The sequence below is a fragment of the Synechococcus sp. MIT S9220 genome (genome assembly GCF_014304815.1).
Taxonomy (GTDB): Bacteria; Cyanobacteriota; Cyanobacteriia; order PCC-6307; family Cyanobiaceae; genus Synechococcus_C.
Genome location: NZ_CP047958.1, coordinates 1,270,128 through 1,325,670 on the forward strand (window position 1 = coordinate 1,270,128; position 55,543 = coordinate 1,325,670).

General features: G+C 57.4%; 59 protein-coding genes (2 of these 59 only partly in view). 25 read left to right on the forward strand and 34 right to left on the reverse strand.

What is annotated here, in order from left to right:
* The 3 genes from SynMITS9220_RS06760 to SynMITS9220_RS06770 all read right to left on the reverse strand — a co-directional run.
* A protein-coding gene (locus SynMITS9220_RS06760) for a DUF309 domain-containing protein (protein WP_186988066.1) crosses the window boundary here: on the reverse strand, window positions 1-179 show its 5' portion. The gene continues 181 nt to the left of window position 1, outside the view; 179 of the gene's 360 nt are visible here — the first part of the coding sequence; the start codon lies at window positions 177-179; the stop codon falls past the left edge of the window.
* Complete coding sequence (typA, locus tag SynMITS9220_RS06765; protein ID WP_115126136.1) at window positions 176-1,978, reverse strand: translational GTPase TypA; 1,803 nt, start codon at window positions 1,976-1,978, stop codon at window positions 176-178. Before typA ends, SynMITS9220_RS06760 begins: the two co-directional genes overlap by 4 nt.
* Before the next feature lie 197 nt (window positions 1,979-2,175).
* Window positions 2,176-2,928, reverse strand: a complete 753-nt coding sequence (locus SynMITS9220_RS06770; protein WP_186988068.1) for a M15 family metallopeptidase — start codon at window positions 2,926-2,928, stop codon at window positions 2,176-2,178.
* Between the two features lie 107 nt (window positions 2,929-3,035).
* Between SynMITS9220_RS06770 and chlP the strand changes: the two genes are divergently transcribed.
* The gene (gene chlP, locus SynMITS9220_RS06775) at window positions 3,036-4,409 is read left to right on the forward strand and encodes a geranylgeranyl reductase (protein ID WP_186988070.1); all 1,374 of its coding nucleotides are present in this window, start codon (window positions 3,036-3,038) and stop codon (window positions 4,407-4,409) included.
* A gap of 46 nt (window positions 4,410-4,455) precedes the next feature.
* Here chlP and glyS read toward each other — a convergent pair whose 3' ends face one another.
* Window positions 4,456-6,615, reverse strand: coding sequence for a glycine--tRNA ligase subunit beta (gene glyS, locus SynMITS9220_RS06780; RefSeq protein WP_186988072.1), 2,160 nt, complete (start codon window positions 6,613-6,615; stop codon window positions 4,456-4,458).
* A gap of 127 nt (window positions 6,616-6,742) precedes the next feature.
* Between glyS and SynMITS9220_RS06785 the strand changes: the two genes are divergently transcribed.
* The gene (locus tag SynMITS9220_RS06785) at window positions 6,743-8,500 is read left to right on the forward strand and encodes an NADPH-dependent assimilatory sulfite reductase hemoprotein subunit (protein ID WP_255483284.1); all 1,758 of its coding nucleotides are present in this window, start codon (window positions 6,743-6,745) and stop codon (window positions 8,498-8,500) included.
* Here SynMITS9220_RS06785 and SynMITS9220_RS06790 read toward each other — a convergent pair.
* The 11 genes from SynMITS9220_RS06790 to SynMITS9220_RS06840 all read right to left on the reverse strand — a co-directional run bounded on the left by SynMITS9220_RS06790 (window position 8,473) and on the right by SynMITS9220_RS06840 (window position 19,269).
* The gene (locus SynMITS9220_RS06790) at window positions 8,473-9,201 is read right to left on the reverse strand and encodes a M15 family metallopeptidase (protein ID WP_186988076.1); all 729 of its coding nucleotides are present in this window, start codon (window positions 9,199-9,201) and stop codon (window positions 8,473-8,475) included. The two genes, SynMITS9220_RS06785 and SynMITS9220_RS06790, sit on opposite strands and share 28 nt — an antisense overlap.
* 60 nt (window positions 9,202-9,261) lie before the next feature.
* Window positions 9,262-11,796, reverse strand: a complete 2,535-nt coding sequence (gene recG, locus SynMITS9220_RS06795; protein WP_186988078.1) for an ATP-dependent DNA helicase RecG — start codon at window positions 11,794-11,796, stop codon at window positions 9,262-9,264.
* On the reverse strand, window positions 11,757-12,911 hold the full coding sequence (locus SynMITS9220_RS06800; protein WP_186988080.1) for a hypothetical protein: 1,155 nt from the start codon (window positions 12,909-12,911) through the stop codon (window positions 11,757-11,759). The genes recG and SynMITS9220_RS06800 overlap by 40 nt, the downstream gene beginning before the upstream one ends.
* A gap of 2 nt (window positions 12,912-12,913) precedes the next feature.
* Window positions 12,914-13,573 (reverse strand): translation elongation factor Ts, encoded by a 660-nt coding sequence (gene tsf / locus SynMITS9220_RS06805; protein ID WP_067097376.1) that lies wholly within the window; start codon window positions 13,571-13,573, stop codon window positions 12,914-12,916.
* An 88-nt stretch (window positions 13,574-13,661) separates the two neighbouring features.
* The gene (rpsB, locus tag SynMITS9220_RS06810; RefSeq protein ID WP_067097378.1) at window positions 13,662-14,378 is read right to left on the reverse strand and encodes a 30S ribosomal protein S2; all 717 of its coding nucleotides are present in this window, start codon (window positions 14,376-14,378) and stop codon (window positions 13,662-13,664) included.
* 135 nt (window positions 14,379-14,513) lie between these two features.
* A complete protein-coding gene (locus SynMITS9220_RS06815) occupies window positions 14,514-15,446 on the reverse strand; it encodes a glycosyltransferase family 2 protein (RefSeq protein WP_186988082.1) in 933 nt (310 codons plus the stop codon).
* A 90-nt stretch (window positions 15,447-15,536) separates the two neighbouring features.
* Window positions 15,537-15,692 carry a hypothetical protein gene (locus SynMITS9220_RS06820; RefSeq protein ID WP_006850288.1) on the reverse strand — a complete coding sequence of 52 codons (156 nt, stop codon included), beginning with the start codon at window positions 15,690-15,692 and terminating at the stop codon, window positions 15,537-15,539.
* A gap of 35 nt (window positions 15,693-15,727) precedes the next feature.
* Window positions 15,728-16,453, reverse strand: coding sequence for a DevA family ABC transporter ATP-binding protein (locus tag SynMITS9220_RS06825; protein WP_186988084.1), 726 nt, complete (start codon window positions 16,451-16,453; stop codon window positions 15,728-15,730).
* 4 nt (window positions 16,454-16,457) lie between these two features.
* Window positions 16,458-17,630, reverse strand: a complete 1,173-nt coding sequence (devC, locus tag SynMITS9220_RS06830) for an ABC transporter permease DevC (RefSeq protein ID WP_186988086.1) — start codon at window positions 17,628-17,630, stop codon at window positions 16,458-16,460.
* Window positions 17,627-18,466: an HlyD family efflux transporter periplasmic adaptor subunit gene (locus SynMITS9220_RS06835; protein ID WP_186988088.1), complete on the reverse strand. Its 840-nt coding sequence runs from the start codon at window positions 18,464-18,466 to the stop codon at window positions 17,627-17,629. The genes devC and SynMITS9220_RS06835 overlap by 4 nt, the downstream gene beginning before the upstream one ends.
* Window positions 18,467-18,534: 68 nt before the next feature.
* Window positions 18,535-19,269, reverse strand: a complete 735-nt coding sequence (locus SynMITS9220_RS06840; RefSeq protein WP_186988090.1) for a phycocyanobilin:ferredoxin oxidoreductase — start codon at window positions 19,267-19,269, stop codon at window positions 18,535-18,537.
* 24 nt (window positions 19,270-19,293) lie between these two features.
* Between SynMITS9220_RS06840 and SynMITS9220_RS06845 the strand changes: the two genes are divergently transcribed.
* Both SynMITS9220_RS06845 and SynMITS9220_RS06850 read left to right on the forward strand, forming a co-directional pair.
* Window positions 19,294-20,583: a pitrilysin family protein gene (locus tag SynMITS9220_RS06845; protein ID WP_186988092.1), complete on the forward strand. Its 1,290-nt coding sequence runs from the start codon at window positions 19,294-19,296 to the stop codon at window positions 20,581-20,583.
* A complete protein-coding gene (locus SynMITS9220_RS06850; RefSeq protein ID WP_186988094.1) occupies window positions 20,580-21,860 on the forward strand; it encodes a pitrilysin family protein in 1,281 nt (426 codons plus the stop codon). The genes SynMITS9220_RS06845 and SynMITS9220_RS06850 overlap by 4 nt, the downstream gene beginning before the upstream one ends.
* Before the next feature lie 13 nt (window positions 21,861-21,873).
* On the opposite strand, the gene SynMITS9220_RS06855 is transcribed toward SynMITS9220_RS06850, so the two are convergent.
* The gene (locus SynMITS9220_RS06855; RefSeq protein WP_186988096.1) at window positions 21,874-22,191 is read right to left on the reverse strand and encodes a DUF3148 domain-containing protein; all 318 of its coding nucleotides are present in this window, start codon (window positions 22,189-22,191) and stop codon (window positions 21,874-21,876) included.
* A 56-nt stretch (window positions 22,192-22,247) separates the two neighbouring features.
* On the opposite strand from SynMITS9220_RS06855, the gene SynMITS9220_RS06860 reads away from it, so the two are divergent.
* Genes SynMITS9220_RS06860 through SynMITS9220_RS06875 form a run of 4 tightly spaced genes read left to right on the forward strand, consistent with a single transcriptional unit; the run spans window position 22,248 to window position 27,058 of the window.
* Window positions 22,248-22,820: a biotin transporter BioY gene (locus SynMITS9220_RS06860; protein WP_186991966.1), complete on the forward strand. Its 573-nt coding sequence runs from the start codon at window positions 22,248-22,250 to the stop codon at window positions 22,818-22,820.
* 14 nt (window positions 22,821-22,834) lie between these two features.
* A complete protein-coding gene (gene lspA, locus SynMITS9220_RS06865; protein ID WP_186988098.1) occupies window positions 22,835-23,323 on the forward strand; it encodes a signal peptidase II in 489 nt (162 codons plus the stop codon).
* The gene (locus SynMITS9220_RS06870; RefSeq protein WP_186988107.1) at window positions 23,304-25,463 is read left to right on the forward strand and encodes a transglycosylase domain-containing protein; all 2,160 of its coding nucleotides are present in this window, start codon (window positions 23,304-23,306) and stop codon (window positions 25,461-25,463) included. Before lspA ends, SynMITS9220_RS06870 begins: the two co-directional genes overlap by 20 nt.
* Window positions 25,460-27,058, forward strand: a complete 1,599-nt coding sequence (locus SynMITS9220_RS06875; RefSeq protein WP_186988109.1) for a YcjF family protein — start codon at window positions 25,460-25,462, stop codon at window positions 27,056-27,058. Before SynMITS9220_RS06870 ends, SynMITS9220_RS06875 begins: the two co-directional genes overlap by 4 nt.
* A 90-nt stretch (window positions 27,059-27,148) precedes the next feature.
* On the opposite strand, the gene SynMITS9220_RS06880 is transcribed toward SynMITS9220_RS06875, so the two are convergent.
* Entirely contained in the window at window positions 27,149-28,597 is a 1,449-nt protein-coding gene (locus SynMITS9220_RS06880; protein ID WP_186988111.1) for an aminotransferase class V-fold PLP-dependent enzyme, read from the reverse strand.
* Between the two features lie 36 nt (window positions 28,598-28,633).
* Here SynMITS9220_RS06880 and tadA point away from each other — a divergent pair, with 36 nt between their 5' ends.
* Window positions 28,634-29,167 (forward strand): tRNA adenosine(34) deaminase TadA, encoded by a 534-nt coding sequence (tadA, locus tag SynMITS9220_RS06885; protein ID WP_370594313.1) that lies wholly within the window; start codon window positions 28,634-28,636, stop codon window positions 29,165-29,167.
* On the opposite strand, the gene SynMITS9220_RS06890 is transcribed toward tadA, so the two are convergent.
* Window positions 29,109-30,287, reverse strand: coding sequence for an alanine--glyoxylate aminotransferase family protein (locus SynMITS9220_RS06890; protein ID WP_186988113.1), 1,179 nt, complete (start codon window positions 30,285-30,287; stop codon window positions 29,109-29,111). The two genes, tadA and SynMITS9220_RS06890, sit on opposite strands and share 59 nt — an antisense overlap.
* A 111-nt stretch (window positions 30,288-30,398) precedes the next feature.
* Entirely contained in the window at window positions 30,399-30,923 is a 525-nt protein-coding gene (locus SynMITS9220_RS06895) for an allophycocyanin subunit beta (RefSeq protein ID WP_186988116.1), read from the reverse strand.
* Between the two features lie 214 nt (window positions 30,924-31,137).
* Between SynMITS9220_RS06895 and glnA the strand changes: the two genes are divergently transcribed.
* From glnA to SynMITS9220_RS06910, 3 genes are all read left to right on the forward strand, one after another.
* The gene (gene glnA, locus SynMITS9220_RS06900) at window positions 31,138-32,559 is read left to right on the forward strand and encodes a type I glutamate--ammonia ligase (RefSeq protein ID WP_186988118.1); all 1,422 of its coding nucleotides are present in this window, start codon (window positions 31,138-31,140) and stop codon (window positions 32,557-32,559) included.
* A 247-nt stretch (window positions 32,560-32,806) separates the two neighbouring features.
* Window positions 32,807-33,871: a tyrosine-type recombinase/integrase gene (locus tag SynMITS9220_RS06905; RefSeq protein WP_255482960.1), complete on the forward strand. Its 1,065-nt coding sequence runs from the start codon at window positions 32,807-32,809 to the stop codon at window positions 33,869-33,871.
* A 958-nt stretch (window positions 33,872-34,829) separates the two neighbouring features.
* Window positions 34,830-35,126, forward strand: coding sequence for a hypothetical protein (locus SynMITS9220_RS06910; protein ID WP_186988122.1), 297 nt, complete (start codon window positions 34,830-34,832; stop codon window positions 35,124-35,126).
* A gap of 326 nt (window positions 35,127-35,452) precedes the next feature.
* Here the strand turns inward: SynMITS9220_RS06910 and SynMITS9220_RS06915 are convergent, their stop codons facing one another.
* A complete protein-coding gene (locus SynMITS9220_RS06915) occupies window positions 35,453-36,148 on the reverse strand; it encodes a hypothetical protein (RefSeq protein WP_186988124.1) in 696 nt (231 codons plus the stop codon).
* A gap of 153 nt (window positions 36,149-36,301) precedes the next feature.
* On the opposite strand from SynMITS9220_RS06915, the gene SynMITS9220_RS06920 reads away from it, so the two are divergent.
* Window positions 36,302-36,742 (forward strand): hypothetical protein, encoded by a 441-nt coding sequence (locus tag SynMITS9220_RS06920; protein ID WP_186988126.1) that lies wholly within the window; start codon window positions 36,302-36,304, stop codon window positions 36,740-36,742.
* A 42-nt stretch (window positions 36,743-36,784) separates the two neighbouring features.
* On the opposite strand, the gene SynMITS9220_RS06925 is transcribed toward SynMITS9220_RS06920, so the two are convergent.
* Window positions 36,785-37,036 carry a hypothetical protein gene (locus SynMITS9220_RS06925; protein WP_186988128.1) on the reverse strand — a complete coding sequence of 84 codons (252 nt, stop codon included), beginning with the start codon at window positions 37,034-37,036 and terminating at the stop codon, window positions 36,785-36,787.
* Between the two features lie 766 nt (window positions 37,037-37,802).
* Here SynMITS9220_RS06925 and SynMITS9220_RS06930 point away from each other — a divergent pair.
* Window positions 37,803-38,198, forward strand: a complete 396-nt coding sequence (locus SynMITS9220_RS06930) for a hypothetical protein (RefSeq protein ID WP_186988130.1) — start codon at window positions 37,803-37,805, stop codon at window positions 38,196-38,198.
* A gap of 1,218 nt (window positions 38,199-39,416) precedes the next feature.
* Here the strand turns inward: SynMITS9220_RS06930 and SynMITS9220_RS06935 are convergent.
* Window positions 39,417-39,689, reverse strand: coding sequence for a hypothetical protein (locus tag SynMITS9220_RS06935; RefSeq protein WP_115126466.1), 273 nt, complete (start codon window positions 39,687-39,689; stop codon window positions 39,417-39,419).
* Window positions 39,690-39,839: 150 nt separating this feature from the next.
* On the opposite strand from SynMITS9220_RS06935, the gene SynMITS9220_RS06940 reads away from it, so the two are divergent.
* A complete protein-coding gene (locus tag SynMITS9220_RS06940) occupies window positions 39,840-40,925 on the forward strand; it encodes a class I SAM-dependent methyltransferase (RefSeq protein WP_186988132.1) in 1,086 nt (361 codons plus the stop codon).
* A 55-nt stretch (window positions 40,926-40,980) separates the two neighbouring features.
* A complete protein-coding gene (locus tag SynMITS9220_RS06945) occupies window positions 40,981-41,295 on the forward strand; it encodes a copper-binding protein (protein WP_186988135.1) in 315 nt (104 codons plus the stop codon).
* Between the two features lie 3 nt (window positions 41,296-41,298).
* Here the strand turns inward: SynMITS9220_RS06945 and SynMITS9220_RS06950 are convergent, their stop codons facing one another.
* Window positions 41,299-41,553 (reverse strand): hypothetical protein, encoded by a 255-nt coding sequence (locus tag SynMITS9220_RS06950; RefSeq protein WP_186988137.1) that lies wholly within the window; start codon window positions 41,551-41,553, stop codon window positions 41,299-41,301.
* Between the two features lie 56 nt (window positions 41,554-41,609).
* Here SynMITS9220_RS06950 and SynMITS9220_RS06955 point away from each other — a divergent pair, with 56 nt between their 5' ends.
* The gene (locus tag SynMITS9220_RS06955) at window positions 41,610-41,858 is read left to right on the forward strand and encodes a DUF6439 family protein (protein WP_115126113.1); all 249 of its coding nucleotides are present in this window, start codon (window positions 41,610-41,612) and stop codon (window positions 41,856-41,858) included.
* On the opposite strand, the gene SynMITS9220_RS06960 is transcribed toward SynMITS9220_RS06955, so the two are convergent.
* Complete coding sequence (locus tag SynMITS9220_RS06960) at window positions 41,818-42,282, reverse strand: ATP-binding protein (protein ID WP_186988139.1); 465 nt, start codon at window positions 42,280-42,282, stop codon at window positions 41,818-41,820. The genes SynMITS9220_RS06955 and SynMITS9220_RS06960 overlap by 41 nt on opposite strands.
* Window positions 42,283-42,348: 66 nt before the next feature.
* Window positions 42,349-43,062, reverse strand: coding sequence for a GUN4 domain-containing protein (locus SynMITS9220_RS06965; protein ID WP_186988141.1), 714 nt, complete (start codon window positions 43,060-43,062; stop codon window positions 42,349-42,351).
* Window positions 43,063-43,102: 40 nt separating this feature from the next.
* On the opposite strand from SynMITS9220_RS06965, the gene mnmH reads away from it, so the two are divergent.
* Genes mnmH through SynMITS9220_RS06985 form a run of 4 tightly spaced genes read left to right on the forward strand, consistent with a single transcriptional unit; the run spans window position 43,103 to window position 46,648 of the window.
* Window positions 43,103-44,158: a tRNA 2-selenouridine(34) synthase MnmH gene (gene mnmH / locus SynMITS9220_RS06970; protein WP_186991970.1), complete on the forward strand. Its 1,056-nt coding sequence runs from the start codon at window positions 43,103-43,105 to the stop codon at window positions 44,156-44,158.
* Window positions 44,159-44,184: 26 nt separating this feature from the next.
* Complete coding sequence (gene psb28 / locus SynMITS9220_RS06975; RefSeq protein WP_115126110.1) at window positions 44,185-44,574, forward strand: photosystem II reaction center protein Psb28; 390 nt, start codon at window positions 44,185-44,187, stop codon at window positions 44,572-44,574.
* Window positions 44,571-45,650 (forward strand): AI-2E family transporter, encoded by a 1,080-nt coding sequence (locus SynMITS9220_RS06980; RefSeq protein WP_186988143.1) that lies wholly within the window; start codon window positions 44,571-44,573, stop codon window positions 45,648-45,650. Before psb28 ends, SynMITS9220_RS06980 begins: the two co-directional genes overlap by 4 nt.
* Complete coding sequence (locus SynMITS9220_RS06985; RefSeq protein ID WP_186988145.1) at window positions 45,647-46,648, forward strand: AI-2E family transporter; 1,002 nt, start codon at window positions 45,647-45,649, stop codon at window positions 46,646-46,648. Before SynMITS9220_RS06980 ends, SynMITS9220_RS06985 begins: the two co-directional genes overlap by 4 nt.
* A gap of 9 nt (window positions 46,649-46,657) precedes the next feature.
* Here the strand turns inward: SynMITS9220_RS06985 and SynMITS9220_RS06990 are convergent, their stop codons facing one another.
* Window positions 46,658-47,140 carry a flavin reductase family protein gene (locus SynMITS9220_RS06990; RefSeq protein ID WP_067097475.1) on the reverse strand — a complete coding sequence of 161 codons (483 nt, stop codon included), beginning with the start codon at window positions 47,138-47,140 and terminating at the stop codon, window positions 46,658-46,660.
* A gap of 151 nt (window positions 47,141-47,291) precedes the next feature.
* Here SynMITS9220_RS06990 and SynMITS9220_RS06995 point away from each other — a divergent pair, with 151 nt between their 5' ends.
* Entirely contained in the window at window positions 47,292-47,873 is a 582-nt protein-coding gene (locus SynMITS9220_RS06995) for a hypothetical protein (protein WP_255482962.1), read from the forward strand.
* Here the strand turns inward: SynMITS9220_RS06995 and SynMITS9220_RS07000 are convergent.
* The 7 genes from SynMITS9220_RS07000 to rsmA form a co-directional block, all read right to left on the reverse strand.
* Window positions 47,845-48,096 (reverse strand): hypothetical protein, encoded by a 252-nt coding sequence (locus tag SynMITS9220_RS07000; protein ID WP_186988147.1) that lies wholly within the window; start codon window positions 48,094-48,096, stop codon window positions 47,845-47,847. The two genes, SynMITS9220_RS06995 and SynMITS9220_RS07000, sit on opposite strands and share 29 nt — an antisense overlap.
* Window positions 48,089-49,084 carry a protein translocase subunit SecF gene (secF, locus tag SynMITS9220_RS07005; RefSeq protein ID WP_186988149.1) on the reverse strand — a complete coding sequence of 332 codons (996 nt, stop codon included), beginning with the start codon at window positions 49,082-49,084 and terminating at the stop codon, window positions 48,089-48,091. The genes SynMITS9220_RS07000 and secF overlap by 8 nt, the downstream gene beginning before the upstream one ends.
* Window positions 49,085-49,087: 3 nt before the next feature.
* The gene (gene secD / locus SynMITS9220_RS07010) at window positions 49,088-50,560 is read right to left on the reverse strand and encodes a protein translocase subunit SecD (protein ID WP_186988151.1); all 1,473 of its coding nucleotides are present in this window, start codon (window positions 50,558-50,560) and stop codon (window positions 49,088-49,090) included.
* A 3-nt stretch (window positions 50,561-50,563) separates the two neighbouring features.
* On the reverse strand, window positions 50,564-51,547 hold the full coding sequence (locus SynMITS9220_RS07015; RefSeq protein WP_067097485.1) for an alpha-ketoacid dehydrogenase subunit beta: 984 nt from the start codon (window positions 51,545-51,547) through the stop codon (window positions 50,564-50,566).
* A 182-nt stretch (window positions 51,548-51,729) separates the two neighbouring features.
* Window positions 51,730-52,035: a DUF3082 domain-containing protein gene (locus SynMITS9220_RS07020; protein ID WP_115126103.1), complete on the reverse strand. Its 306-nt coding sequence runs from the start codon at window positions 52,033-52,035 to the stop codon at window positions 51,730-51,732.
* Complete coding sequence (gene ispE / locus SynMITS9220_RS07025) at window positions 52,032-52,964, reverse strand: 4-(cytidine 5'-diphospho)-2-C-methyl-D-erythritol kinase (protein ID WP_186988153.1); 933 nt, start codon at window positions 52,962-52,964, stop codon at window positions 52,032-52,034. The genes SynMITS9220_RS07020 and ispE overlap by 4 nt, the downstream gene beginning before the upstream one ends.
* A gap of 72 nt (window positions 52,965-53,036) precedes the next feature.
* Window positions 53,037-53,888, reverse strand: coding sequence for a 16S rRNA (adenine(1518)-N(6)/adenine(1519)-N(6))-dimethyltransferase RsmA (gene rsmA, locus SynMITS9220_RS07030; RefSeq protein ID WP_186988155.1), 852 nt, complete (start codon window positions 53,886-53,888; stop codon window positions 53,037-53,039).
* Window positions 53,889-53,971: 83 nt separating this feature from the next.
* On the opposite strand from rsmA, the gene SynMITS9220_RS07035 reads away from it, so the two are divergent.
* The gene (locus SynMITS9220_RS07035; protein WP_186988157.1) at window positions 53,972-54,580 is read left to right on the forward strand and encodes a uridine kinase; all 609 of its coding nucleotides are present in this window, start codon (window positions 53,972-53,974) and stop codon (window positions 54,578-54,580) included.
* On the opposite strand, the gene SynMITS9220_RS07040 is transcribed toward SynMITS9220_RS07035, so the two are convergent.
* Window positions 54,567-54,959, reverse strand: a complete 393-nt coding sequence (locus tag SynMITS9220_RS07040; RefSeq protein ID WP_186988159.1) for a YraN family protein — start codon at window positions 54,957-54,959, stop codon at window positions 54,567-54,569. The genes SynMITS9220_RS07035 and SynMITS9220_RS07040 overlap by 14 nt on opposite strands.
* An 86-nt stretch (window positions 54,960-55,045) precedes the next feature.
* Here SynMITS9220_RS07040 and SynMITS9220_RS07045 point away from each other — a divergent pair, with 86 nt between their 5' ends.
* Window positions 55,046-55,525 (forward strand): pentapeptide repeat-containing protein, encoded by a 480-nt coding sequence (locus SynMITS9220_RS07045; protein WP_186991974.1) that lies wholly within the window; start codon window positions 55,046-55,048, stop codon window positions 55,523-55,525.
* Window positions 55,522-55,543: the 5' portion of a hypothetical protein gene (locus tag SynMITS9220_RS07050; RefSeq protein ID WP_186988161.1), read on the forward strand. 422 nt of this gene lie beyond the right edge of the window; the window shows 22 of its 444 coding nt (coding positions 1-22); its start codon is at window positions 55,522-55,524; its stop codon lies beyond the right edge, outside the window. Before SynMITS9220_RS07045 ends, SynMITS9220_RS07050 begins: the two co-directional genes overlap by 4 nt.

Here is a 55,543-nt window from a genome sequence, read left to right on the forward strand (position 1 = left end):
TTTCCCCGTTCGAGGTGAACATGGGCGACAGCGATCTGAACGATCGCCTGAATCAACTTGCGGTCGGGATCGATCTGTTCATGCCAGATCTCCTCAAAGGCATCGTGGGCCTCATACCAGGCTCCGGAATTGAACAGTTCCAGAGCCTGCGGGAAACGGGGATCGTCGGCCGGACTCAACGCTTAGCCATCTTCTTCGCAGGAAGTTTGCGCAGACGGATCGATTCCGGAGTGACCTCAAGCATTTCGCCGGGGCCGATGTATTCGAGGGCCCGCTCCAGCGTCATCTGCACAGGTGCCTGAAGGGTGTCGAGTTCTTCAGCACCCGCAGAACGCATGTTGGTGAGCTGCTTGGACTTGCAGACATTGATCTCGAGATCCTGAGGACGATTGTTCTCGCCGATGATCATGCCCTTGTAGACCTTTGTTCCTGGAGCAATGAAGAACTGACCGCGGTCTTCAGCATTCTTGAGGGCATAGAAGGTGGCTGTGCCCTCTTCAAATGCAATCAACACACCGTTGCGGCGGGTGTCGAAATCACCCGTCATCGGGCGGTATTCGAAGAAAGAATGGCTCATGATCCCTTCACCACGGGTGGCGCGGATGAATTCACCGCGGAAACCAATCAGGCCACGGGAAGGAACGACAAATTCCAACTGCGTACGGCCATCAGCACTGGTTTCCATGTTCTGCATCTCAGCCTTGCGTGATCCCAGCTTTTCGATGCAGCTGCCCACAGCGGCTTCGGGGACGTCCATGACAAGGGTCTCAACGGGTTCGCAGGGTGTGCCGTCGATGGTCCTGAAAATCACCTGTGGCTGGGACACCTGGAATTCGTATCCCTCGCGTCGCATGGTTTCGATCAGGATGCCGAGGTGCAGTTCACCGCGACCACTTACTGCAAAACGATCCGGCGAGTCCGTGTCTTCGACGCGCAGTGCAACGTTGGTGAGCAGCTCCCGCTGAAGACGGTCGCGCACCTGACGACTGGTCACAAACTTGCCTTCTTTGCCTGCAAACGGTGAGTCGTTGACCACAAAGGTCATCTGCAGGGTTGGCTCATCGACCTTGATGAGTGGAAGTGCCTTGGGTTCATCTGGGCAGGCGATGGTCTCGCCAATGTTGACTTCGTCGAAACCGGCAACAGCCACCAGATCACCAGCACTGGCTTCAGCGATGTCCACACGCTGCAGACCCTCAAAGCCAAGCAGTTTGCTGATCCGGCCCTTCTTGAGGTTACCGTCATCTTTGATCAGGACTGCATTCTGACCCTGCTTGATCACGCCGTTGTGCACCCGGCCAATGATGATCCGACCGAGAAAATCGGAGTAATCAAGTGTGGTGATCTGAAGCTGCAAAGGCTTGGTGGAATCGCCAACCGGAGGCGGAACATGGCGCAGGATTGCATCGAAGAGCGGACGCATGTTGTCGCTCTCGGTTTTCATATCGGGCTTGGCGAATCCCCCCAGGCCGCTTCCAAATAAATATGGAAAATCACACTGATCGTCGTCAGCACCGAGCTCAAGGAACAGATCCAGAACCTTGTCGACAGCTGTTTCAGGATCAACCCGAGCACGGTCAATCTTGTTGACGAAAACGATGGGACGCAGACCCTGCTCGAGTGCTTTTTTCAGCACAAAACGGGTCTGAGGCATCGGACCTTCATTGGCATCAACGATCAACAGGCAGCCGTCCACCATGCCGAGCACACGCTCCACCTCACCGCCGAAATCAGCGTGTCCAGGCGTGTCAACAATGTTGATACGGGTGTCGTTGTAAGTGACAGCCGTGTTTTTGGAAAGGATGGTGATTCCGCGCTCACGCTCGAGATCGTTGGAATCCATGACGCAGGTGGGGACTGCTTCGTTGTCACGGAAAATGCCTGACTGGGCCAGCAGTGAGTCGACCAGGGTCGTCTTTCCATGGTCAACGTGGGCGATGATCGCGATATTGCGAATCGCCTTTTGCTGGGCGCTCATAGGAGTCTGTAGGTGGCGGAATCTCTTAGCGCCCGCAGGCGCAGTCGACGCACCTTATCTCAACGTGAGATCGTTTCGGGTCGATGTGGACGGTCTGGCCGAAGGTTGCTTAAGATCAGGGCCCGAGATCAGCGCCAGAGATCAGCGCAAATAACCACTCGAGCAGAACGACTGCCAATCTCATCGAGTTTCAACCATCAACCTCCATTGGCCAGGCGACGTGCGGGTTCAAACCTTCGCAATGCATCCGCTGAACCTTCAAATCGCCAGTGCCAAGGCTCGTAGCTGACACCCTGCGAATTCACCGCAGGGAATGAAAGCGTGAAGTGATAGCTGGCTGCATGATCCTGAAGCCAACTGAAGGCGTCGGTCTGTTCAAACGAGGCAGAGAGATTCGTGGCTGGATCAGCCCCATCACCGAGGTCGACGGCATAACCAGTGCTGTGTTCGGAATAACCAGGTGGCGCCGAGACCTTGGCCCGCTCTGCAGCCGTTTGATTTCGCTCTGATTTGACGTCGAAGAAAATACTTTTTTGGAGCTCCTGGGAGCGATAACCGCTCAGCAATCTCAGATCAACACCATCAGCTGCAGCCGCACGACGCATGGCATCAAGAGAGATAGCGGCGTCTCGATGCAATTCAATGCCCGCCTCCACTGGCACCAATTGATCTACGACAGCTTCTGCATAGGGGAAATGACCCAGCAAGCGACCATCTCGTCCTGGCATTTCATCAATGCCTTCCACCACCTGTGTTTTGGAACCGAAGGGCAGCAGTTCCGGAAGGAACATCACTGTGGCCAACGACAGTGAAAAAACCAACCCACAGGTGAGGAGAAGACCTAAGCCACTCCCCCGCTTCGGTTGAGAGGAACGACTGCGGCGTGCGATGGGGATGTCATCGCGGCTGCTGTCACGCTTCCTGCTGCGGGTGGCGACAGCCCGAGACAAAAGAGCATTTCATTGATGTTTCGATCGTAAGGGGGGGCGCCAGTCCCAGCGGCGAAACAACGGATTGCGGTGTAGCTTCAATTTAGAGTCCAGCGGAGTGTGCTGAGATGCTGAGAGTTGCCGTCATCGGCGGAGGTCCGAGTGGATCCTGCGCGGCCGAAGTGCTTGCAAAAGCTGGCATCAGCACCTGGATATTCGAGCGCAAACTCGACAACGCAAAGCCCTGCGGAGGAGCGATCCCTCTCTGCATGGTCGAGGAATTCGAACTTCCCGAATCGATCATCGATCGAAAAGTCCGCAACATGAAGATGATTTCCCCCTCCAACAAGGAGGTGGACATCCGGCTGGACCCACTCGGTTACGACAACGATGCCTACATCGGCATGTGTCGTCGCGAGGTTTTTGACGCCTTCCTGCGCAACCGTTCCGCTGAGCTCGGGGCGACCCTCGTGAATGCCCTCGTTCAGAAGATTGATACCGGAACCAATCGCCAGGGGCCCTACACCCTGCATTACGCGGACTACAGCAACGGTGGGCCCACCGGCGAGATGAAGACTCTCGAGGTGGATCTGATCATTGGCGCCGACGGCGCCAATTCCCGTGTCGCCAAGGCAATGGATGCCGGTGATTACAACGTGGCCATCGCTTTCCAGGAACGCATCAAGCTGCCTGCTGAGGAGATGACCTATTACGAGGATCTCGCCGAGATGTACGTCGGCACCGATGTCTCCCCTGACTTCTATGCCTGGGTGTTCCCCAAGTTCGACCACGTGGCTGTGGGAACAGGAACGATGCAGCAGAACCAGTCGTTGATCAAGGGTCTGCAGAAAGGCATTCGTGAACGTGCGCGCAAGCGTCTGTTCAAAGGTGAGGTGATCAAGGTCGAAGCTCATCCCATCCCAGAACACCCCCGTCCAAGACGCGTCGTTGGTCGGATGGCCCTCGTGGGCGACGCCGCTGGGTATGTCACCAAGAGCTCCGGCGAAGGGATTTACTTCGCTGCCAAGAGTGGGCGGATGTGTGCTGAAGCCATCGTTGAGATCTCAGCCAACGGCAGCTGCATCCCCACGGAGAAGCAGATCAAGTCCACCTACCTGAAGCGCTGGGACAGAAAGTACGGCGCCACGTACGCGGTGCTCGACATTCTCCAAAAGATTTTCTACCGGAACGATGCTGCTCGCGAAGCCTTCGTGGAGATGTGCGATGACCGCGATGTACAGAAGCTCACCTTCGACAGCTACTTGTACAAACGAGTGGTGATGATGAATCCCTGGCAGCAGGTCAAACTCACCCTGCGAACTGTGGGAAGCCTGTTGCGTGGTCAGGCACTGGCACCGTCGAACTACGGATCTGTTCCCTCAGCCGTAGGTCGCTCAGACGGTGACTTCCTTGCCGAGGAAGCGGCCCAGGCGATCAAATCGAAGGCCAGTGAAGACCCAGCTTCAAATAGCGAGGAGCGTTCAAAAGTCACCAGCAGCTGAGCCCATCAGCGGCTGAGCTCGGCCGTTGACGGGATCAACCGGTTGCTCACGACTGGATGTTGTCGAAACACGCCAAAACGGAAGCCTGATTGCGCAGTACACCCAGCAGGTTTAGACGGTTGCGTCGCACTGCTTCGTCCTCTGCCATCACCATCACACTGTTTTCGCCGTCGAAGAAGGCTTCGAGAGCTCGGGCAGCACCCTGGAGCTCTGATGCCAGACCTGCGTAATCACAGGCCTCAGCAAGCGGACTGAGGGTCTCCAACTGCTTCAGCAGATCAGACTCACTGGGGGAGCCGAACAACGATGCTTCGATCACGCGATCCGGAACCAGTTGAGAGCTGTCGAGATCTCCTTTCTCAGCGAGCTTGGATGCTCGTTGAACCACAGCCTGAACCGCTTGAAGCCGGCCATCAGCCCGCAGATCCTGGAGCAACAACAACCGTTCACGCGCATCAATCGGATCCTGAAGCAGGCGTGCGCTACTGACGCCCTCTCCGCTCACGGCCTGCACAAGATCGGGGGGAAAACCATCGTCCTCGAACTGAGACACCATGCGTTGGCGCAACAGCTGTCCCAGATCATTGGCAAGAGAAGTCGCGTCGAACTGAAACGCTGGGAACAACCCTGCCCAGTGATGTGCTGCTTTGCCCAAGAGAGTCTGCAGCGGTAGGCGCCAGCCACGATCCCAGAGGATCTGAACGATCCCGTTGCCAGCACGGCGAAGCGCATAAGGATCGGACGAGCCCGTCGGGCGCTGACCTTTGGCGAAAATGCTGAGCAGAAGCTCCAGGCGCTCCGCCAGCGCCAACAGGGCACCGGCATCGCTTGAGGGAGGTGCGTCGCCAGATCCGGCGGGTTGATAGTGCTCAGCCACTGCCAAGGCAACATCGCGGTGCTCACCCTCTTCAAGCAGATATTTGCCGCCCATCAGGCCTTGAAGTTCCGGGAATTCACCCACCATCTGGCAGACAAGATCGTTCTTGCAGAGATGGGCCGCACGGCGTCCATGGTCTGCCAATGAGTCGCTGGTTGCCAGAGCCTGAACCAGCTGCTCCATCACCCAACCAATCCGCTCGGTGCGATCCAGCAGGCTGCCGAGACCTTCGGCAAAGGTGACGCGATCGAGCTCCTGACGGCGCTGCTCGCTGGGCTGACGGCGGTCAACGTTGAGGAAAAACTCCGCATCGGCAAGTCGAGCGCTCAGAACTCGCTGATTACCACTGACAATCGTGTTGGAGGCATCCGGCAGTCCATTGCCAACCAGCAGAAAATCAGACCGCAACACATTGCGAGCCTCAAGCTGCAATGGATCGGCAGTCGCGTTCGGTCGTCTGAGCGGGACATAGCGCTGATGCGACTGCATCACCGTGACAATCACTTCTGGGGGTAGATCCAGATACTGATCGGCAATTTCACCCTTGAGGACAAGCGGGGCCTCCACCAGATCCACCAGCTCCTGAAACAAACTCTCAGGACAATCCGCCTCACCACCGCAAGACGCTGCCTCCGCAGCAATGCAACTGCGAATGGTTTCGGCACGCTGATCGCGATCCACCATCACACCGGCTTCAGCCAGACGCGCGGGGAGTTCATCCGCTGACTTCAGCTCAGCGAGTGAGTCGTGGAGACGGTGGCCACGACTGTGACGACCACTGCGCACGAGGGGATCAGAGGCATTGAGCGTCACTGGGATCGAGGTCTCACCCAGCAGAGCGACCAGCCAACGCACGGGTCGACTGAACCGCTGCTCTCCACTTCCCCAGCGCATGAACCGACGACCCTGAAGGCAGTCGATCCACTGGGGGATGAAGTCCTGCAACAGAACGGAGCTCTCTTGACCAGGTGTGCAAACGCTCGCAAACAGACAGGGGCCCTTGGGCGTCTCTCGACTTTCGAGCTGCGAAGGGTCCACGCCACAACGCTTGGCAAAACCGATGGCAGCCGGTCCAGGCTGGCCGTCAACCAGCGCCTGGGACACAGGAGGGCCCTTTCGATCCTCCTCAAGATCAGGTTGTGAATCGATGAGATCACTGATCTGAACTAGCAAACGACGGGGTGTGCCGGTAACGGAGAGCTGTCCATGGTCAAGCCGAAGCTCCTTCAGATCAGTGCGAACACGCCGCTCCAACTGCTGGAGCGCTGAGCGCACGAAATCAGCCGGTAGTTCCTCGGTGCCGATCTCGAGCAGAAACGTGTTTGCCACTCCACGTGCCAATGCAGGTGGCGACTTTATGAGACGCCGCTTCGCTAGTTTCAAATGCAACAACGGTGCACGTGTGAGCGACGGACTGACAGCCACATCCAATGCCCAGGAGGCCGTCGTGTCTTCTGTGCTGGATGGGCCTGCAGCGCGCACAGAGTCGATCGATACAGCACTGTCAAAAGCTGAGAAAAGGAAGCTTTACAGCGGTCATCTGCGCGAACCGCTCCAGTCGGAACTGCTAAACGACGACATCCGTTTCAGTGAGGATGCGGTTCAGCTGCTGAAATTCCACGGCAGCTATCAACAGAACCATCGCGAACTGCGCAAAACCGACAAGGTGCGTTGCTGGCAGATGATGCTGCGGCTGCGCAATCCAGGTGGTCGGGTTCCAGCTGACCTGTTCGCAGCTCTGGATGACCTCTCCGACCGCTATGGCGACGGCACACTTCGCGCCACCACCCGACAGGCCTTTCAGATGCATGGGGTGCCCAAAGGTGACTTGAAGACCGTGATCGGCACGATCATCACCAACCTGGGCTCAACTCTCGCCGCCTGTGGTGATATCAACCGCAACGTGATGGCGCCCCCTGCGCCGTACGAGAAGGGTGCTTACCCCGCCGCACGTGCGCTCGCTGATCAAATCGCTGATCTGCTCAGTCCTGAAGCAGCTGAGGGGTCCTATCTGGACATGTGGATTGATGGTGACCACAGCTATCGCTTTCAACCAGCCAAAACGGTGAGCAAGGCTCGCACCCGCCAGCAAAAGGGAGGCGTCTTCTCGGGCAGCGGAGCGGAACCCCTTTATGGCGACACCTACCTGCCGCGCAAATTCAAGGTCGCCGTCACCGTGCCTGGTGATAACTCCGTGGATCTGCTGACGCAGGACATCGGTCTTGTGGCTTTTGTCGATGCCTCAGGAGCACTGAAAGGTTGCAATGTCTACGTGGGTGGCGGCATGGGCCGAACCCACAACCAGGAAGACACGTTTGCAAGAACTGCCGACGTCCTCGGCTACGTGAAAGCAGAGGACATCTTCGATCTGCTGCAGGCGATCATGGCTCTGCAGAGGGACCATGGAGATCGGGAAGTCCGCAAGCACGCCCGAATGAAATATCTCCTGCATCAGCGGGGGATCACCTGGTTCAGATCAACTCTGCGCAAGCACTACTTCAAAGGTGATCTGAAGGGGATCCGCCAGGAACCGGTTGCCAAGCTTCAGGACTATCTGGGTTGGCACCGTCAGAAGAAAGGCCTCTGGTTCGTTGGCTTACCGATGATGTGCGGACGACTGGAAGGTGCAGTGAAAAAAGGGTTGCGCAAGATTGTGCAGACCTATCAACTGGAGGTCCGCCTCACGGCCAATCAGGACCTACTGCTCTGCAACATCGGGGCTGCACAGAAAACATCGATCAAGCAGGAACTCGCCGAACTGGGATTTGAACTTCCAGGTGAACCGGCCCCACTGGCACGTCATGCGATTGCTTGCCCAGCTCTGCCGACATGCGGGCTGGCGATCACAGAGGCCGAGAGAATTCTCCCCGATGTGCTCGATCGCCTGGATGCGTTACTGCAAAAACTGGGCATCGACCAATCGGTGTTAGTGCGCATGACCGGATGCCCCAATGGCTGCGCCCGGCCTTACATGGCCGAACTCGCTCTGGTGGGCAGTGGCCTGAATCAATACCAGCTCTGGCTGGGTGGGACTCCGAATCTTCAGGTGCTCGCCAGGCCCTTCCTGCAGAAGATGCCCCTTGATCAACTGGAATCAACTCTTGAGCCCTTGCTGATCAACTGGAAACAGTGCGGGGTCAGGCGCAGTTTTGGAGCTCACGTCAACAGGCTCGGAGACGAGTTGGTTCAACAACTCCTGGAAACGGAGGCGTAGATCGCTCCGGGGGTCTGTTGTTGCCAGGCCCAGAGTTGATCTCCGTGGCTGAAATGCCACCATTCATTGGGATGTCTGGCAAAACCAGCCTTGGTCATCACTTCGTTGAGCAGACAACGACGACCGTGCCAGCGAGCCACCTCACCGTAGGGATTCGCTTCAGCCTCCTTGGCGTGGTGATCAGGAATGGACTGATCGCCGATGGCATCGATGTCACCACCCATCTCGAGCAGAGCTCCAGAGCTGTCCGCAAGAGTGAGATCGACTGCACCACCGGTGCTGTGTGGAGGGGGTGTGCAGGGATCAGGACTCGGAGGAGCCCAGAACTTGGCCACATCGCTTTGCACCTGTTCAAGAGCTGCAGCCATCAATGGGTCTGAAGGATCAAAACCCTGGGAGCGACATTGCTCCTGAATGGCGTGCTCCACCATGAAGGCCTGCACACGGATGGGTCTCCACGCGTCAAAAATCGCCAGCTGCACCGTGCCGACCTCAGGGTCACTGCGCATCGACAGAAGGGTTTGTGCGGCAATCAGCCGCTTGAGAACGCCGGAACGCAATCGATAGGGATCTGCATCTTCGCCATACGGTGCGCCGACGCAGGCATAGGGATGGGGCTCAAGGCACAGGAAACGTGGCTTGAGCGAAACAAGCGGCTCACCACAGTCGTCGATCACCACATCGCTCCAGGGACGACGCATCCGACCTCAGAACGCAAGGCAGCCATCGTATGGGGAGATCAACAGCAGCGACGATGGACTTCAGTTGAGCTGAGCCGCAGATGTCACACGACTGCGCTGCTCATCAAGAAGACGCCTGAGCACGGCATAGTCTCTGAGCTCTGGATCTTCACGCAGGATGTCGGCAGCTTCTTCGCGCGCTTCCTCCAGCACAGATCCATCATCAGCCAGGCTTGCGAGCGCTAGATCCGGAAGGCCGGATTGACGGGTGCCGAGGACCTGGCCAGGTCCACGCAAGCGCAGATCCATTTCAGCGATCTCGAAACCGTCGGTGGAACGCACCAGCACCTCAAGACGCTGGCGGGCTAGAGGGTTGCGACTGTCGTTGATCAGCAGGCAGTGGGAGGCCGCTGCGCCTCGGCCGACACGACCACGCAGCTGATGCAACTGCGCAAGACCGAAACGATCAGCATGGTCGATCACCATCACACTGGCCTCCGGCACATCCACGCCCACCTCCACCACGGTGGTCGAAACCAGAACCTTGGTCTCCCCAGAAGCGAAGGCTCTAATCACAGCCTGTTTGTCGGCGCTTGCAAGACGACCGTGCAGAAGACCCACCTGAAGATCAGGAAACACCTCATCGGCAAGCTGTCGGTGCACATCCACTGCTGAGCGCAGATCCATCTTTTCGGACTCCTCCACCAGAGGCAGAACGACATAGGCCCGCTGGCCCTTGTCCACCTCGTCCCGGATCAAGTCGTAAGCCTCGTCGCGATTCGAACCGGTGATCATGGCGGTACGAATCGGCGTCCGGCCGGGTGGCAGTTCATCGATCTGACTCACATCCAGATCACCATGCAGCGAGAGCGCCAAGGTGCGAGGGATTGGCGTAGCCGTCATGGTGAGCAAATGGGGTTGCAGACCCTTACCGAGCAAACGGTTGCGCTGACGCACACCGAAGCGGTGCTGTTCGTCGACCACCACGAGGCCAAGACGGGAGAAGGCCACCGGGTCCTCCAGCAGGGCATGGGTGCCAACCAGAATTTTGCACGCCCCAGAGGCAACGTCAGCGAGGATCCTGCGCCGTTGCTTCTGTGGTGTCGACCCCGTTAACAGCTCAACGGTGACATGCAGCGCCGGCATCCAGCCGCAGAGGCTGCGGTAGTGCTGCTCAGCAAGAACCTCCGTTGGGGCCATCATTGCCCCCTGCCATCCAGCCTGAATGGCCCTCAACAGCGCAGCCACGGCAACGACCGTCTTGCCGCTGCCGACATCTCCCTGAACCAGTCGAGCCATGGGTTCCTGGCGGTTCAGATCTGACTCGATTTCCGCCAGCACCCGCTGCTGCGCTGCAGTGAATTCAAACGGCAGCATGGTGAGGAACCGACCCAGCAACCCGTCACGATCCGAGGCACTGCTGCTCAGGGAGGGAGCGGAGCGCTGCTTCAACGCCGCGCGGCGTTGCATCAAGCCGAGCTGCAGCAACAGAAACTCGTCAAAGACCAGGCGATGCCGGGCCTGCTGAAGTTGATCAGATGACTCAGGACGATGAATCGCCACCAAGGCCCGATCCCGACTGAGCAGCTGCCGAGCATCACGCCGGCCCCGGGGAAGGGGCTCTGGCCACAGACGCACCGAAGGCAGAACGCGTTCGATCAGCGAACGGAAGCGATCCGCGGTCAGCCCCTCCGTCAGTGGATACACAGGCAGCAGCCGGCCGATGCGGCTGGAACGAAGCGGTGCCTGAGCACTTTCCATCACTTCGATCAGTGGATCTTGAAAACTGATTCCATAAGGCCCGCTTTTGACCAGACCACTGACGGCCACCGTGGCTCCATTGGGGTACTGACGGGTCTGACCATGCAGATAGGAGGGATTGCTGAACCGCTTTCCAGCCAGGAACCGGGTCACCTTGATCCGCCCTGTTGGATCCTGAAGCTGCAGCTCAATGATCGACAGGTTGGGATTGCGGGGACTGGTGAAGCCATGGCAGCGACGCACCGTGGCCACGATCGTTGCTGTTTCACCCGGCACAAGGGCATCAATGCGTCGCAGCGCCGAATAGTCGACGTAATCCCTGGGGTAATGGAGGATCAGATCACGGACCAGCAATAGCCCCAGACTGGCCAGTCGCTCTGCGAGTTTCGGCCCGATGCCTTTCACCTGAGCGAGTGGACTGTCGAGACCAGGTGCGGCAGGCGTGGATGCAGCAGACGACGAAGATCGTTGCGCAACCTTCAGGCGCGGTGGAGCCATGGGTGCTGATGGCTCCAGCCGCTGGCGCAGAGCATGCAGCCATTGCCTAACCACGGTGACCTGTCGGCGGCGGGCTGCATCATCAAGGGATGCGTAGTCGGCGAAGTCCTTCGCCAAAGCCTGAAGACGAGGCGGAACATCGCCTGGCAAAGGGATCTGCGGAGGCGTTCCCAGCTCGCGCTGCATGAAGCTGTCAAAGCGTTCGTTGCGGCCCTGAAGATTGCTGAAACCGCGGTCTACCTCCAATGACAACGCCTGCTGCAGAGGTCGGATCCACACCAGAAACCGCTCAAGAGCCTGATAATCCAGGCCGGCGTTCAACTGAGTTGAGGAGTCTCCGGCTGGTTGGGCCACCAATCGTTCTGGACCTCTCGGACACTGGCGCGACGCTGCCAGTGTCGCTCCTTCAGCAGCAAACTGCCTAGATCACGACGTTGCAAACGAAGACGACTGCGACTGCGTCTCAGAACATGGTCATCGAACTCAAGCTCGGACGGGCGCATCAAGACGCAGGCCGTGTCCATCGCCTGGTCGTCGTTGACCATTGAAAGAGGCAGCGTCAGCCTCAGCACATTGGAGGGTGCTGACTGTGATGGCAGCTGACCAGTGTTAACGGCATCCAAAAGCTGAATGGGAAGCAAGCTGCGCGTGACCCCTGCTCGCATCAGCTCAACATTCACAGCGTGGGACACGTTGCGGAGTCTGCGAATCAAGGCGGAATCCACTGAATCCATCCAACTCAACAGACCGCTTGCTGTCGATGGCATCAGCTGATCGCTGGATTGGGCCGCCGGGGGAAGAAGGGAATCGTCGGCTTCGAGACCGCTCTGAAACTCCTGGGAGGACTCACCCTGATCCAATGATTCACCGGCCATGACAAACAGCGACCGCAGAATCTCCAGTTCGGACAGCTCGGCCCCTGGATCAGGTGATGTCAGTGACTGAGGATCGATCGCTTCAGGACGATCCAGCGAATCATCCGCTGAGGAAGGCGGATCGTTCGGTAGCAGACCTTCCAGCAGATCGGGACGTTCCAGAGGCAGATCCAGGCCCAGCTCAATTCCCTGGGACGGTGCATCTTGGTTCTGTGGCTCGACGCTGCTGGTGGCTCGATCCGCAAGATTTTGAAACTGCTGAATGCGGGACCGCCGATCTTCGTCCTGAAGGCGCAAGGCCAGAACAAGCAACTGCTCGATCGTGATCATCGATGAAGCACGCTGAACGAGTGCATCAATGCGTTGCTGCAACACCGTCTGGCGGTCTGAGAGCGATGCGCGTTGCAGAGGCGAAAGAGAGCAGAGCAGGTGGCGGATCGCCGCTTTGACTGCGGTGGGCAAGATCCGACGCACCTGTTCCAGATACTGAGCCTGCTCTCTGTAGAGATGAGGTGCCAGAGAGTTACAGCGATCTTCCAGACGTGCAAGCTGCACGCCTGGATCGTGCGCGTGACGACTCCCAGGCAATCCCGTCAAGATCAGCCTTTCGACATGGAGGCGACTTCTGCAGCGAAGTCGGACTCTTCAATCTCAATGCCCTCTCCAAGGGTGTAGCGGGTGAATCGACGCACCTTGACGTTTTCGCCGATCTTGCCTGCTGTCTGTTTGACGAGCTCCGCCACGGTCAAGGAGCTGTCCTTGATGAAGGGCTGTTCCATCAGAGCCAGTTCCTTGAGGCGCTTGTTGATGCGACCCTCAACAATCTTCTCCTTCATCTGCTCGGGCTTGCCTTCAAGGTCATCACGACCCATTTCGATCGCTTTCTCACGCTCGCGGATCTCTGAAGGAATCTCATCGGTGGTGACGTACTCCACACCAGGACAGGCAGCCACCTGCATGGACACGTCGCGGAGCAATTCCTGGAACATGTCGCCACGCGCAACGAAATCGGTTTCGCAGTTGATTTCGATCAGGACACCAACGCGAGCTCCCGTGTGGATGTAGCTGCCGATGGCACCCTCAGCGGCAGTGCGACCAGATTTCTTTTCGGCGCTGGCGATACCTTTCTGACGAAGCCACTCAACGGCTTTGTCGGCATCACCATCAGTTGCTGCAAGAGCTTTCTTGCAATCCATCATTCCAGCGCCGGTCTTGTCGCGGAGTTCCTTAACGAGCTTGGCGGATACGGCAGCAGCCATCGGATGTGTTGGTGGAGGACGTTGGGACAAAAAGATCCGCCTTCCCGCTCTGGCGGGAGGGCGGCGTGAACTTAGCGGCTAAGGCGACTCAACCTTGGTTGTCGGCGCCACGCTGCTCGTTGGAACCATGACGGCCTTCGTTGATGGCATCAGCGAGGCGACTCAGCACCAGCTGCACGGAACGCACAGCATCGTCATTGCAAGGAATCGGCACCTCGCAGAGATCGGGGTCGCAGTTGGTGTCAAGCATCGACACCAGGGGAATATCGAGCTTGCGGGCCTCGAGAACAGCGTTGGTCTCGCGACGCTGATCCACCAGGACCACCACATCGGGCAGACGACGCATGTTCTTCAGACCACCGAGGTACTTCTGAAGACGATCAAGCTCCCGGCGGAGCACAGCGGCTTCCTTCTTGGGGCGCATGGCGATCGCACCGCTGGACTCCATCCGCTCCAGATCCTTCAGGCGATCAATCCGGGCCTTCATCGTGGTCCAGTTGGTGAGCATTCCACCCAGCCAACGCTGGTTCACATAGGACGCTCCACAACGTGCCGCTTCATGAGCGATCACCTCGGACGCTTGTTTCTTGGTGCCAACGAACAGAAAACGCTTGCCGCTTCTGGCCGCGGTGCGCGTCCATTTGTAGGCGTTGTTCATGCAGACAGCGGTCTGCACAAGATCAATAATGTGAACTCCGTTGCGCGCGCAATAGATGTAACGCGACATCTTTGGGTTCCAGCGACGGGTCTGGTGACCAAAATGGGCACCAGCTTCCATCATCTCGGCGAGAGTGACGACAGCCATGGTTGTGTTGAGGTTTCGGGTTCGCCTCCACCTGTCAGGGATGGTGTGGTGAACCGGGGTTCAGATCACATCCAGCACCCGAAACAGACAGGTGTGCGGTTTGAAAGGACCCACCGAATTTAACAAAGTACCGGCTCAGGACAGCCCGGCCTGACGCGCTTCTCGAAACAAAGCCTCCACACCGATGCGGTTGAGCGGAAGTCTCAGCAGCTCAAGTGCCAGGGACGGTTGACCCAGGCGAATCAACCAGGCCAGCACTGGTCGCAAGCTGCGTTCATTGAGCAAGCCCCCCAACGTCAGCAGACCCCAGAGCAGACGATGCATCCAGGTGAACTGGATGATCATTCGCACCCTGCGACTGGGATGCTTTCGATAAAACACAAGCCCCATGCGGGCGCGTTCCCGTTCGACCCTGATGAGATCGGGGATCTGAGCAAGGCGAAAAGCGGGATGCCAGTGATAACCAACGGCTTCAGGACAGCGAACCAGCTGCACTCCCATCTGGCGGAGACGTTCACCCAGTTCGAGGTCCTCCCAGCCGTACAACCTGAATCCCGTATCAAACAGGCCAGACTGTTCCAGCACTTGTCGATCGATGGCGACATTTCCAGTTGCGAAATAAGCCCAGGACAGATCACGCAGCTTGTGACGCTCTCCTGTTGGATTGTCGAAATCAGCGGTGTTGATCACTGCGCCGTAGGTGAAGCAGAGACGGTTTCCGGAACGCTGCCATTGCCTCGCAAGAGCCTGCGCATGACTGGCCAGGAATGTCGGCGTGACGACCAGATCACTGTCGATGAAGACGATCACATCGCCCCGGGCATGAGCAACGCCACGGTTGCGTCCCTCGGCAGGTCCCCCATGGCTCTGCTCAATCAAACGGACCCTGGAGAACGCCCCTGCCGATGATCTGAGCCAGTCAGGCGTGCCATCGGTGGATCCGTCATCCACCACGACAACCTCATACTCATCAATTTCTGAACAAGCGCTCTGACAATCCAGAGAACGCAGACACTTCTCGAGGATGTCGCGTCTGTTGTAGGTGGGAATCACGACGCTGATGAACATCCGCACGCACGATGAGCCGTCGTGAGTCAGCCTAAAGGCAAGAAAAAAGGGGGCCTTCAGCCCCCTTTGAACAAGCTGTTTGCAAACAGATCAGTCTGCAGCGCCACCATTGTTGGCAGTGCCTGTCACACCGTTGCCGGCACCTTCACCACGGCCGTCATTGCGCATCTTGCGCTTCTTGAATTTGCGCGCGTAGGCGCGATTGCGCTCCTGCTTTTCTTTCTTGAGGTTTCTGCGCTTGGCCATTCGGGAGTCCGGAGCTTCTTGAAGTTCACCCCAACTTACTCAATGGGCTGAAGCAAACGGCCATCCTCCATTTTCACCAGCCTGTCAGCAACATCAAGAATGCGCGGGTCGTGGGTGACCATCAACACCGAACAGGCTTGCTCGCGAGCCAGGAGCTTGAGTAATTCCACAACCTCACGACCGGTCCCGCTGTCCAACGCTGCCGTCGGTTCATCGGCAAGCAGCAACTGGGGCCTTGCAGCCAGTGCACGAGCAATGGCCACGCGCTGTTTCTGACCACCCGAGAGGTCCTGAGGAAGCTTGCTGAGGTGATCCTCGAGCCCTACGGCCCTGAGCCACTCTCTGGCCTGATCACGGCGACCGCGATAACTGAAGCCCTCAAGGAGATCAGCTCCCATCTGCACGTTCTGCTCGGCCGTGAGGCAACGCAGAAGGTTATGGCCCTGGAAAATCATGCCGATCCGGCGGCGAAGCAACTGTCGTTGGCCCCGGCCGGCACCCTGGAGCTGCTGTCCAAACACGCGAACATCCCCCTGCTGGACTTGTCGAAGCGCGCCGATCAAGGTGAGCAGAGTGGTCTTGCCACAGCCTGATGGACCGGTCAGCAGCACCACTTCGCCGGCTGCGATCTGAAGATCAACCGACTGAAGAACCTGCCGGCGCATAGACCCACGTCCGTACCAGTGGCTGAGATTTTCAATCTTCACCGTGCTGACGACATCAGCACCTTGGTGTTGAGCTGGATGAGAAAGAACCGTCATGGTCTCAGAAGATCTCCGCCGGATCGGCATCCACCAGACGGCGCATGGCCAAACCTGCCGAAGCCATGCACATGACCAGGATCATGCTGAACACCGTGATGGCTCGACTGAAATCCATCGCCACAGGGAGTGCGGTGGCACTTCTCACCAGCAGATAGAGACCTTGCCCGGCGGCATAAGCCGGCAAATATCCAAAGAGCGCAAGCAGAAGCCCCTCGCGCACAACCACACCCAGCAGGGTTCTGAGCTTGTAGCCCATGGCCATCAACGTGGCGTACTCAGGCAGATGGTCACTGACATCGGAATACAGCACCTGATAAACGATCACGCAGCCGACAACAAATCCCATGGCAGCACCCAAGGTGAAAATGAAGCCAATCGATGTGCTTGTGCGCCAGTAGTTCTGCTCGAAATCAATAAAACCCTGCTTGGTGAGAACCGTGACGTCCTCAGGGAGCAGAGCGTTGAGTTTCTGCACCACCGCTTCGGCGTCCGTGCCCTGCTGCAACCGAACCAGTCCAACTTCGATGCTTCCTGGGGGCGTGTTGGGCAGGAGCTCGAGAAACGTTTCGCTGCTGGTGAGCAAATTGCCATCAGCACCGAAGGAGCTGCCGAGCTCAATCAAACCGGCCACCCGCACTCTTTTCCCTGAGATCTCACTTTCAACGGTTCGACCATCTCGGAACCATTCGGCCACCGGCCCAAACTCAGGACGCGACTTCTCATCGAACAGAACCCGACCTTTCTGAGTCAGCACCTGAGCTTTGGGCGCCAGGGTTGGGTCCACAAACAGGGGATCACCCGGCTCAAAACCAAGGGCAAGGATCGATCGGGTGCCGCGTGTCTTGGGATTGCGCCAGAGCAGAAGATTCCAGTGCACTGGCGTGATGCCTTCCACCTCAGGCAGGGCCATGGTCTGCACCAAACGACGCCGGGGAAAGCCAGCCATGCTCACGGAACTGGTCGAGCGTGGACTGATCAGAACAATGTCAGCGTCGAAGAGGCGATGCACCGTGACGCTGGCATCAAAGAGGCCGTCGCGGAATCCCAGCTGCATGAACATCAGGATTCCCGCGAAACTGATGCCGGCCAGTGCAACAGCCAGACGAACCGGCTGCCTGACCAGCATCAGTGAAGCCAGTGGAATCCCTCGCCCGCTCAGGAAGCGACCGATCATGAGGATCCGAATCGGGCGATCACCTTCAAGCCCGAGAGTCTTGAAACACGCTGGGTGGATCCTGAATCCAAGCGGACCAACACTTCAACGATCCTGGCGTCCGCATCACCGGTCGGATCCGTGGACAACACCTGTCGTTGTCGCACCTGAGGACTGATGCGTGCAACCGTTCCCTGGAGACCCCCTTCGAAACCGCCGTTCTCACTGATCAACGTGACCGCTTCGCCAAGCTTGATGCGGTTGATATCTGACTCGTAAACCTCGATCAGAGCCTCCATCGACTGACTCGCTCCAACGTCCAAGACACCGTCGGCGCTAGGTCGCTCACCCACCCGGGCACGCAGCTTGAGAACCGTTCCATCGATTGGAGAACGAAGTTCGCTGTCGTTCAAATCAGCTTCTAGTTTTCCGCGCTCGGCGATCAGTTCAGCCTTTTTGCGCTCAAGCAGGGTGAGTTGGTTCTGTTTTTCCTCCAATACAACAACTTCCACCGCACCCTGACCGGCGCCCTGTGCGTAACGGGCAACCTCTCTTCGCTTCAGCGGTATCTCCGTCTCAGCGGTGAGGATCTTGGCGTCGGTTGCGGCGAGATCCGCTTCAATCTTCGGCCGGTTGTCGAACACAGCAAGAACTTGCCCCTTGCGCACCGGATCGCCTTCATTCACCAACAGTGAAGACACCCTCGGTGAGCCACCGAAACCACTCACCGGTGCCGCCAGACGACGGACCTCACCAGCAGGTCTGAGGCTTCCGAGGGCTGCGACCGATTCGGGCTGTCGGCTTGCGACCTGCTCCGAAGCAGCAGCAGGGGTGGGTGGCTGCGGTCGACGCAGCATCAACACTCCACCAGCAACAGCAAGTATTGCCAGGGCACCGACGCCGAGCCAGATCCGACTTGATCCACTCAGGGACTCGGTGGCTCGTCGAACAGCAGCTCCTCGATGTACCGATTCGCCCAGACCGTCCCGAAGGCTTTCTCCAGAACCCGCCGCGTTTTGTCGTTGCGTTTCTGTTGCCGGCAATAGGACACCTGTCCGTGATATCGAGCCAGAGTAGAAGGAGCACTTGGGTCATCGGGCTCTGCAACCTGCACGGCATCGCCCAGAACCTGGAGGTAATCGTCAACCAGTTCCACGAACCAATCTTCTTCCTGTTGATTCACCGGGCGAATGAATCTCACAAACGGCGAGAAGATGGTGGCCCAAGTGGGAAGTTCGCGCACCTGTTCAAAGGCAGGGATCACAGCGGCTTCAAGGCCACGCTCAATGCGTTCGGGAAGCTGATCACCAACCGGGGAAAGATCGATGATGGCCGCGGAGATTCCGGCGGGGCTGGCAACGATGTCGGCGCCGAACACCGGCAGATCAAAGCGAGGATCGGGGAAAAAGACGCAATGAAGGATCTGCAGCCCGAGTCCAAGTCGTGCGATTTCCAGGTGCAGTTTGCGCAGTCCACGACAGGAATGCACCTCATTGGTGATGAACAGAGCCTCGCCATCCAGCGTGCCGATGATCTCCTCGAGGTCAGTCGACAACATGAGTGGATTGAGCTCCGGAAAGCCGTCCCTGCACTGACGAATGCGAGCAGCCAGAGCCATCACCAGCGGGTGCATCTCCTGACCGCTCGGGGACGCTGGCATCAATCCGATCCGTAAGTGCACAGAATGGGACTTTGCCACGGGACCCTGACTGCGATCCCATCCGGTCCGGTGCTCGAACACCGCACTCTTCACAACGGCAGCAACCTTGTGACTGCCGCCATCCCCGATGCGGCACTCACCTGCCTCGATTTCTGGTGTCGAGGCGGAAGCGCCTGGGAGAGAAGCGGTGAGGAGGGCATGGCTCACTTCCTCGAACACATGGTGTTCAAGGGCAGCCGAAGGCTGGGTCCAGGTGAATTTGACCGGAGAATTGAAGCGCTGGGTGGCAGCAGCAACGCAGCCACTGGATTTGATGACGTGCACTACCACGTGCTTGTGCCCAGTGCGGAATCGAAGGAAGCACTCGATTTGCTTCTGGATCTCGTTCTCGATCCGGCTCTCGAGCAGGACAGCTTCTCAATGGAGCGCGAGGTGGTGCTCGAGGAGATCGCCCAGTACCGAGATCAGCCTGATGACCAAGTGCTGCAGACCCTGCTGGAACTCTGCTGTGCTCCCCACTCCTATGGCAGACCCATTCTCGGTTGGGAGAACAGCCTGCGAGAGATGAGCCCTGGTGGGATGAGGAGTTACCACCATCGCCGCTACCAAGGAGCCAACTGCTGCCTCTCGGTAGCTGGAGCCCTCGAGGAGGGTCTGATCAGTCACGTGCTCAGCAGCCCGCTTGCGGCGCTGGACACATTGATGGACTCCGATCAGAACACAAGGACCCAATCTTCACTGAGCTTTCACAGCGGACGGCAATGCCGAACGTTCCCTCGACTGGAAGCAGCACGATTGATGATGGTCTGGCCCGTTGCCTCTGCAGACGACCAGCTGGCAATCGCCGGTGCGGATCTGGCCACCACCATCCTTGCCGAGGGTCGGCGCAGCCGGTTGGTGCAGAAGCTGCGCGAAGAGCTTCAGATTGTTGAATCCATCGACATGGATGTCACCACGCTGGAACAGGGAAGCCTGGTCATGCTTGAGGCATGTTGCCCCGCCGAACAGATCGAAGGCGTGGAGATGGAAATCCACCAACAGCTGAACAGCAGCTTGACCACGGCCATCACGGATGAGGAATTTCATCGCGCGCTGCAACTGGTCGGCAACGGTCATCGCTTCAGTCTCGAAGCGCCTGGAGCTGTGGCCGCCAGTGCCGGTTCACAGACACTCTGGGGACGACACCGAGACCTTCTGGCTCCACTTCAGGACCTGATGCACTGGAATGCTTCAACGTTGCGGGAACGGGTCATGCCCCTCCTGCAACCCCAACACAGCTTCACCCTGATTGCCCGATCGGAGGACAACGCTTGAGCTCCAGCTGTGATCTCGTTCTCGATCCGGTGACCACGACCGGTGTGCTCTCCGCCAAGCTCTGGATCCGGCGGGGAAGCAGTGCTGATCCGCTCGGGCAGAGGGGCGGGCATCAGCTTTTGGGCTCAGTGCTCAGCCGGGGATGCGGTCCTGTCGATCATCTGCAACTGGCGGATCTCGTTGAAGGCTGTGGCGCCGGTCTTCGTTGTGACACCCATGAAGACGGAATTCTGATCAGTCTCAAGTGCCGCGACATTGATGCCGATCGTTTGTTGCCTGCACTGGGCTGGATGCTGCGCCAGCCGCATCTGGACGAAAGTCAGATCGAACTGGAGCGAGATCTGAGCCTGCAGGCCCTTCAACGACAGAGAGAGGATCCCTTCCATCGCGCCTTTGATGGCTGGAGACAGCTGGCCTATGGCAAGGGTCCCTACGGGCACGATCCACTCGGAATCGGGATCGACCTCGAACAGCTTCAGAAAGCGCAATTGACCAGCCTTGCCTCAGATCTCGAAAGCCGAGGCTCGGTGCTGGCTCTGTCCGGAACGATTCCTGATCAGGCCCAAGCGCAACTGGTGGACTGGCTCGGCACATGCAAGACCGAATCCAGCTCCTCAGAAGCCGGATCAGCGATCCGAGCATCATTGGAATCGGACCGTGGCGAAAGAGCTTCGCTAGGGCTTCAGTCCCTCGCCACCGAACAGGTGGTGCTGATGCTTGGGCAAGCCGCTCTGCCCCACGGTCACCCTGACGACCTGGCACTGAGGCTGCTCCAGGCCCACCTGGGCTCAGGCATGTCCAGCCTGTTGTTCCGACGGCTTCGGGAGGAGCATGGCGTCGCTTACGACGTGGGTGTCCATCACCCGGCACGCGCTGGAGCGGCACCCTTCGTGATGCATGCCTCAACCGGAGTCGACAGGGCGGAACTATCGCTCGAACTCTTGCTTAAAAGTTGGATTGAGCTGATGGAGACGAGCATCTCTGAGGTCGATCTCAAGCTCGCCAAGGCCAAATTCAAGGGGCAGCTGGCTCACGGCTCCCAGACCACTGGCCAGAGGGCGGAGCGGAGAGCGCAACTGCGTGGTCTGAATCTCCCTGATGACCATGACCAGAGCTGCCTCAACCAACTGGATCAGCTGCGGGCCAGTGATCTGCGTGACGCAGCAGGACGCCATTTGCAGAGTCCGCAACTCAGCTTGTGCGGCCCCGCGGAAACCCTGGCATCTCTGGAGAAACAATGGACCCTCAGCGCTTTTGCTGAAGGCAACGCGCCTTGATCAGTCAGCCGGATCAGTCGGCTGAATCAGCAGATGCATGCGTCTCTGATGAAGCATCGGAGTCCGATAAGCCTGCTGAGTCCGATGGGGCATCCTGATCCGAGACCGTGTTCAAGTCTTCGCTCACAAGCGTGAGTTGCTCGATCGACAGCAGAAACGTGCCCCTGGCAAAGCGCACCGCCGCAGTTTCCGCCGGCTGCAGTGCCATGACCCTGCCGATCTCGTTGTGGGCCACAAGATCAGGAGGTCTGAGCATCGGCATTGGATCAGCTGTCTTCAAAAAGGTCTGAGGGCGAACCAGTCGCACCTGGTCACCAATGGAAACGGACATCTCTGCTGGGCAATGCATCTCTCTTACAGCAGGATGGTGCGAGCTGACGATTGCCCGTGCGGGCACTGGCCACCTGGAGCGGCGCTCTTGCCGGATTGCTTCTGATCCTGGTTGGAAGCCTGATTCCGACTGCCCTGCTTCTGCCGCTGCCTGAATTACCCCCGGCACTGCTGGGTCTACCCAGCACCTGGCAGGTTCCGGCACTACTCGTCTGTGCCCTTGTCGCGGGTCCACGAGCGGGCGTGATCGCTTCAGTGGCTTATCTGACCATCGGCTTGGTGGACCTGCCTGTATTCCATGGAGGTGGTGGTTTCGCTTACGTACTGAATCCTGGATTCGGATATCTGGCTGGATTCGTCCCTGCCGCCTGGTTGACCGGTCGGCTGGCCCAGCAGAACGGCATGAATGACATCGCCAGACTGACTCTGGCAGCCATGGCCGGCCTGCTGACCATCCAGGTCTGCGGTCTGCTCAATCTTGTTCTGGGAGCTGCACTGAATCGCTGGAATGAACCCCTGATCGAGCTTGTGTTCGGGTACAGCCTCGGGCCCCTGGCAGCCCAGCTCGCCCTGTGTTGCGCCGCTGGGCTGATCGCACGCGTGACCCGTCGTGTGCTCTGGGTGGAATGAGCCGGAACCATGCCATGAACAGCCGACCAGCTCAAAGCATGCGACGCGGCAGCGTCGTTGCGCTCAGTGTGCTCATGGTGGTGCTGGATCAGCTCAGCAAGCACTGGGCCCGAGGAACCCTGCTCCCAGGGGAGACGAGGCCCTTCATTCCCGGATTGCTGCAACTGAATCTGGTGCGCAACACCGGTGCTGCCTTCAGTCTGTTCCGAGATTCCTCCCTGATCCTGGGGATTCTCAGCCTGGTGGTCGCCATCGGCGTGAGCATCTGGATCTGGCGGGAGGCCAGACGAGGTCTCTGGATGGGGCTGGCCCTCGGCTTTCTGCTCGGAGGCACGATTGGCAATGGCATCGACCGCTGGCGTCTTGGCCATGTGACCGATTTTCTCGAACTGGTGCCGATCCAGTTTCCGATTTTCAACTGGGCGGATATCGCCATCAACCTGGCAGTCCTCTGCTTTGCCATCGACGCACTTAGCAACAGACATGAGCAGAGCGACGGCTGAACCAAGTGGGTTAGCCCTGCTGACGATTCATCAGCAGGATCGTTCTGAGCGCACCCTGCCTCTGCACGGCGAGGGCTATCGGATTGGACGCGATCCAGACGTGGAGATCCGCATCGACCATGCGGCAGTCAGTCGCCTACATGCGCTGCTACAGAAGCAAGGCCGACACTGGATTCTCAAAGATCAAGGGTCAACCAACGGAGTGTGGTGGCAAGGGCGACGTGTGCAACAGCTGGTGCTCCAGAACGGCGATTGCATCAGGTTTTCCCCGACCCAAGACACCGATACCCCCTGGATTGGTTTTGAGAACCCGAGCCAACGATTGCATCAGCGCATTCGGAAGTCATTGGGGATCTGCATCCTGGGCTGCCTGGGCGGGGCAGGACTGCTCCTCGCTCTGGCCACAATCAACGTGCCGGTGCGTGGACGACTGGCCAGCGTTCGCGGACCACTGGCCATCTACGACGGCAACAACAAACCGCTCAAGTCGGTGGATTCCAATCGACACCGTGAACTGAACAGCCTCGACGCATTTTCTCCGTTGTTGGTCGATGCCTTGCTCAGCAGTGAGGACAACCGCTTCTGGTGGCATCCAGGGGTTGATCCGATCGGAAGCTTGCGTGCCTTCGCCGCCAACCTGGCCGGCGGACGAGTTCTCGAAGGTGGCAGCAGCCTCACCCAGCAATTAGCTCGGAGCCTCTACCCCAACCTGGTCGGAGAGGGCGACACACTGGGCCGTAAATGGCGCGAACTGCTCGTGGCGCTGCAGCTGGAAAGCCGTTTCAGCAAAGGCGAGCTGCTGCTGAGCTACCTCAACAGGGTCTACCTCGGGGTGGGCTGGGGATTCGAAGACAGCGCTCAAACCTTTTTTGATCAATCAGCGTCTGATCTGAGCGTTGAACAAGCCGCTCTGCTGGTGGGACTATTGCCATCACCCAATGGTCACGATCCCTGCCGTCACCCCCAGCGAGCCCTTGAAGCTCGCAACCGCGTGCTCAACAAGATGGCGGATTCCGGTCGACTTTCACTCGACGCCGCTCGTCTGGCACGACGTCAACCCATCCAGCTCGCACCCCAGGCCTGCAGCAGGACTACTCTGACCCGATCAGCACCCTTTTACACCGATCAGGTGCGCAGGGACCTGACGGCACTTGTGGGTCCGGAGGTTGCCGCTGAAGGGAATTTCCTGATCGAAACCCACCTTGACCCCGTGCTGCAGTCGGTTGTTGAACGACAACTGCGCAATGTAATCAGCAATGCCGGAGGACTCGGCGTGAGTGAAGGGGCCGCCGTGGTGATCGACAGCAGCACAGGCGGAGTCCTGGCGATCGCCGGCGGACGTGACTATCGCTTCAGTCAGTTCAATCGAGCCTCCATGGCCCTGAGGCAGCCAGGCAGCACCTTCAAGCTGATGACTTACCTGGCGGCCCTGGAAAGGGGAATCAAACCCAGCGAAACCATTGACTGCAGTCCTCTGAACTGGAGAGGGCAACGCTTTGAAAGCAGCTGCAAAGGTCGCCTCAGCCTCACCAACGCCTTTGCATCCAGCAACAACACTGCGGCTCTGCGACTGGCACAGCGGGTGGGACTTGAACAGGTGGTTCGCCAAGCCAGAGCCCTGGGCATCACCACACCGCTTGATCCAGTTCCTGGACTCGCACTCGGCCAGAGCGAAGTGCGACTGATTGAGCTGACTGGAGCCTATGCAGCCATTGTCAACAAGGGGGAATGGAGACCCCCCAACACGATTCGTCGTCTGCTCGATGCGGAAACATGTCGCGAGGACAATCTGCGTGGCTGCGGAAGCCTTGCTGGCGACGATCAGCGCCAGGTGAACACTGGACGCCAGGCTGTCCGCAGCGACAGTGCGGCTCAGATGCAGTCCTTGCTGCGCGCGGTTGTGCGCAGTGGCACCGGCACTGCTGCATCGCTAGGGGGACAGGAAGGAGGCAAAACCGGAACCACCAATGAAGGCCGGGATCTGCTGTTCGTGGGCTATGAACCCTCGCGGCGCTGGGTGCTTGGCATCTGGCTCGGCAATGACGACAACAGCCCCTCCAGAAGCTCCAGCGCCCTTGCGGCATCGCTCTGGGCTGACATCATCCGCGCGGCGGGACGAGGAGGGCTCAACGAAGGATGAAGGGATCGACACGCTGGATTCTGTTTGGAGCCGCCGGTCTGATCGCCCTCATGGTGATTGGCCTTGTGCTGCAGGGAATCCGAAACCTGCTCTGGGATCTGAGTTACTGGCTGCCTCCCTGGCTGGTCGGCCCGGTGCTGCTGATCGGAACGGTTCTGCTGGTGGCGGTCGTCATTCAGGTTGGCCTGCCATGGCTGCGTCAGTGGCGCACACAGCGTCAACGTCGGGACGCGTCAACGCCTCAGAACAGACCGGCACCGACGAGCAGTCGAGATGCAGCAGAACAGAGCCTGTCAAGCGTGGATCGTCTGCTGGAACGACTTCAGAACGATGTTGCACGTGAGTCTCTCCTGCAGGAACGGCAACGGGTCGCCAGGGAACTGGAACGCGGTGATCTCGTGCTTGTGGTCTTCGGTACCGGCTCCAGTGGCAAAACGTCTCTGATCCGTGCCCTGCTCAAAGAGATCGTCGGTGATGTCGGTGCCGCCATGGGCTCCACCAGTGAAAGTCGCAGCTACCGGCTTCGGCTCAAAGGTCTCGAGCGTGGGGTGCTTCTGGTGGACACGCCGGGAATCCTTGAAGCAGGTCAGGAAGGGAGGGGACGCGAGCAAGAAGCACGTCGCCAAGCCAGCAGAGCCGATCTGATGATCGTTGTGGTGGATGGCGATCTGCGCAAGAGCGAACTCAATGTGGTTCAGAGCCTGTCAGGACTGGGCAAGCGTCTCGTGCTGGTGCTCAATAAATGTGATCTCAGAGGTGAGGAGGAGGAACGCCGGTTGCTCCAGCTGTTGCGGCAACGCTGCACGGAATGGCTGCAACCGAACGATGTCATTCCTGCCAGTGCACGCCCCCAGTCTCTGCCTCGCCCTGGCCAACGGCCCGTTCAGCCACCAGCCGAGATCGGGCTGCTGGTGAGACGGTTAGCCGCAGTGCTGCATGCCGATGGCGAGGAACTGCTGGCAGACAACATCCTCTTGCAATGCAGAGATCTGGGCTCGGCCGGTCGGGATCTTCTCGACCGACAGCGCACCGATGAAGCCCAGAGAATCATTGATCGCTACACGTGGATCAGTGCGGGTGTCGTCGCCGCCACGCCACTGCCTGGAGTGGATTTACTGGGCACCGCTGCTGTGAATGCCCAGATGGTGATGGAAGTGGGAGCGGTGTATGGCATCCAACTGACGCGGAGCAGGGCTCAGGAGCTGGCCGTCTCGGTGGGTCGGACCCTTGCGGGGCTGGGTGTGGTCAAAGGCGGAGTGGCTCTGATCGGCACCGCACTGAGTGTGAACCTGCCGACCCTGTTACTCGGTCGGGCGGTGCAGGGTGTGGCAGCCGGATGGCTCACCAGAATCGCGGGTGCCAGTTTCATGACCTATTTCCAACAGGATCAGGACTGGGGCGATGGCGGAGTTCAGGACGTGGTTCAGCACCACTACGAGCTCAACCAGCGGGATCGCTCCCTGCAGGACTTTCTGCAGGCGGCACTGCGGCGGGTTGTGGAGCCCCTCCAGCAGGAGGCAAAGAAACGACTTCCGCCCCGGCCAGGGCCTCGGGCGGCGGAGGACGCATCGGACCGCGGCTATCGAGAACCGTGATCAGTCCGAGATACAACACACCAATCAGCACTGACATGGCTCCGGTCACGATGGCAACCCAGCGTCCTCGCTTGTTCTGAGCTGCTGGCATCACACCATCTCCCGTGAGCAATCGTTCAGATCGGCCGCCAGTTGGTCGATCAGAGCATTGGAGGTGTGGGGGTTACCGAGCACGACTTTGATGCGATGCCGCCCTTGATAAACGGGCCTGGACACCATGATCTGCCGATCCAGCAGCCGTTGTCGCACAGCCGCGGTCCAGTGATCGCAACGCGCTGGATCAGCTCCAAGCGGAGCACAGGCCAGCAAATGCAGGGGACCTGATGTGACCTCCAAGACAGAGGAGTCAAGACCCTGTTCCAGGCGCTGACGTCTCAACAGAGCCTTCTCCAGCACTGCATTGATCCCCTGCTCACCCAGTTGACGCAACCCAAGCCAGAGCTTGAGGATCTCTGCAGGGCGACTGCCCTGCAGACCCAGTTCACCGCCATGGGCAACGGCGAAGGCGGGCTCCATGTAGGGGAGGCCGGTGTGGAATGTCTCCTGAAGAGCTGACTGCTCTCGCACCAGCAGGAGCGACGAGGTCTTGGCGATTCCGAGCAGCTTCTGAGGGTTCACCGTGATGGAATCGGCCTGGCCAAGCCCAGCCATCAGGTTCGCGGTGTCAGGACACAGTGCAAAAACAGCACCAATCGCTCCATCCACGTGCAGCCAGAGGCCCTGGTCCTTGCAGAACTGAGCCAGAGCGGGAATCGGATCGATCGCTCCACGCACGGTGGTGCCCGCTGTCGCCACCACTGCGATGCAAGGCCGGTTGTTCTGCTTCAGCTCCTGCAGGTGCTCTTGCAGGTCTGCAATCAGCATGCATCCCCGGGAATCCACAGGAACACGCCGTATGCCGTCAGGCCTGAGCCCCATGACTCTGGCCGCCTTCTCCAGTGACACGTGGGCGTCATCACTGATCAGGATCACCGCATTGGGGTCATGGTCCAGCCCCATCCGATGACGGGCCGTCACCAGGGCGGTGAGATTGCTGAGGGAGCCTCCGCTCGCGGCGACTCCACCAGCGCCATCGGGCAATTCAAAACGGGCAGCAAACCAGCTGCAGAGTTGACGCTCCAGTTGACTGAGGCTTGGTGAGAGTTCCTCTGCCAGCAAGTTGTTGTTGAGTCCGGCACAGATCAGTTCGGCAGCGATCGATGCCGTGTTCGGAGGAGGGTCGAGATGCGCGAGGGCGCCAGGATGGTTGGGCTGGTAAGCACCATCCATCAACTGCTGAAGATCATCCAGCAAACGGTCCGCCCCGACACCCTGAGGCTCTGGAAACGCCTCGGGGAGCAGCCGCAGAGCTGGCAGCGGCGATCGTTTGGAGGCTGAACCGAGCCACTCACACAGGCGAGCGCTGGCGTCCTCCAGGAACCGCTGCAACTGCGGATCCAGGGCCTCTGAAGAGGCAAATGCGGACAGTTCCGTCGCAGTCGATGCCGCCGATGAAGTCCTGGAGGATCCGAACAAGGAGGAAGCGGAAGGAACAGCCATTCTCACCTGCGATGGCACATTGGACGCCTCTGCACGATGGGGTTGGAGGTGCGACTGACACCAGTCGAACTGGAGAACACCGAGATCCATGCCTGGATGCAGCGCCTGCTCAAGCGAGCAGAGCGTCTTGGTGAATCGGGAGAGATCCCTGTCAGTGCGGTGGTGCTGGATGCGCAAGGACGATGCATCGGCCACGGCAGCAATCGACGCGAATGGGCTTCAGATCCACTCGGGCATGCGGAACTCGTGGCTCTGCGCCAGGCATCCTTAATCCTTGGCGACTGGCGACTGAATCAATGCACGTTGATCGTGACGCTGGAACCCTGTCCGATGTGCGCAGGAGCTCTGGTACAGGCACGCATTGGTCAGGTGATCTATGGAGCGCACGATCCCAAACGTGGTGGCATGGGAAGCACAATTGACCTCTCCAAACATCCCAGTGCGCACCATCACATGCAGGTGATTGGGGGCGTGATGGAACCTGAAGCATCCGCTTTGCTGGGGCGCTGGTTCAGGCAGCGACGGCAGCGTTCTGGCGGAACCGAGGCAGTTCGGTTTCGAACAGATTGAGCAGACGATCCACATTTTCAGGAGTGGAGTTGTAGCCCATCAGACCGATCCGCCAGATCTTGCCGGCAAGCACACCGAGTCCACCACCGACTTCGATGCCGTGGCTGTTGAGAAGGTGAGAAGAGAAAGCTTTGCCATCCACATCCTCGGGAATGCGAACCGTGGTGAGCGTCGGCAATCGCAGCTCTTCAGGCACATGCATTTCCAGACCGAGTGACTCAAGGCCAGTCCAGAGGGCTTGCGCATTGCGGCGGTGACGGGCCCAGGCGTTGTCCAGTCCTTCTTCGGCCAGAAGACGAAGCGCTTCACGCATGCCGAAGTTCATGTTGACGGGGGCGGTGTGGTGGTACACGCGGTCGCTCCCCCAGTACTGGTTCAACAGAGATACATCCAGGTACCAGTTGGGGACTTTGTCTTGACGTGCAGCCAGCTTGGCCTCGGCACGCGGACCCATCGTGAAGGGACCGAGGCCTGGAGGGCAGCTGAGACCTTTCTGGCTGCAGCTGTAGGCCAGATCAACCTTCCAAGCATCCAGGTAAAGCGGAACGCCACCGAGGGAGGTCACCGTGTCGAGCAGGAGCAAGCAATCGTGCTCTCGGCACAGATCACCGATCCCTTCCATCGGCTGACAAATGCCGGTGGATGTTTCGGCATGGACCATCGCCAGGATCGCAGGCTTGTACTTCTTGACCCCCGCTTCGATCTCTTCAAGAGTGAATGCCTCACCCCAGGGCTTCTCAATCACCTGAACGTTGGCGCGGTAACGACCGGCCATATCCAACAGGCGATTCCCGAAGTATCCCTTCACAGCCACCAGAACCGTATCCCCGGGTTCGATGGTGTTAGCCAGCGTGGCTTCCATGGCTGAACTACCAGTACCGCTCATCGGCAGAGTCAGGCGGTTGTCGGTCTGCCAGGCGTACCGCAAGAGCTCCTGCACCTCTCCCATCAACTCCACGTAAAGCGGATCGAGGTGACCGATTGGCGTGCGAGACAGCGCTTGAAGAACCGTGGGATGGGCATTGGAGGGTCCGGGACCCAGCAACAAACGGTCAGGTGTGTCAATCGGACCGATGGAGGATCGATGGCACGAGTCAACCGAAGGATGAGGGTGTGTCATCGGCGAAGCCCGAACCGGAAATCAATGGCGAGAAGCCTACGCATCAATCGGTGAGAAATTGGCCCCAAACGGATACTCCGACGCCGCTTGAAATGATTCGGAGACTTTCGATCAGCGCTGACGCACGTCACTGGCCGCAAGACCGGAGGCCATGTGCTCAAACGGCTGACGCACAAGCCCGCAACGATCCTGAGGAACACCATCATTCAGAAGGCGTTCACACAGGACATCAGCCAGAAGCACCATGCTCCTGACGGTCGGTCCTGTTGGAACACCAAGACTCTTGTAGGTGTCGTCCAGACCGTTCAGGACGCGCTCGTTGAGAATCGTGCTGTCGCCAGCGATTAAGGAGTAGCTGGCGTAGCGGAGGAAATAATCCATATCCCTCAGACAGGCAGCGAGACGACGGGTTGTGTAGGCATTCCCGCCAGGAAGTAACAGTTCCGGATCCGCCTGGAAGAGTCTCTGACTGGCTTCACGCACCAGATCAGAAGCTTCACGGTTGATGATTTCAACGGCCAAAACACGCACTTCGGCTTCATCGAAGTAGCTCTCGATGCGATCGATCGCAGAACGATCGAGATAGCGACCCAGCTGGTCGTACTGCCCGATCAGCCCGGTGATGGCATCGCGCATGCAAGCCCTGTCCACGTTGGTTGGAAGGTAACACCGACAAAGCGATGAAACCTGCTTCAGCAAAGGCGATCAAAGCAATCTGACAGAAACGGTTACTAAGTGGCTCTCTGAAGCCACCAAGGGAGAAGGAAGGCAAAAAGGTGCCCGTTGATACAAAACAGCTGCGGATCGATATCTACGGTCGGTGCGACTTGTATGGGCTCGATTCCCCGCCATGGCCAAAACTGCCCAGGACGTGCTTCGTCAGATCAAGGATGAAGGCATCGAACTGATCGACCTCAAGTTCACGGACCTGCACGGCAAGTGGCAGCACCTCACCGTCTGTCAGGACCTGATCGAACCTGAATCGTTCACGGAAGGTCTGGCCTTCGATGGATCATCGATCCGAGGCTGGAAAGCGATCAACGCCTCCGACATGGCCATGGTGCCCGATCCTGCAACCGCCTGGATCGATCCCTTTTACAGGCATAAAACCCTGAGCATGATCTGCTCGATTCAGGATCCGCGCACAGGAGAAGCCTACGAGCGCTGTCCCAGAGCACTTGCCCAGAAAGCACTCGCTTACCTGGCCAGCACGGGTCTTGCTGACACAGCGTTCTTCGGTCCAGAACCGGAGTTTTTCCTGTTCGACGACGTGCGTTACAACTCCGCTGAAGGCGGATCCTTCTACAGCGTTGACACCATCGAGGCCGGCTGGAACACAGGGCGGGTCGAAGAAGGCGGAAACCTCGCCTACAAGATCCAGGAGAAGGAGGGATATTTCCCCGTTGCTCCGAACGACACCGCCCAAGACATCCGCTCGGAAATGCTGCTGATGATGGCTCAGCTGGGCATTCCCATCGAAAAGCACCACCACGAAGTTGCCGGAGCTGGTCAGCACGAACTTGGCATGAAGTTCGCCGAGCTGATTCAGGCGGCCGACAACGTGATGACTTACAAGTACATCGTGCGCAATGTCGCCAAGAAGTACGGCAAAACGGCCACTTTCATGCCCAAGCCGGTCTTCAACGACAACGGCTCAGGCATGCACGTGCACCAAAGCCTCTGGAAAGGAGGACAGCCGCTGTTCTTCGGGGAAGGGACCTACGCAAACCTGTCGCAGACAGCACGCTGGTACATCGGCGGCATCCTCAAGCACGCTCCCTCATTCCTCGCCTTCACCAACCCCACGACCAACAGCTACAAGCGACTGGTTCCTGGCTTTGAAGCTCCAGTCAACCTGGTGTATTCGGAAGGCAACCGCTCCGCGGCCGTTCGCATTCCTCTCACCGGCCCCAGCCCGAAAGCCAAGCGACTTGAGTTCCGCTCCGGCGACGCTCTGGCCAATCCCTACCTCGCCTTCAGCGCGATTATGATGGCCGGCATCGACGGCATCAAGAATCAGATCGACCCCGGAGACGGAGTGGACGTTGACCTATTCGAACTCGCCGCTGATGAACTGAAGAAAATTGCCACTGTGCCTGCATCCCTGAATGGGGCGCTCGAAGCTCTGAACGCAGACCACCACTACCTGCTGGAAGGTGGAGTGTTCACCAAGGATTTCATCGACAACTGGATCGACCTGAAATACGAAGAGGTTCAGCAGCTGCGCCAGCGCCCGCACCCCCACGAATTCGTGATGTACTATGACGCCTGACCTCTAAGGCCAGGACACCACTGGTTGCAACGGGTTTCAGCTTTCAACTGGATAGACAAGTGGATAGAGTATCGGTATTACAGCCGGTGCTCTATCTATGGGGTACATACATCAGAGGAAGGGACGAAGCGGCTACTACGGCCAGCGGAAGGTTCCACCAGCCCTAAGGGAGCGCATAGGCACGAGCTGCTGGATGCGGAAACTTGGGGCGTCTCTGGTTGAGGCCAGACGCAACCTGCCTCAGTTCTTGGCGGAAACAGATCTTCTTATTGCAGAGGCGAGGAGAGAGCTTGATCCAGTCCGGAAAATCAGGTCACTGCTGCCTGACTCTCTGAACCAAGGGGGAGCATTTGACGTGGTGGAGGAGTACACGAGGGTGCCTGCTCATATCGAGGTGGGTCCTGGTGAATGGACAGAGAACCCTGAGTTCATCAAGTTGATGGAGCTGGTCCAGGCCAGACGAGATGGCAGTGACAAGCAACCCAGGAGCAAGGACGAGCTACTGCAGCTAGCAGCGTCACTGAAGCAACCAGCAAGGGCCACAGCAGACCTCTGGAACAGGCATCTCAGTGCATTGATGGAGAGCTGCGGGAAGGAGTCAATCACTGACATCACAGAGGACGATGTCCTGAACTTCAGGGCACAGCAGCTAGAGCACATCACCATCAACAGCCTGAAGACCAAGCTCCGCTACATCAGGGCTCTTCTGGAGATCGCCAAAGACCAACGGTGGATCGATAGCAACCCAGCCGACGGAGCCACAAAGCACATGGTCTCCAAGGTCAAGATCAAAGAGGTTGTTCGCCTGGACCAGGCAGACAGTCATTGGCAGGAACTACCCGAGCCTCAGCACCTGCTGTGGCATCTCTGCCGGTGGACTGGTGCCCATATCTCAGAGGTTGCGGGCCTGAAGGGAGATGACATTGACCTGAAGGAAGGTGTGATCAACATCAGACCCAATGAGTGCAGAGACCTGAAGAATCCATATCGACAGAGGCTTGTTCCAATCCACTCAAAGCTGCTGCCATATCTGAAGCAGTCGAAGGCAGACATAGACACCAAGGATGGCCTGGTCTTCCCTTGGGCTTACAACGCAGAGCGTGGACGCTGGTGTGAGGGGATCTCTTGGAAAAGGAAGCTCGGAGTCACACCCAAGGCGACAAGAGATTGGGCAGCATCCTGTCTCAGGGATCAGGGAGTAAATGAGTTCGTGATTGGCAGGCTCTTCGGGCACTCACCCAAGACCATCACTGGTCAGTACGGAAGCGTTAGCCAGCAAGCATTAGCCGAAGCCTTAGAACTACTGTCCTGATCTAAATAATGCTTGGACCAAGCCATTAGGTCCACTCAGGATGACCTACAAGGGGCCTTAAATCTTCTTTTGATGTCGATATACCTAACAGCTAGTTAAGACCTATTGCAGAGCCTTGCAGACGCCTTAGAGAGAACTCTAGGAGACAATCGCCAACGCAGGGTTACATCAAAGCCCTGTTAATACACAAACACTAAACCAACCATGAAGTACATGCAACAGGCTCTCATCGAGGGCATGATCCAGAGACGAATGAAGAACACCAAGGAAGACAGATCAACAGCTTGCTTTGAGATCAAGAAGATCCTGGTCCAAAGGCTGGCTGATATCGAAGACAGCAGACGAGGCTGATCGATCTCGAAAAAAGTTCCTTGCCCGCGCACATAGAATCACTGGGACAGTCAGAGGAAAAGGTTCAGGCTGATACAAAGCAGCTCTGAGAGGGTGAAAAAGAGACCCTTGATCTCCCCCTATCTTCCTCCCCTTCCTCCCCCTCTTCTCCTCCTCTTCTCCCCCCTAAAAAAGAGAGAAGAAAGAAAGTGACATAAAGAAAGAAAGAAAGAAGAGAGAAAAAACACCCCCCTCATCACCTCCTCATCACCCCCTCCGAACCCCTCCATCTGACCCCCTCTGTTTATTGTTATTTCATGTTTGTTTTTTTATTTGGATTGAAGGTCTTTTGGATTGGTCCCAATGACGGCTTGTGCATGGACGCCGAAGGCATAGAGCACAGACAGTCTTAACTCAATGATCTTGATGAGAGAAATAAAAACAATCATCATCATCATGTCTTTGGTCTCCCGTGTCTCCTGTGTCAGAGCACGTACCGTGCCTGAACACAACGAACACAACTAGCGATGGGAACAGACAAACAAGAAACTAAGAACCACCATCACGATTCAAGGGACCACGAAGGCAAGGGGAAGTGTTCTCCTGCAGAAGCATCTAGAGTGACTAGATGAAAAATCAATCAATCAAGACCCTTGTCTTGCTAAGCGGTCTATTGCTAACCACAGCACCTGCCAAGGCTCAGGACAGAAGCCAAGAGGCGTTTTGGTACGCATACAACATTGGGGCGGGAACCTCTATTTGCATGGCAGCCAGAGAAGGAAAGGTTCCCAAAACCTATCCAGCGGAGTACATGCAAGCCTTTTATAGGGATGCAGAAGCAGACCCAGATCTACTGCCGTACAAAGAAAGTTTTATCAAGGCCTCTTTGGAGCTAAAGAAGATCTGGCCCGGCTGCTACGAATAAGTCCATGTTCTGTCCTAAAGCTAAATAAATCAAAAGAACATCATTCAGCTCAATCAGCTTGTGTCTCTGATGTCTTCTCTACGGTGTCTCTGTGGCCCTACAACATGCCTTGACTAGGTGTCAGGTAGTCTGACATCTAAAGGATATTTAAGACACCTTATAGGCGATCCTGAGAGGAGTGGACCAGGCTTAATAAGCTAGACCTGATCATATCTAAGAGGATAGCAGTAGAGTCAATTGATACTGCTCACCTAAATCCATATTCGCCTCGAACTCCTTCATCCAATTAACAACCTTCTCCAGTTCGTTAGTAGTGGCATTGTGTTTCAGCCTGTTGGTCGCCAGTTAATAACGGCGATATTTCCAGGCACATAACCGAGTTCGGGAATAAATTTATCTAGCGACGGACTGTTGTCTTCGATGCCTTTACCTTTTCCCTGTCGGCCAGGTTCAATCTTGATACCAAGCACCGGACAAAACTCAGGAACCACCACGTCCTCGATTGAGATGGTAAATGGAACGCCTTGTTTCTTTGCCTCTAATCTCCGTTGAACAAACAACTTTCCTGAAGGCGTCTGTGATTTACCATGACAACCAGAATTAATCTTCTGTAGACATCCGCAAGACTTAGTCAAGCCTCTTATCAAGTTGTAGACAGGTACATCCCTTTTGGTTCCACAACTACACCGACACTCAGCGACATAGTAGGAATTACCACCTGGAGTCATAAGTCTACGGGTATAACCAATGACTTTCCACTCACCAAAGGTCTTGCCTTTAATATCAACGGCTCTCCTATGAAGTCTGTTCATGCACTTAGTGCATTGAGTTGAGTCTTTTACTTTATTGATAGAGCTGATGCCATTTGAACCGACGTATCCGCAGGTGAGGCATTCGTTTAAGTAGTACGGCTCTCTCATATGACCGTCAGAATTGACGCCACGATTCAGATCCCTTTTAAGCAGCTTGCGGTTGCCGATTGTCTCTCCTGATCGATCTTTAAATTGACCTCTCCTTGGCATCAATCCTCCTGTTCGTATTACGAGGTGCTGTCACATGCCTTTCATGCTCGGTCTATAGAGCTCATTGGGTCATCACCCAGTTGAGCTATTTCCTCACGTGCTCTTTGGTCCCAATGGGGGATCACCTAGAGCAGCGGCCAGTTCTATTCATGGATGCAAGAGCTGTTCGATGTGGGGCCTATGGCCGAGATGTATCTGGTCACGTTGAGCGAAGGGTTTGGCAACGACATAGAGAAGCAACGATGGATGTTGGATCAGATGTGCAATCGAGCTGAGTATCTGGGTAAGGCAACCTGCACCACCATGAACAGCACTTGGGGGGAGAAGTCGAGTCTTATTTCAATGCTGGTCAGGCTTTATGGCGCTACGGGCAGGGACTATCACGGACTGAAGGAACTACTGGAAGAGAAGATCAAAGAGGCAGAGGCAAACCGCTCAGAGGAAGAAGTGGCTCATGCCGATCAGCACTTCAAGGACAGGAGGACCTTCCTTGAAACTGAGGCCATCGCCCTAGAGGAAAGGTTCGAGAAGAATCCAGAAAGGGTTCAGCTCAAGGACATGAAGGCTCGGAGGTTCTTCAAGCCACGGAGGTGAGCAATGGAGAACTGACAGAAGTTCTTGATTCTATTTATTTGTTCAATTGACAGAACGTTTGTCTTGAATAGAGTCAAGCACTACTCGGCTTACAAGAATGAGTAAATCCAATACATTGCTTTCCACCAAGCAATTATCAATCATTACTTTTTTTGCAGCAGTATTGGCACTTGTGTTGTCATCGTCAAGCTCGCATCCCCTTATTAGTTTTATTATTTGGATCATTCTGCTCTTTAGCTTTTTCTCTATCTCTGTTTTGGTGATTACTCTGATGGCAAGAGGTGCAAAAGGCATTCCTTCTAAATCACCAACAACAAAAAGAAGAAACTCATATATGGACGAGAGCGATAGATTGAATTATGAGATGTATGAGTATGAGCAAGACAGTCAGGATGATCGATGCGACTCAGGCAGTAGTGATTCAGGCAGCAGCAGTTGTGACTCAAGCTCTGACTGAACCTGGATGGGAACAGGCACAAATTCACTAGCTGAAAACCCTAGTGTTTGTGTTCTTTTTCCGTGAGAATTGGGCTTAATTCTGTCTGGCATTAACTGCATCGTAACGGTCTAACTAAATTTGACTGACCATGCAATAGTGATGCACAGATTTAAGGCCATTTAGATCTAACTGCCGAATCCAATTTGTCGCCTACGCTGGCGCTCCGGCGAGCCTTAAGCGGACTGCTCCACTCAAGGAATAGCCGGCATAAGCAGTCATCTCGCTCCGGTGTGTGTTGGTTGGGGCGTCAGATGGTGGGGTGTCCGCATTTCTCCCAACGAACCAGACGCCGCTAAAGCTGCTTGGTTCAGTTGGACCGAATGACGCCAACAACAAGCAAGCTTGTGTTGTCGGGACACTTATGGAACCCACCATCATCTTCCGCCAAGCCAACCAAACACAACAACTTCGCTATGACGGAGTAATGATAGATCCGCTTCATTGTCCAAAGCAAGCTACAAAGAAGAATTGCTTTGTACGGTTTTGTAAATAAATATTGACCCAAAAAGCATCGCCTGAAGTCGTGGCTATGCGTGTAAATGATTCGCCAAATATGGAATCATGCATCAGCACTCGACTTCAGCAAAGAAAGCTCTTTGTACTGCTCTAGCTTTTGCGCCTATAAGTCTTTTGGGTAGCGCCTCTATCGTAATGGGTACTGCGAGTCCTTCTTTTGCCGACTCACAAAATCTCAACACAAATACCTATGAAAACTTGAATTACGCCAACCCTACAAAGTGGGAAAGGCCCAGTTCTGCTGACACAGCAGGCGCTAATTCACAAAACCTCAACACAACAACCTACGAAAACTTAAACTATGCCAATCCCGCCAAGTGGGAAAGGCCCAGTTCTGCTGACACAGCAGGCGCTAATTCACAAAACCTCAACACAACAACCTACGAAAACTTAAACTACGCCAATCCTGCCAAGTGGGAAAGGCCTAGTCAAGTCAATTAACGATAGAGCGGAACTTATTCGTCTATTTCGAGGGATAAATTTTTAGCCTTGTCATGTATTTACAAGGCTTTCCCCTCTGCAAAGAAGGCCTATGAGGCCTTCTTTTTGTATTATTAACCCATCGATCCAAGAATTCATAGGTTAAAAACTATTGCCTGGATCTGCAAAGACATAAGGATTTAGCCATTCCTTCACCAATGAACTTTTAAGGACTTTTCAGCACACAATGAAGCAAGTCACGCCAGTTCCTTCGGACCTATGACTTCATCCTTCCTCTACGTGATCGGGTTTTGGCTATTGCCTCATAGCCCTTGATGACTTCTCCAGATCGATAGAGCACTTCGTTGTGTCTTTCCTCGCTGGGTATCTGGTGAGCTTCCCACTTATGACGGGCAAGGACCAGCCCTGACAATGCATGAGCCCCAGGATCGAACTCACAGCACGGGCATCGGAAACCGGACATTGAATATCTCCTCTGGGTGGCTGTACTGAAGAGGTAGATCCCCACTTGAGCAGGGTCTTGCCTTTGGGACATAACCCATCCGAGTGACTTCTCAGATCGTTTGCACTTCTCTTGACAGACAGACCCTAAAGAATTGGAAATAAATTTTTGAATGGGTACGTGTACCTGCCGCTGGCTGAGCTTCCCCCATAGGCGCCAGCCACTAAAAAAAGAAGAGGGCACTGGCACCACCATCAAGGAGCAAGGTAGAGCCACCCTTTGAGGTCATTAGGGGAGGGCCAAGGCTGCCACTTGCAGGCTCAGCAGGCGCTGGGACCAGTCATACCAATGGTGTTCACAAGAGAACGGATCTAAAGCACGTCAGGAATACAGTCAGTACCACTGAAATTGAGCAGATATGCCTACCAATCAGGAGTGGTCTGGCATACCCACGGCGACAAGCCAGTGATGGCCTGGGTTTCGAGGCATTCAACAGGCTCCAGCCGCTGTCTTCATTCCTATTTTTGTGCCCATCTGTCTGCCGAAATCCTTGGATATTGACTGGTCCAGACCCACTGAAAGTGGATAGACAGGTGGATAGATAATCCGTATCGAGCTTACTCCAAATCCCTTTCCACCACTCAATCTCACGCTGTCGAAGACTACGTGATGTACTACGACGCTTGATTGATCATTTATCGACAGTTTCTGTTGTTCAAAAAGGAGCTACGGCTCCTTTTTTTTGGGCCATCGTGAGCACTTAGCGACAGGGCACTTCAGGCGTGCCTTAACTGAGCCATGGCGCTGTCATGCAGTTGCTTGGCATGCAGACGGCGTCGAGCACACACCTGTTGCTGAGCTAGAGCGCTGCGTTGATCAAGCCGATCAGGATGGCCTTCAACTTGAGCATGGGCTGCTTGCTGCCTCAGCACGTCATGGGCATGGTGCTCCGCCCAGGCCAGGAATTCTGCGGCCGCACGCTGCCGGCGCTCCAGCACATTGCCCGAATACATCGCCATGGTCCCGGCGGTGGTGATCTCAACGGCCATCGAGAGCTCCTGAAGTACCTGAGTCAATTCTGTAGCAACGGCTACCGTTTTTACAGGGGCTTCACATAACTTTCGTGATCGGTGGGGCAAAACCCCACAACAACGTTCGCAATCCATTGAAATAAGGCGGCTTGGATCTCAATCCTTTTCATGGCGCCCAGCTTCACTGAAATCGCTTACCGGACCATGCAACAGGGCCGCAGCCTTGCTGGCCTGGTCCACAAGGAACTGAGCACCAAAGTCATGGAAGTGGTGGCGCCTGATGTGGTGCCTAAAACGGAACCTGTTCCCAGCGAAATGATGGACGCGCTGCGTCAGTCGCTGGATGAGCTGCATCAGCGTGACTGGCAGGATTCTGAATCAGGGATTTACCCCCAGTCCCTGCTGTTTGATATCCCTTGGTTGGAATGGGCTGAACGCTATCCACGCGTGTGGCTGGACCTGCCTTCCAACTGGGCCAGAAGGCGTGCCAGAGACGTCAAGGACATTCCTGATCTGGCCAATCGCGATCTCTATCCCGACTATTACCTCCAGAATTTTCACCATCAAACCGATGGTTACCTCAGCGATCACTCCGCCGAGCTGTACGACCTTCAGGTCGACATCCTGTTCAATGGCGCAGCTGATGCCATGCGGCGCCGGATCCTCCCTTCACTGCAAAAAGGGTTGAAGCGATTTGCAGATCGTGCACCGGGAAGTCTGCGCATCCTTGATGTCGCAACCGGCACGGGCAGAACATTGCATCAGATTCGTGCTGCGCTGCCGCACGCCACTCTCGTGGGAGTGGACCTTTCCGAGGCCTATCTGCGCCAGGCCAATCGCTGGTTGAACCAATCCAACAAACCGCTGGTGCAGCTGGTTCAGGGAAACGCAGAGCGGATGCCTTTCGATGACGCTGGCTTCCAGGCCATCACCTGCGTGTTCCTGTTTCACGAACTGCCAGCCGATGCCCGGCAGGCAGTGCTTCAGGACTGTTACCGCCTGCTTGAGCCTGGCGGGGTTCTGGTTTTGGCCGATTCAGTGCAATTGAAGGATTCGCCACAGTTCGACGTTGCCATGGACAATTTCAGACGCGTTTTTCACGAGCCCTACTACCGCAATTTCATCAGCGATGACATTGACCAGCGCCTCAAAGATGCTGGCTTCAGTGATGTGCAAGCCGAATCTCATTTCATGACCAGGGTGTGGACAGCCACGAAGATTGCATCGCCTCAACACAGTGATTCCCTGACATAGACGCTTGCAGGGGCACAGCAAACCCATAGGGTGCAAGCACTCAGGGACTCCGTCCATGTCGAATCCTTTTCGGATCCGCTGGTTGCGGGGATGGACCTTTCAGATCGTGTTCATGGAAGGCAAGGTTCAAGTTGAAGCTCAAGGTTTTGGGATCTGTCTGCGAACAGCACTGAATCCCGGTGAAAGCCCAACTGCTGCTGCGGATCGTCTAGTGCTCGCGGAGGATCGCCGTCGTCGTGCCCTTTATCAGGCCTGGATCAAAGGTCAAGCCCTGCCTTCCGCCAACGAAGGCCAGCCTCACCCAGAAGAGCGGCTTCAGGATGCACCGGATTCCCTTGTTGTGGTCGATAGCGCAGCAGTGGCAGCCTGAGGCTCAGCGAGTCAGCCACCACCCCAACACCAAAGCTGGTCCTCCCCAACGCAGAGCCCTCCAGAAACGCTGACCACGCTCTGGTGTGAGCAGCCAGTTGAGAGCTTCAGGGTCCGCCTCCACTAATTGACGAAGCAGTCGACGCTGTTGAATTCGACGGATCGAGCGTCGATCCCTCGCCTCCCAAGATCTGGGCTGATAGCGGAGAAGAGAGCGCAGTCCTTGCAAACCTCCCCGACTGTGAAGCTGCCTGTTCACCACCACCAGCGATCACAGCAGTCAGGATAGAGAGGCCCCGCTGATCCAACGCCAACGTGTCCGCGAAAAAATGGCCAGAACAGGCGATTGAACAGGCCTTGTCTCTGCATCAGAGCCTCAGTATCAGTGATCGTGAATGGCACAGACTCAAAGCCGATGCGGATCGACGCGGAGCAGAATTGCTGGCTGCGGCACTGGCGCAGCTGCTGCAAAACGGACGAAATCATGATGTGGAAGCCTTGACTCAGCAGGCTCTGGGCTGGATCAGGGGAGAGCTGAAAGACCCTGGCTGCCCTCGGCACTGATGGCCCGTTGACTGGATCCAGGCCGGCGGCAGGCCAACTGCACCCTGTTGCCTCGACGGCTCCAGCGGATGTCGTCAAAACACTGATGCATCAGAAACAGACCACGCCCTTGATTGGCATCGACTTGATCCGGCAAACAACCCTGCCTGGCATCACTCGAGAGACCATCGCCTTCATCCTGGATCTGCCAAATCAACCAATTCGGCGTGAGAATCCGACGGATCCGCAGGCACTTGCGAGGGTCTCCCGCGTTGCCGTGACGCACGGCATTGACCAAGGCTTCCTGAAGACCCAGTTGCAAGCGACACGAGGTCTCATTGCAGTCAACAGGTTCCAGCAACAGCTCCATCAATGGACTGAGCTGAAAGGTTGACGGAAGGATGAAATCAGCCCACCGAAACGAAGGTAGAAATCGGCTGAACATCAGCACTGTTTCATCCTTTTCGACCTTAACGGCCTGCTGAAGTTCTGCCAGAGGAATCCGACGGTGTCAGGACCTGCTCGCCAGACCGGGATGCTGAAGAAGCGCATCCATCAAGCGGACACCCCTGAGCTGGTTCACCAATGGCATGTGTCCTTCTGGTGCATCCATGCACCACTGAAAACTGCCGGGATAACGGGTCCAGACACCCTCGTTCTTCCAGCCGATCTTCGGCCAGAGCCTGTCGTAACGACCGCCGAGTGCACTGAGCAGTCGAGATTGCACCGTAAATCCGAAACGTCCCTGGGAGTAGGCGATCCAGAGCCTATCGATGGTGGTCAGATCCAGCGGTTTGATCGAAGGGACTTCGCTGAAATACACGTATCCCCGTTCCACCGCCTGCTCACCGGCCAGCTGACGCAGTGCGCAACTGGTGAGGCGATCAGCCTCCTCAAACTCTTCCTTCAGCAAGGCACGTTGGAGATCTGAGTAGTCGATCCCGCAGGACGACGGCATCTGGAACCAACCGCCGGAGACACCTGGAATGGCGTCCAGAGTCTCGGGGTGGTGACGCTGAAGAATCTGCAAGATCCAGCCCGCTCCCCAGTCATCACCCTCTGGGGAGTAGGCCTTGAGGGCAACATCTGCTTGTCCTGAGAGCTGCTCTGAGACCTTTTCCAGCGCTGAAGCCGTGGAACGCTTCTGACGCGATGATCCCGAAACCAGTCGGTCCAGCAACTGATCAATGCCGAGTTGTGTGGAGGGAGGTCGTCCGGAAAGCATGGCGATGTGCCGGCACCGACTGGCTCAGCATTGGCCCACTATGTCAGGCATGGGCAACTGCATCGTGACCGGTCTCAACAGCTTCCGCACGGCGCAGGGAACCATCGTGGATGTGAGAACACCCTCGGAATTTGCTCAAGGTCACTGGCCAGGCGCTGTCAACATCCCCCTGTTCACCGATGAACAGCGTCATCTGGTGGGCCTGAACTACAAGCAAGAGGGTCGACTCGCAGCGATCCAACTCGGTTTAAAGCTCTGCGGTCCCTCTCTGGCCGAGTTATCGATTGCACTCACAACGGCAGCTGCTGGACCCGCAAATCCCTTGAGGATCTACTGCTGGCGTGGAGGAATGCGGTCCAACAGCATGGGATGGCTGGCTGGCCTGAGCGATCACCCCGTCATGGTGCTGGAGGGGGGTTACAAGAGTTATCGCCGATGGGTGCTGGAGTGCTTCGAGCAGACTTGGCCCTTGCGGGTGCTCGGGGGCAGAACAGGGACTGGCAAAACGGACCTGCTGCTGGAGCTGAACCAACAGGGCGTTGGTGTGATCGATCTTGAGGGTCTCGCCAATCACCGCGGCAGCAGTTTCGGCAATCTGGGGCTGCCGCCTCAACCGACCAGCGAGCACTACGAAAACAAACTGGCGGAATGCCTGGAGGTTTTGCGCCACACAGGAGTGCAGGAGATCTGGCTAGAGGCCGAAAGCATCCAGGTCGGCCGCTGCAGGATTCCCAAAGGGCTGTTTGATCAGATGCAAACGTCTCCAGTCCTGGAAATCCAGCGCAGTGACCAAGAACGCGTGGAGCGACTTGTGAAGGTTTACTCGTGTCATCAGCGGGCCGAACTGCGGCAAGCCACAGAACGGATCCAGAAACGCCTTGGTCCTCAGCGCACACGACAGGCGATTGAAGCGATCGACTCCCAGAACTGGGCTGTGGCCTGTGAAGCCATGCTCGATTACTACGACAGCTGTTATGACCGTGAACTTGAGCGTTCACCAGCGAGATCCTCGGTGAATCTGCAGGGACTCACCAGCGAGCAAGCAGCCAGACTGCTTCTGGATCAAGGGCACGTCATCCCTGGGATCTCCAACTAAGATCCACACCTCCAAGTTGATGAACCATGGCTGAAGGCGACAAGGCGGCGATTCAGTTCTTCCGCGGCACAGACGAGCCCGTGGTTCCCGATATCCGCATGACGCGCAGCCGAGATGGTCGCACCGGGCAAGCCATCTTCGTCTTCGAAGAACCTCAGGCACTCGCACCGGAAACGATGGAAGCAATCGCCGGAATGTGGATGGTGGATGAAGAGGGTGAAATGGTGACCCGTGAAGTGAATGGCCGTTTCGTGAATGGCAAACCTTTTGCCCTGGAAGCGACCTACACCTGGAAAAGCGAAGCGGATTTCGAACGCTTCATGCGCTTTGCGCAACGTTATGCGGATTCCAACGGAATGGGTTATTCGCAGAACTCCGGCGACAATGACTCCAGCGAGGAAGGAACAGACGGGTGAAATTTCAGCACTGGCTCGGACTTGCGGCGTTGCTGACGTCCGGGCTGTTGCTCTGGAGCCTCCGGGAAGTCCTGATTCATCTGTTCGCGGCTGTGGTTCTCGCCATGGCGGTCTGCACCTTGGTGGGTGCCCTGCGCAGGCGATGGACGATTCAGAGGCCGTTGGCCCTGTTGATCTGTCTGCTCGGTCTGATGTTGATCGTGGCCCTTGCAGTGGCCGTGATCATTCCGCCGTTCTTTAGCCAGTTTCAACAGCTGCTCCAACAGCTTCCTGCTGCGGCACGCGAGCTCCAACAGATCGTGATGGGCTGGGTCAACCATGCCTCATCACTTGTTTATGGAGCAGGTGAGGCAACGAATGGCGGAGCAAGGCTCGTTCCCGGCGACCTTTCATCACTCCCCAACAGCACGGCTCTAGCCTCCGGCGTGAGTGGTGGAATCAAGGGTTTGCTGGGTCTGGCCAGCAATCTCGGCAGCGGACTCGTTCAGCTGGTGTTCGTGTTCGCGGTGGCGCTGATGGTGGCGATCCAACCTGAGTCCTATCGCAATGTGGCCATTCAGTTAGTGCCTTCCTTCTACAGGAGGCGCGCCAAAACCATTCTTCTGCAGTGTGGAGAAGCTCTGAGCAGCTGGATGATCGGCGTGCTGATCAGTTCGCTTTGCGTGGGCTTACTGGCAGGGATCGGACTCTCTCTGCTTGGCGTGAAATTGGTGATGGCCAATGCCTTGCTGGCTGGCTTGCTCAACGTCATCCCCAATGTGGGGCCCACTCTCAGCACTGTGTTCCCGATGGCGGTGGCTCTGCTGGACGATCCCTGGAAGGCCGTTGCCGTGCTTGGGCTTTACGTAGTGATCCAGAACGTTGAAAGCTATGTGATCACTCCTTCAGTGATGCAACAGCAGGTGAACCTGCTTCCTGGACTCACACTGACGGCACAGTTCATTTTCACAGTTCTATTTGGACCCCTGGGTCTGTTGATGGCCCTGCCTCTGGCAGTGGTGATCCAAGTGCTGATCAGGGAAATCGTGATCCACGACCTATTGGATCCCTGGAAGAAACGTCGCGCGGCCGCATGAACCCAAGCAATCTGCTGGCAGCTCTCACCCTTGTGGTGCTTGCTCTGCTGACCTGGCAGCTGCGCTGGGTGCTGCTGGTGCTGTTCGGTGCGGTTGTACTGGCGGTGGCGCTTGATGTGCCCGTTCACCATTTGATCAAGCGCTACCGACTACCACGTCCGATTGCGCTGCTGGCAGTGCTGCTGATCACAATCGTGGGAGGAGTGCTGGTTTTGCAACTGCTGCTGCCTCAGCTGATCAACCAGTTCGAACAGCTCACAACCCTGTTGCCTGTTCTTTTCAGCCAGGTCCAGGCGCTGCTGTCCAATCAACCCCTGCTTGGAGAACTGGCACGAAGCCTGCCCGACCAGTTCAGCTGGGACCGCATCCAACCTTTCGGAGCTCAATTGCTCGGCGTTGCCGGAGGAGCAGCGAACGGTCTGGTTCAGGTGCTGCTGATGAGCTTGCTGGCGGTGTTGCTCGCCCTGGACCCCTCAGCACACAGACGCATCCTTGTCGCTGCGACACCGCGTCCTGCACGCGCATCGATGGAGGATCTCCTGGACCAGTGCCGGACTGCTCTTGGTGGCTGGCTGGCTGGCATGACTCTCTCCGCCCTGGCGATGTTTCTTTGCACCTGGGCAGGTCTGGCAATTCTGCGCATTCCTCTGGCTCTGCTGTCTGCTCTGGTCTGTGGACTTCTGACCTTCGTGCCGACAATCGGGCCCACAGCGGCAACGCTTCTACCTCTCAGCCTGGCGCTGATGATTTCACCGGGAACGATGCTTCAGGTGTTGGTGCTGCGGCTGACACTGCAGAACCTGGAAGCCTTCGTGCTCACACCGCTGTTGCTCAGGCGGACCGTGAATCTGCTTCCCACAGTGGCTCTCACCTCCCAGCTGAGCCTGGGTGCTCTGCTGGGACTACCTGGCGTGTTGCTGGCGCTGCCACTGGTTGTGGTGCTTCAGGTGGGGATGGAGCAGGTCGTGGTCAAGCAGATCATGGACCGCTGGAGCTAACACAATCCGTTAACCGCCGTACTGCCAGCCGGTGGTGCTCAGCTCCAGGGCGTCTCCATCACGGTGGAGCACTGCTGATTTCACCTCTCCGATGAACACGGTGTGATCACCGTGGGCCAGCTCACCCACCAGTTCGCACTCAACACCACCCAGTGCATCCTTCAAAATCGGCAGACCTAGGGAGCCAAGCTCAAAGGGCGCAACCTCAAAACGGCCGCCCACTGCCGACTGGGGCTTGAAGAATGTCGCAGCCAGATTCTTCTGGTCGGCGGCCAGCACGTTCAGAGAAAAACGACGTGTGCGCTGGATCATGCCGTTGCTGGTGCTGTCGGCACGGACACCCATCACCACCAGAGGCGGCTCGAACGATCCCTGGGTGACCCAGCTGGCCGTAAATCCGTTCACCTCATCACCCTCGGCGACGCCGCAGATGAACAGGCCATGGGGAATTTTCCGCAACAGTGTCTTCTTGGCGTCCAGATCGAGCGACATGGCGGTTCGTACTCACGATGCGAGCAGAATAGGCAAAACGGTGACAGCACAACGTCTCAGCGCTGCAGACACCAGAAAGAGACTGCTAGTTTTCGACGGCTTCTGAGCAGGATCCCTGGATCGGCCCTCCTCCCTGAGTGTGTTCGCAACGGTGGCCGGAAGCGGAGTACTGGGCCTGCTGATCTACGCCGGCTTTTTTTACGCCAACCTGCGTCGAACCAGTTCCATAGAGGAGCCCCAGGAGCTTCGCCCCTCCTATTCATCGCAAGCGCAGGCCAAGCAGGAAGCCGAACGCTGGATCACGGAGGGGGGCACCTTCACCGTCACGACCACACAACGCGTTCGCAAGACCATCCCCCTCACCCGCCAGGAACGACGCAAACTCGAGCTTTTGGCGGATGAAAAGCGCAGAGGCCAGATCGAGGCGGACTTTGAAGCCTGTCTCGATCAAGCGGCAACCGATCTCGCTAAAGAGCTCTGTTCCTTTCAGCAATTACCGCCCAACGCGACTTCGACGGCAACCGGGGCCGATGGGCTCAGCGATCTACCCACCACCAAAGTGATCGAGGACGTTCGTGTTGAGACCAGTCAACGCCCGCGCCGAACATGCACCCCTGTGAGCTCTTATCGACGCTTCAACTGCATTGAATTCGACGTTGCCAGAGATGAACAATTGACAGCTGCACAGCAGAACTCTCTGGACATCAAGGGTTATCGACAGTTTCGTTACTGACGCGCCGACGGCGCGGGCCGTAGCGGCTCCAGAGTGAAGGTTGAAACACCAGCACCACCACGGCGAGCAGGTGATGTCGCACAGCAAAGATCAGAGCCGTCAGGGTCACCTGATCCGCTAGCAGTCGCAATTCCGTTCTGAGATCAATCAGAGCCAGGATCAGCAACAACAGCGGTATCCAGCGCTGAGAGCGAACTGATGCTGTTGCTGCGCGATCAGGCACTAGCAGCTGCACCAGATCGGGATGGCCAGATGCTCAACAGAGAAGGGGCCAGGGCAATGCTGGACCAGCTGCCAACGATCACTCCCAGTGCCAGAGCAATGGCGAACCAGTAGAGCGTTGAACCACCGAAGAGGATGAGGGCAACCAGGGGCAGAAGTGTGGTGCCGCTGGTGTAAATGGTTCTGGTCAATGTGGCTGACACAGCACGGTCAACCTGCACGGAGAGAGGAAGGTCACCATCCATGCGCTGGCGCTCGCGAATTCTGTCGAAAACGACAACGGTGTCGTTGACGGAATATCCAGCGATGGTCAGTAGAGCCACGGCAAACAAGCTGTCAACCTCCAGCCCTGTGGTGAGGCCGAGCCAGGCGAAGACGCCGCAAACAATCACAATGTCGTGAGCCAAGGCCACTAGGGCCAGAAAGGCATAGCGAGGGTCGTAGCGAACGGTGATGTACAGCGCAATTCCCGTAAAGGCGACCAGCAGGGAAATCAGACTGCTGCGCAGCAACTGTCCACCAAGGCTGGGACCGATGGTGTCAACGGACTGACCTCCAGGCTCAAAGGGGCCAGCCACCGTTTCAAGTGCTTCGATCACAGCCTGCCCCTGGCCTGCGGAGAGGGCTGGCATCCGCACAACAATCGACTGACCACCATCAAGAAGCTGAACGCGAGCGTTGTCCAACTTGGGCAGTGCTTTCCCATCCTGAACCGGAAGCTTGATCTGCTGAAGCTCAGATTCAACAGCGACGGTGCTGAGCTGATCGCAGGTGTCAGCGCAGCTGCGCTCCAGCTGGATCTGAGTTCCACCGGTGAAGTCGAGACCTGGCCTTAGGGGCAATCCGATCTGAGGATCAGTCCAGCTGAGCACAATCCCGATCAGGCTCAGCAGCAGGCAGACAGCAGACACCAACCAGACCTGCCGTCGACGACTGGTCAGGGGAAAGCGCAGAGGTCGCTCATCAGTTGCGGGTGATGTGAAAGCCATGGCTCAGGACGCTGTCGTGGGAAGTTGCCTTGCCGGCAGGAAGTTCGTCGGACGCCGCAAGCCCTGATAGCTCATCAGGAAACGCAGCAGCGTGCGTGTACAGGTCAGAGCAGTGAACAGACTCAGCAGAACACCAATGCCGAGAGTCGCCGCGAAGCCCTTCACCAGTCCGGTGCCGAGGAAGAAGAGGGCTGCACAACTGATCAAGGTGGTCAGGTGACCATCAACAATCGATGAAAACGCCTGGGAGAATCCCGTTTCAATGGAGCGGATCAGGGTGTTGCCTCGCCGGAGTTCGTCCTTGATGCGCTCGAAGATCAGCACGTTGGCATCCACTGCCATGCCGATGCTCAAGATGAAACCAGCGATACCCGGTAGCGTCAACGTGACAGGAATCAGGGCATAGACCGCGAGATTGAACAGGGCATAGAGGCTGAGGGCCATCACCGCCACAGCACCTGCAAGCCGGTAGATCAGCAGCATGAAAATGCCGACCAACACAAGTCCGGAAAGGGCGGCGATCAGGCTGCGACGGACGTTCTCCGCACCAAGAGACGGTCCGATGGTGCGCACCTCAAGGATTTCCACCGGCAAGGGCAACGAACCACCCCGCAGTTGAACCTCGAGATCGCGGGCGTCTTCAGCTGTGAAGTTGCCGGAGATTGACGCCGTGCCTCCTGAAATTCCAGCAGCTTTGTACTGGGGACCGACACTGGCTTCACTGATGAGTTCGCCATCAAGAGCGATTCCCAGCAGGCGGCCTGTGCCGGCGATCGACTGGGTGAGTTCGGCGAATTTCTCGCCACCCTCAGCGTTGAAATTCAGGGTCACCTCCCAGCCAGAGCCGTTCTGTTGTTGCTGACGACCTGCACTGACCAGTTGCTTACCCGTGAAGGCCGTGGGCTCGAACCGATCAAGAATTTCCTGATTGGTGCGCGCGAGCAACTGCTCCAGCTGCTCCGTCTCCGTTGTTGCCGTTCCATCAAGACCCAGTTCTTTCTGGCGTCTGGCGAGCTCGTCCTGCTCAACGGGATCAAGCTCGGGCGCATCATCGTCCGAACGCGTGGCCAGAACGCTCTGCAGCTGGCCTCTCAGCTGTCGAAGGCTTTGCACTTCCTCCTGCGTGCCTTCCTTCTGAGCCTTGAACTCGAGCAAGGCTGTGCTTCCGAGAACGTCTGCGGCGCGAGTCGGATCGGTCACGCCCGGCAGCTGCAGCACGAGCTGATCATCACCAACGGTCTGCAGCGTGGATTCAGCCACACCAAGACCGTTGACGCGGCGATCGAGCACCGCCTTCACCGCTTCCATCTGCTCGGCGCCGATGGTGGTGATCTCTCCGGCCGGCTGGACCTCCAGTGTGAGCTGACTGCCCCCACGCAAATCAAGTCCGAGCTGCAGCGGGAAGCTGGAAAGAACTGCAGCTGCAGCGATGGCAAGCGCAAGGATGAGGGCAAACCAGCCCTGTTGACGGGCCATCAATCAGAGCCCCTGACGAACAATGGTCTGAGCCGCTTCGACGATCTGATGCGGCTGAATGATGGTCAGATTCTCGAGATTGCCGTTGTAGGGGGTGGGGATGTCCTGGCTGGACAGCCGGATCGGCCGGGCATCGAGCTCATCGAAACAGTGTTCGGTGATCAGAGCGATCAACTCGGCACCGATACCACCGGTCTTCATGCACTCCTCCACCACGATCACCTTGTGGGTCTTGCGGATCGAGCGGGCAATGGTCTCCATATCAAAGGGCTTGAGGCTGATCAGGTCGATCAGTTCGGCGTTGATCCCATCGGCCTCGAGCTGCTCCACAGCCTTGAGGCAGTGATGACGCATGCGTGAGTAGGTCAGGATCGTGATGTCACTGCCCTCCTTGACCAGATCCGCCTGATCGAGGGCACAGGTGTAGTCGCCGTCTGGCAGTTCTTCCGTGAGGTTGTAGAGCAGCACGTGCTCAAAGAACAGAACCGGATTGTTGTCGCGGATGGCGGCCTTCATCAGGCCCTTCGCATTGGTCGGCGTGCTGCAGGCCACAATCTTGATGCCGGGCACAGCATGGAAATAAGCCTCGAGCCGCTGACTGTGCTCGGCGCCAAGTTGTCGACCGACACCACCCGGGCCACGCACAACCGTGGGGATCGTGAAATTGCCGCCACTTGTGTAGCGCAGCATCCCCATGTTGTTGGAGATCTGATTGAAGGCCAGCAGCAGGAATCCCATATTCATGCCCTCCACGATCGGCCTCAGGCCTGTCATCGCGGCACCCACAGCCATGCCGGTGAAACTGTTCTCGGCAATCGGGGTATCGAGGACCCTCAGTTCCCCGTATTTCTCGTACAGATCCTTGGTGACTTTGTAAGAGCCGCCGTAATGGCCGACGTCCTCTCCCATTACACAAACATGGGGATCACGGGCCATTTCCTCATCGATGGCTTCGCGAAGTGCGTTGAAGAGAAGCGTCCCTGCCACGGCGTTGCTGCAATCCCGGCAATGCCGGCGTCAGCGGCCAAGCTATCTCAGTCCAGGGGTGTTCAGCCTCCGGCAGCAAAGGTCGCCAGCAACAGCACCGACAGAAGCAGACCTGGAGACAGCAGCAACACGAGCTGACCGAGATCGTGGGGGGTCATGGTTGCGAATGCTCTGCGCTGAGGCTAGGCAGCGTCAACGGTGTCTTTCATGAAAAGACTGCGAAGAAACACCAGGAACAAGCCAATCCCGATGAAGGCAAAGCTGAATGTGGCCAGAAAACACATTCCGATGAACAGCGTTTTCATGGCAGACGCGATGTTCTGCGCTGTGGTGCTGCTGAAATTTGACGAGTGCGTCGAGAGATAGATCACGACTTTTTTGCTCAAGCCGAAACTCAACCAGGCCAGAACCAGACTGGTGATCGATCCGGACAGGAAACTGAGGGGTCCTTTGCGGGGTTTGGCTGTGGCTGCGTTGCTGTCACTCATGCCGCCAGCTTGACGCCATAGGGGAGCAGGGAACAACTCCAGGATTGCAGGCCCTCCGCTTCGAACTGCCCAGAAGCATGCAGACGGGCTTGTTCAGCAGCGCTGAAGTCTGGGAACAGAGCAAAGCAGCTCGGGCCGGAGCCACTCATGGCCACTCGCAATTGCCCTGGCAATGCGTTCAAGAGCGCCAGCGCAGTGCGGACCGAGGGCGTCTGCGGAGCCACTACGGCCTGAAGGTCGTTGCGCAAGGGCGGAGGCAATTCGCTTCGTAGGGGGCGCAGCCATGCAGAAGTACGAAGCAGCTCACGACGTTGTTCAAAGGCTGCCTCACCCTCGAGATAGTGATGGAAACGTTCTCGCTTGCATTCGCCATAGGCCCACGGCGTCGACACGCTGATGGATGGATCCTTCACCAGCAGAACGCCAAGCGGCGCAGACACTTCAGGCAGAACCTCAAGCCGTTCTCCGCGTCCGAAACAGAGCTGGGTGCCGCCGGCAATGCAGAACGGCATGTCGGATCCGAGATCAGCAGCCAGCGTCTCGAGCTGAGAGGCACTGAGGCCGAGGCCCCAGAGCGTATTCAAGCCAACCAGTGCTGCTGCCCCATCACTGGAGCCGCCAGCAAGACCGGCGCCGATGGGAATGCGCTTGCGCAGATGCATCCGTGCACCCAACTCCCCGAATCCGGATCGCTCACGCAGCAGCCTGGCCGCCCGCATGATCAGGTTGTCGTCTCCGCAACTGAGTCCGGGCTGATCACAGCTGAGTGAAAGACTGCCATCCGCAGTGTTCTCACACTCGAGCTGATCAGCGAGATCAATGCTCTGCATCACCATCGCGAGTTCATGGAACCCGTCGTTGCGCAGGCCCAGCACCTCGAGATGCAGATTGATCTTGGCCGGAGCGCTGACGCAGACCGGTGCCGTCATGAACAGGACGCCGCGAAGTTGACCGGACTCCGCCCGGAATGAGGAGGCTAGACCACGGGCAGATCCCAGTGCTCAACGGGGATCGAGGGTCTGAGCAGACGGTTCCGCCTCACGCAAGCCCCTGGCCAAGGCCACCCAGTGTTCTGGTGCCACGTCCTGAGGCCGCTGCTGCAGATCAATGCCGGCCTGCTGTGCCAGCGCCTGGAGCTGATCCGGCGGTTTGACACCGGCAAGGGTGTTACGCAGCATCTTGCGTCGAGCCAGAAACGCCTGTTTGAGCAATCGTTCCACCCCACGGCAGAGCTCGGGATCTGGGCGCTGATCCGCCGGCAGGGGGTCAAGTCTGATCACCTCGGATTGAACCTTCGGAGGCGGCTGAAAGCAACGCGGCGGCACAGGGCAAACGGTTTGGCAACGGGCCAGAAGCTGCAAACGCACACTGAGAGCACTGAAACTGCTGTGTCCGGCACGGGCTCGAATGCGCTCTGCCACCTCTTTCTGGACGAGCAGGATGAGCCTTTCGTAAGGCGGATCCACGGGCCGATCCAGACGACCAATCAGCCGATCGAGCAGCGGGCCAGTGATGTTGTACGGAATGTTCGCCACCACCTTGGAAGCCGGAGAACCGTCAGGAAGTGTCAGAGGAACGTTGAGAACATCGCCCTCACAGAGTGAAAACCGCGATTGGGCTCCATAGCGCTCGGTCAGACCTGACACCAGATCTCGGTCCAGCTCGATCGCATGCACCATCGCGGCAGGACTCCTGAGCAGTCGTTCGGTCAGAGCACCCCGTCCTGGTCCCACCTCGAGAACACGGTCCCCCTCCACGAGTTCTGCCGACTCGAGAATCCGATCAAGAACCCGTTCATCCCGCAGCCAGTGCTGTCCAAACCGTTTGCGGGCCGTATGTCCTGCGAAGCTCATGTCATGCGGGCCATGGGTTCACTGTGCACCAGAGCAGAGGGCGCGGAACGCAATGATGAGGGTGTTGAGATCTGGCGCGTTTGATGAACAGATCTGCCCTGCTGATCTGTATCGCCGGCCCCTCCGCAGCAGGCAAGACCCACTTCAGTGAGGAGCTGAAAACGTCGCTCGCGCAAAGCGGGATTGCTGCTGTGGTGATCGGCTTCGACGATTACTACCGCGAGCACTGGACACCGGATTCGATCTATGGATTCGACACGGTCGATGCCATCGACAGGGATGCACTGATCGACGATGTTCAGGCCCTGCTCGAACGCCGTCTGCAGCATCGACGCCGTTACGACATGAGCACCAGGGACGTCAGCTGGGAGTCTTTCAACGAGATCTGGGATGTTGTGCTCCTGGAGGGTGCGTTCGGCCCCCAACTGCTGATGGATCATCTCGATCCTGATCTTCTGATTTATCTGAGCGCACCCCTACCGATCAGGGTGATTCGCCGCCTGCGCCGTGACGTCCGCGAACGCCAGCGAAGCCCACTGTCGGTCTTGCGTCAGTCAGTGATGCAGATGCTGCCGGGAGAGCGGCGGTTCATCCATCCGCTGAGACGTTCGGCTGATCTGGTGATCCGCGATCTTCCAACGGGTCTTTCGCTGGCTGTGAAACGGATTGAAGGTCTGATCAAGAGATCCTGAGCTCCGGCACCCTGATCCAGCGCACAGGCCTGGAGCTGGGTGGCAGCGGCACCAGCGCTAGCACCACCTCGAGATGCCCCTGATCACACCAGGGATGACAGGACTGCCAACAGGCAAGCGTTCGAGCCAGTCGTCGGCGCTTGGACCTGGCAAAAGCTCTCATTCCCCAACCATCAAGACCACATCGACGCCTGGCTTTGACCTCCACCAGCAGCAGACGCAGACCTGAGCGGCCCGATTTGACCATCATCAGATCCAGTTCCCCGTAACGACAGCTCCAGCGCTCAGCCAGGCAACGCCAGCCACGGCGTTTCAACAGATTGAGAGCACGACGTTCTGCCCAGCGACCTGGATCGCTCTTCGCATCAACAGCGCACAAGACTCGTCTCCCTGGATTCTCGAAGTGTTCCCCCCTGAAGCCAGCAATCAGGCCCCCTAGGCTTGGGCCACGCTTTTGATCCGCTGATGCAACGACATCTGCTGGCCTTCCTGCTTGCTCTCGTCCTGCTGATTGGTCTGCCTCTGCAGCCGGTGCAGGCCGCGATGGACTACGCCAAACAGGTGCTGATCGGTGCTGATTTCTCCAACCGGGAGATGCAGGGGGTGACCTTCAACCTCACCAACCTGCGAGAAGCTGATCTGTCTGGCAGCGACCTGCAAGGCGCCAGCCTCTATGGAGCCAAGCTTCAGGACGCGAACCTCACAGGAACCAATCTGCGTGATGCCACGTTGGATTCAGCAGTGCTTGATGGCACCAACCTCACAGATGCCGTTCTGGAGGATGCTTTTGCCTTCAACACCCGATTCATCAATGTGACGATCACCGGTGCCGACTTCACCAACGTGCCGTTTCGCGGTGACGCACTGAAAACACTCTGTGCCGCTGCTGATGGCACCAACCCTGTGACCGGACGCGACACCCGTGACACCCTCGGCTGCCCATGAGCTTCGACCCCCGCAGTC

Coding starts and splice junctions, on each gene's coding strand:
- typA (WP_115126136.1), bottom strand. CDS start 1,978: ATGAGCGCCCAGCAAAAGGCGATTCGCAATATCGCGATCATCGCCCAC.
- chlP (WP_186988070.1), top strand. CDS start 3,036: ATGCTGAGAGTTGCCGTCATCGGCGGAGGTCCGAGTGGATCCTGCGCG.
- SynMITS9220_RS06790 (WP_186988076.1), bottom strand. CDS start 9,201: ATGCGTCGTCCCTGGAGCGATGTGGTGATCGACGACTGTGGTGAGCCG.
- tsf (WP_067097376.1), bottom strand. CDS start 13,573: ATGGCTGCTGCCGTATCCGCCAAGCTCGTTAAGGAACTCCGCGACAAG.
- rpsB (WP_067097378.1), bottom strand. CDS start 14,378: ATGGCTGTCGTCACTCTCGCCGAGATGATGGAAGCTGGTGCCCATTTT.
- SynMITS9220_RS06815 (WP_186988082.1), bottom strand. CDS start 15,446: ATGTTCATCAGCGTCGTGATTCCCACCTACAACAGACGCGACATCCTC.
- SynMITS9220_RS06820 (WP_006850288.1), bottom strand. CDS start 15,692: ATGGCCAAGCGCAGAAACCTCAAGAAAGAAAAGCAGGAGCGCAATCGC.
- SynMITS9220_RS06825 (WP_186988084.1), bottom strand. CDS start 16,453: ATGACGGTTCTTTCTCATCCAGCTCAACACCAAGGTGCTGATGTCGTC.
- devC (WP_186988086.1), bottom strand. CDS start 17,630: ATGATCGGTCGCTTCCTGAGCGGGCGAGGGATTCCACTGGCTTCACTG.
- SynMITS9220_RS06835 (WP_186988088.1), bottom strand. CDS start 18,466: ATGCTGCGTCGACCGCAGCCACCCACCCCTGCTGCTGCTTCGGAGCAG.
- SynMITS9220_RS06840 (WP_186988090.1), bottom strand. CDS start 19,269: ATGCCAGCGTCCCCGAGCGGTCAGGAGATGCACCCGCTGGTGATGGCT.
- SynMITS9220_RS06845 (WP_186988092.1), top strand. CDS start 19,294: ATGGGACTTTGCCACGGGACCCTGACTGCGATCCCATCCGGTCCGGTG.
- SynMITS9220_RS06855 (WP_186988096.1), bottom strand. CDS start 22,191: ATGTCCGTTTCCATTGGTGACCAGGTGCGACTGGTTCGCCCTCAGACC.
- lspA (WP_186988098.1), top strand. CDS start 22,835: ATGAACAGCCGACCAGCTCAAAGCATGCGACGCGGCAGCGTCGTTGCG.
- SynMITS9220_RS06870 (WP_186988107.1), top strand. CDS start 23,304: ATGAGCAGAGCGACGGCTGAACCAAGTGGGTTAGCCCTGCTGACGATT.
- SynMITS9220_RS06875 (WP_186988109.1), top strand. CDS start 25,460: ATGAAGGGATCGACACGCTGGATTCTGTTTGGAGCCGCCGGTCTGATC.
- SynMITS9220_RS06880 (WP_186988111.1), bottom strand. CDS start 28,597: ATGGCTGTTCCTTCCGCTTCCTCCTTGTTCGGATCCTCCAGGACTTCA.
- tadA (WP_370594313.1), top strand. CDS start 28,634: ATGGGGTTGGAGGTGCGACTGACACCAGTCGAACTGGAGAACACCGAG.
- SynMITS9220_RS06890 (WP_186988113.1), bottom strand. CDS start 30,287: ATGACACACCCTCATCCTTCGGTTGACTCGTGCCATCGATCCTCCATC.
- SynMITS9220_RS06895 (WP_186988116.1), bottom strand. CDS start 30,923: ATGCGCGATGCCATCACCGGGCTGATCGGGCAGTACGACCAGCTGGGT.
- glnA (WP_186988118.1), top strand. CDS start 31,138: ATGGCCAAAACTGCCCAGGACGTGCTTCGTCAGATCAAGGATGAAGGC.
- SynMITS9220_RS06910 (WP_186988122.1), top strand. CDS start 34,830: ATGAAAAATCAATCAATCAAGACCCTTGTCTTGCTAAGCGGTCTATTG.
- SynMITS9220_RS06915 (WP_186988124.1), bottom strand. CDS start 36,148: ATGCCAAGGAGAGGTCAATTTAAAGATCGATCAGGAGAGACAATCGGC.
- SynMITS9220_RS06920 (WP_186988126.1), top strand. CDS start 36,302: ATGCAAGAGCTGTTCGATGTGGGGCCTATGGCCGAGATGTATCTGGTC.
- SynMITS9220_RS06925 (WP_186988128.1), bottom strand. CDS start 37,036: ATGCCTTTTGCACCTCTTGCCATCAGAGTAATCACCAAAACAGAGATA.
- SynMITS9220_RS06930 (WP_186988130.1), top strand. CDS start 37,803: ATGCATCAGCACTCGACTTCAGCAAAGAAAGCTCTTTGTACTGCTCTA.
- SynMITS9220_RS06935 (WP_115126466.1), bottom strand. CDS start 39,689: ATGGCCGTTGAGATCACCACCGCCGGGACCATGGCGATGTATTCGGGC.
- SynMITS9220_RS06940 (WP_186988132.1), top strand. CDS start 39,840: ATGGCGCCCAGCTTCACTGAAATCGCTTACCGGACCATGCAACAGGGC.
- SynMITS9220_RS06945 (WP_186988135.1), top strand. CDS start 40,981: ATGTCGAATCCTTTTCGGATCCGCTGGTTGCGGGGATGGACCTTTCAG.
- SynMITS9220_RS06960 (WP_186988139.1), bottom strand. CDS start 42,282: ATGTTCAGCCGATTTCTACCTTCGTTTCGGTGGGCTGATTTCATCCTT.
- SynMITS9220_RS06965 (WP_186988141.1), bottom strand. CDS start 43,062: ATGCTTTCCGGACGACCTCCCTCCACACAACTCGGCATTGATCAGTTG.
- mnmH (WP_186991970.1), top strand. CDS start 43,103: ATGTCAGGCATGGGCAACTGCATCGTGACCGGTCTCAACAGCTTCCGC.
- psb28 (WP_115126110.1), top strand. CDS start 44,185: ATGGCTGAAGGCGACAAGGCGGCGATTCAGTTCTTCCGCGGCACAGAC.
- SynMITS9220_RS06985 (WP_186988145.1), top strand. CDS start 45,647: ATGAACCCAAGCAATCTGCTGGCAGCTCTCACCCTTGTGGTGCTTGCT.
- SynMITS9220_RS06990 (WP_067097475.1), bottom strand. CDS start 47,140: ATGTCGCTCGATCTGGACGCCAAGAAGACACTGTTGCGGAAAATTCCC.
- secF (WP_186988149.1), bottom strand. CDS start 49,084: ATGGCTTTCACATCACCCGCAACTGATGAGCGACCTCTGCGCTTTCCC.
- secD (WP_186988151.1), bottom strand. CDS start 50,560: ATGGCCCGTCAACAGGGCTGGTTTGCCCTCATCCTTGCGCTTGCCATC.
- SynMITS9220_RS07020 (WP_115126103.1), bottom strand. CDS start 52,035: ATGAGTGACAGCAACGCAGCCACAGCCAAACCCCGCAAAGGACCCCTC.
- ispE (WP_186988153.1), bottom strand. CDS start 52,964: ATGACGGCACCGGTCTGCGTCAGCGCTCCGGCCAAGATCAATCTGCAT.
- rsmA (WP_186988155.1), bottom strand. CDS start 53,888: ATGAGCTTCGCAGGACATACGGCCCGCAAACGGTTTGGACAGCACTGG.
- SynMITS9220_RS07035 (WP_186988157.1), top strand. CDS start 53,972: ATGAACAGATCTGCCCTGCTGATCTGTATCGCCGGCCCCTCCGCAGCA.
- SynMITS9220_RS07045 (WP_186991974.1), top strand. CDS start 55,046: ATGCAACGACATCTGCTGGCCTTCCTGCTTGCTCTCGTCCTGCTGATT.